At 67.8% G+C, this 57671-nt stretch carries 35 protein-coding genes (2 of these 35 only partly in view); 7 read left to right on the forward strand and 28 right to left on the reverse strand.

Annotation, left to right across the window (positions count from 1 at the left end):
* The 5 genes in view from AC1PK7_RS14285 to AC1PK7_RS14305 are tightly spaced (at most 3 nt apart) and all read left to right on the forward strand, a layout consistent with a single transcriptional unit that may run on beyond the window.
* On the forward strand, positions 1–1270 hold the 3' portion of the coding sequence (locus AC1PK7_RS14285; protein ID WP_481098564.1) for an efflux transporter outer membrane subunit. 230 nt of this gene lie to the left of the window's left edge; 1270 of the gene's 1500 nt are visible here — the last part of the coding sequence; the start codon falls outside the window, past its left edge; its stop codon occupies positions 1268–1270.
* Between the two features lie 3 nt (positions 1271–1273).
* Entirely contained in the window at positions 1274–2476 is a 1203-nt protein-coding gene (locus AC1PK7_RS14290) for an efflux RND transporter periplasmic adaptor subunit (RefSeq protein ID WP_481098565.1), read from the forward strand.
* Positions 2473–5625: an efflux RND transporter permease subunit gene (locus AC1PK7_RS14295; RefSeq protein WP_481098566.1), complete on the forward strand. Its 3153-nt coding sequence runs from the start codon at positions 2473–2475 to the stop codon at positions 5623–5625. Before AC1PK7_RS14290 ends, AC1PK7_RS14295 begins: the two co-directional genes overlap by 4 nt.
* Entirely contained in the window at positions 5622–6305 is a 684-nt protein-coding gene (locus tag AC1PK7_RS14300; protein WP_481098567.1) for a heavy metal response regulator transcription factor, read from the forward strand. Before AC1PK7_RS14295 ends, AC1PK7_RS14300 begins: the two co-directional genes overlap by 4 nt.
* Entirely contained in the window at positions 6302–7735 is a 1434-nt protein-coding gene (locus AC1PK7_RS14305) for a heavy metal sensor histidine kinase (RefSeq protein ID WP_481098568.1), read from the forward strand. Before AC1PK7_RS14300 ends, AC1PK7_RS14305 begins: the two co-directional genes overlap by 4 nt.
* Before the next feature lie 15 nt (positions 7736–7750).
* Here the strand turns inward: AC1PK7_RS14305 and AC1PK7_RS14310 are convergent, their stop codons facing one another.
* The 6 genes from AC1PK7_RS14310 to rsmD form a co-directional block, all read right to left on the reverse strand.
* The gene (locus AC1PK7_RS14310) at positions 7751–8644 is read right to left on the reverse strand and encodes an MBL fold metallo-hydrolase (protein WP_481098569.1); all 894 of its coding nucleotides are present in this window, start codon (positions 8642–8644) and stop codon (positions 7751–7753) included.
* Positions 8645–8690: 46 nt separating this feature from the next.
* On the reverse strand, positions 8691–10448 hold the full coding sequence (gene ggt / locus AC1PK7_RS14315; protein ID WP_017912318.1) for a gamma-glutamyltransferase: 1758 nt from the start codon (positions 10446–10448) through the stop codon (positions 8691–8693).
* Complete coding sequence (locus tag AC1PK7_RS14320) at positions 10445–10729, reverse strand: YfhL family 4Fe-4S dicluster ferredoxin (RefSeq protein ID WP_017908325.1); 285 nt, start codon at positions 10727–10729, stop codon at positions 10445–10447. The genes ggt and AC1PK7_RS14320 overlap by 4 nt, the downstream gene beginning before the upstream one ends.
* A 215-nt stretch (positions 10730–10944) precedes the next feature.
* The gene (locus tag AC1PK7_RS14325) at positions 10945–11439 is read right to left on the reverse strand and encodes a hypothetical protein (RefSeq protein ID WP_010342035.1); all 495 of its coding nucleotides are present in this window, start codon (positions 11437–11439) and stop codon (positions 10945–10947) included.
* A gap of 40 nt (positions 11440–11479) precedes the next feature.
* Positions 11480–11986, reverse strand: coding sequence for a pantetheine-phosphate adenylyltransferase (gene coaD, locus AC1PK7_RS14330; RefSeq protein WP_267081675.1), 507 nt, complete (start codon positions 11984–11986; stop codon positions 11480–11482).
* On the reverse strand, positions 11983–12588 hold the full coding sequence (gene rsmD, locus AC1PK7_RS14335) for a 16S rRNA (guanine(966)-N(2))-methyltransferase RsmD (RefSeq protein ID WP_481098570.1): 606 nt from the start codon (positions 12586–12588) through the stop codon (positions 11983–11985). The genes coaD and rsmD overlap by 4 nt, the downstream gene beginning before the upstream one ends.
* Before the next feature lie 222 nt (positions 12589–12810).
* On the opposite strand from rsmD, the gene htpG reads away from it, so the two are divergent.
* Positions 12811–14715: a molecular chaperone HtpG gene (gene htpG, locus AC1PK7_RS14340; protein ID WP_481098571.1), complete on the forward strand. Its 1905-nt coding sequence runs from the start codon at positions 12811–12813 to the stop codon at positions 14713–14715.
* A gap of 749 nt (positions 14716–15464) precedes the next feature.
* On the opposite strand, the gene AC1PK7_RS14345 is transcribed toward htpG, so the two are convergent.
* From AC1PK7_RS14345 to AC1PK7_RS14365, 5 genes are all read right to left on the reverse strand, one after another.
* Positions 15465–16013 (reverse strand): SEL1-like repeat protein, encoded by a 549-nt coding sequence (locus tag AC1PK7_RS14345; RefSeq protein WP_481098572.1) that lies wholly within the window; start codon positions 16011–16013, stop codon positions 15465–15467.
* A 32-nt stretch (positions 16014–16045) separates the two neighbouring features.
* Complete coding sequence (locus AC1PK7_RS14350; RefSeq protein ID WP_481098573.1) at positions 16046–16960, reverse strand: RHS repeat domain-containing protein; 915 nt, start codon at positions 16958–16960, stop codon at positions 16046–16048.
* 143 nt (positions 16961–17103) lie between these two features.
* Positions 17104–17343 carry a hypothetical protein gene (locus AC1PK7_RS14355; RefSeq protein ID WP_481098574.1) on the reverse strand — a complete coding sequence of 80 codons (240 nt, stop codon included), beginning with the start codon at positions 17341–17343 and terminating at the stop codon, positions 17104–17106.
* Positions 17344–17481: 138 nt separating this feature from the next.
* A complete protein-coding gene (locus tag AC1PK7_RS14360; RefSeq protein WP_481098575.1) occupies positions 17482–17826 on the reverse strand; it encodes a hypothetical protein in 345 nt (114 codons plus the stop codon).
* Between the two features lie 84 nt (positions 17827–17910).
* Entirely contained in the window at positions 17911–22218 is a 4308-nt protein-coding gene (locus tag AC1PK7_RS14365) for an RHS repeat domain-containing protein (protein WP_481098576.1), read from the reverse strand.
* A 265-nt stretch (positions 22219–22483) separates the two neighbouring features.
* Between AC1PK7_RS14365 and AC1PK7_RS14370 the strand changes: the two genes are divergently transcribed.
* Positions 22484–23506, forward strand: a complete 1023-nt coding sequence (locus AC1PK7_RS14370; protein WP_481098577.1) for an Ldh family oxidoreductase — start codon at positions 22484–22486, stop codon at positions 23504–23506.
* A 43-nt stretch (positions 23507–23549) separates the two neighbouring features.
* Here AC1PK7_RS14370 and AC1PK7_RS14375 read toward each other — a convergent pair whose 3' ends face one another.
* The 17 genes from AC1PK7_RS14375 to AC1PK7_RS14455 all read right to left on the reverse strand — a co-directional run.
* Complete coding sequence (locus tag AC1PK7_RS14375) at positions 23550–24599, reverse strand: glycoside hydrolase family 43 protein (protein ID WP_481098578.1); 1050 nt, start codon at positions 24597–24599, stop codon at positions 23550–23552.
* Between the two features lie 2 nt (positions 24600–24601).
* Positions 24602–27478 (reverse strand): TonB-dependent receptor, encoded by a 2877-nt coding sequence (locus AC1PK7_RS14380; protein WP_481098579.1) that lies wholly within the window; start codon positions 27476–27478, stop codon positions 24602–24604.
* Between the two features lie 495 nt (positions 27479–27973).
* Positions 27974–30388, reverse strand: coding sequence for a beta-L-arabinofuranosidase domain-containing protein (locus tag AC1PK7_RS14385; RefSeq protein WP_481098580.1), 2415 nt, complete (start codon positions 30386–30388; stop codon positions 27974–27976).
* Between the two features lie 328 nt (positions 30389–30716).
* Positions 30717–32567, reverse strand: coding sequence for an Svx/AvrXca family virulence/avirulence protein (locus tag AC1PK7_RS14390; protein WP_481098581.1), 1851 nt, complete (start codon positions 32565–32567; stop codon positions 30717–30719).
* 386 nt (positions 32568–32953) lie between these two features.
* Positions 32954–34549 carry a family 43 glycosylhydrolase gene (locus AC1PK7_RS14395; RefSeq protein WP_481098582.1) on the reverse strand — a complete coding sequence of 532 codons (1596 nt, stop codon included), beginning with the start codon at positions 34547–34549 and terminating at the stop codon, positions 32954–32956.
* Positions 34546–38889: an Ig-like domain-containing protein gene (locus AC1PK7_RS14400; RefSeq protein WP_481098583.1), complete on the reverse strand. Its 4344-nt coding sequence runs from the start codon at positions 38887–38889 to the stop codon at positions 34546–34548. Before AC1PK7_RS14400 ends, AC1PK7_RS14395 begins: the two co-directional genes overlap by 4 nt.
* A gap of 5 nt (positions 38890–38894) precedes the next feature.
* Entirely contained in the window at positions 38895–41723 is a 2829-nt protein-coding gene (locus tag AC1PK7_RS14405) for a TonB-dependent receptor domain-containing protein (protein ID WP_481098584.1), read from the reverse strand.
* Positions 41724–42056: 333 nt separating this feature from the next.
* Positions 42057–44423: a Tat pathway signal protein gene (locus tag AC1PK7_RS14410; RefSeq protein ID WP_481098585.1), complete on the reverse strand. Its 2367-nt coding sequence runs from the start codon at positions 44421–44423 to the stop codon at positions 42057–42059.
* A 150-nt stretch (positions 44424–44573) separates the two neighbouring features.
* A complete protein-coding gene (locus AC1PK7_RS14415; protein ID WP_010343400.1) occupies positions 44574–44882 on the reverse strand; it encodes a flagellar basal body protein in 309 nt (102 codons plus the stop codon).
* A 586-nt stretch (positions 44883–45468) separates the two neighbouring features.
* Positions 45469–47781, reverse strand: a complete 2313-nt coding sequence (locus AC1PK7_RS14420; protein ID WP_481098586.1) for a S9 family peptidase — start codon at positions 47779–47781, stop codon at positions 45469–45471.
* Between the two features lie 143 nt (positions 47782–47924).
* The gene (locus AC1PK7_RS14425; RefSeq protein WP_481098587.1) at positions 47925–49496 is read right to left on the reverse strand and encodes an APC family permease; all 1572 of its coding nucleotides are present in this window, start codon (positions 49494–49496) and stop codon (positions 47925–47927) included.
* 514 nt (positions 49497–50010) lie between these two features.
* Positions 50011–51840, reverse strand: coding sequence for a DUF885 domain-containing protein (locus AC1PK7_RS14430; protein ID WP_481098588.1), 1830 nt, complete (start codon positions 51838–51840; stop codon positions 50011–50013).
* Complete coding sequence (locus AC1PK7_RS14435) at positions 51837–53669, reverse strand: DUF885 domain-containing protein (RefSeq protein WP_481098589.1); 1833 nt, start codon at positions 53667–53669, stop codon at positions 51837–51839. Before AC1PK7_RS14435 ends, AC1PK7_RS14430 begins: the two co-directional genes overlap by 4 nt.
* 82 nt (positions 53670–53751) lie before the next feature.
* Positions 53752–54960, reverse strand: a complete 1209-nt coding sequence (locus AC1PK7_RS14440) for a M24 family metallopeptidase (RefSeq protein ID WP_481098590.1) — start codon at positions 54958–54960, stop codon at positions 53752–53754.
* On the reverse strand, positions 54957–56549 hold the full coding sequence (locus tag AC1PK7_RS14445; protein WP_481098591.1) for an aldehyde dehydrogenase family protein: 1593 nt from the start codon (positions 56547–56549) through the stop codon (positions 54957–54959). The genes AC1PK7_RS14440 and AC1PK7_RS14445 overlap by 4 nt, the downstream gene beginning before the upstream one ends.
* Position 56550: 1 nt before the next feature.
* Complete coding sequence (locus tag AC1PK7_RS14450; RefSeq protein ID WP_010343407.1) at positions 56551–57456, reverse strand: dihydrodipicolinate synthase family protein; 906 nt, start codon at positions 57454–57456, stop codon at positions 56551–56553.
* A protein-coding gene (locus AC1PK7_RS14455) for an FAD-dependent oxidoreductase (protein ID WP_481098592.1) crosses the window boundary here: on the reverse strand, positions 57453–57671 show its final stretch. It continues 1152 nt past the right edge of the window; 219 of the gene's 1371 nt are visible here — the last part of the coding sequence; the start codon falls outside the window, past its right edge; it ends in the stop codon at positions 57453–57455. Before AC1PK7_RS14455 ends, AC1PK7_RS14450 begins: the two co-directional genes overlap by 4 nt.

Below are 57671 nucleotides of genomic sequence, written 5' to 3' on the forward strand. Positions count from 1 at the left end.
CGATCCGCAATTGAATGCCCTCGTCGAACAGGCCGACCGCGCCAACCAGACCCTGCGCCAGGCCGAGGCGCGCTATCGGCAGGCGCAGGCGCTGGTCGGCAGCGCGCGTGCCGCCGAGGCGCCGACGCTGGGCGTGCAGGCCGCGGCCACGCGCGAGCGCACCGTCACCCCCAAGCAGGAGCTGCGCGACGCCGATACGCTGGGGCTGAGCGCCAGTTGGGAGCCGGACTTCTGGGGCAAGGTTCGGCGCAGCGTCGAACAGGCCGGCGACAACGCCCAGGCCAGCGCCGCCGACCTGGCGCAGGCGCGGCTGTCGCTGCAGGCCGCGGTGGTAGCCGATTACCTGCAGTTGCGCTTCGACGACCAGACCCTGGCGCTGTACCAACGCACCCTGGCCGGCTACCGCGACGCGCTGCGGCTGACCCAGGCGCGGGTGCGCGCCGGCGTCGCCAGCGCCGCCGATGTGGCCGCGGCCGAGGCCACCCTGCACAGCACCGAAGCCGCATCGACCGACCTGGCGTTGTCGCGCCGGCAACTGGACCACGCGCTGGCGGTGCTGCTCGGCCGAACCCCCGCCGAGTTCTCGCTGGCGGCCAGCGACGCACCGTTGCCGGCGCTGCCGCCGACCCCACAAGCGCTACCCTCGGTGCTGCTGCAGCGGCGCCCTGACATCGCCGGCGCCGAGCGGCGCATGGCCGCGGCCAATGCCGGCATCGGCATGGCCGTGGCGGCGTGGTTCCCGACCCTGTCGCTGAGCGCCAGTGGCGGCTACGACGGTGCCGGGCTGGCCTCGCTGCTGAGCGTGCCGAACCGGGTCTGGGCGGTGGGCGCAGCGCTGGCCGGCACGCTGTTCGACGGCGGCGCCCGCCACGCGCAACGCGCGCAGGCGCAAGCCGTGTTCGATGCCGCTGCCGCCAGCTACCGGCAGACGGTGATGAGCGCGTTCCAGGGCGTGGAGGACCAGCTCGCCGCCACGCGCGAACTGGCGCGCGAGGAGCAGCAACAGCGGCGCGCCGCCGACGCCGCGCAGCAGGCCGAGCGCGTGCTGATGGACCAGTACCGCGCCGGCACCGCGCTGTACAGCGCGGTGATCACCGCCCAGGCCAACGCGCTGGACGCGCAACGCACCCTGCTGCAGGTGCAATCGCGCCAGTTCGGCGCCCAGGTCGCGCTGTTGGTCGCTCTGGGCGGCGACTGGGACAGCGCTCGTCTCCCCGCCGTGCGCGGCGCCTCGCCGGGCGCCACGCCGGCTCCTGTCCTACCGGAGTAACCCATGTCCACCGCCGCGCCCACACGCCCCGCCGATCCGCCACCGCGCCATGCCATGCCGCGACGGCGCTGGCCGTTCGTCGCCGCCGCAGTGCTGGTCGCGCTACTGCTGGCGGTGTGGTTGCGCCCGCGCCACGCACCCACCAAGGCGACGCCGCCGGTGCCGGTGACCAGCGCGCCGGTACTGCGCAAGGACGTGCCGATCCGCCAGACCGGGATCGGCACGGTGCTGCCGATCGCCTCGGTGACCGTGCACTCGCGCATCGACGGGCAACTGATCGCCGTGGGCTTCAGCGAAGGCCAGGACATCAAGGCCGGGCAGGTGCTGGCGCGGCTGGATCCACGCACCTACCAGGCGCAACTGGCCGCGGCCACCGCGCAACTGGCCAAGGACAAGGCGCAGTTGGGCAATGCGCAGGCCGACCTGCAGCGCTACCAGCAACTGCTGCGGGACAACGCCACCACCCGCCAGACCCTGGACACGCAAAAGGCCCTGGTCACGCAACTGCGCGCCACCCTGCAGAGCGATGCGGCGGCGATCGACAACGCACGGGTGCAACTGGACTTCACCACCATCCGCGCGCCGATCGACGGCCGCGCAGGCGCGCGCCTGGTCGATCCGGGCAACATCGTCCACGCCAGCGATGCCGGCGGCCTGGTGGTGCTGAACCAGATCGACCCGATCGCGGTGCAGTTCACCCTGCCCGAAAGCGCGTTCCAGCAGATCAACCGCGCACTGCAGGCCGCACCGGCCAGCGTGGGCGTGGATGCGGTCGAGCACGGTAGCGGGCAGGTGCTGGCGCACGGCACGCTGGCCCTGCTCAACAACCAGATCGACACCAGCACCGGCACCATCGCGATGAAGGCGCACTTCGCCAATCCCACGCACACGCTGTGGCCCGGGCAGAGCGTGGATGCGCGCATCACCCTGGGCATGCGCAGCGCTGCGCTGGTGGTGCCGAGCGCGGCCGTGCAGCGCAGCCAGGACGGCGAGTTCGTGTACGTGATCGGCGCCGACGGCAGCGTGCGCGACCAGCCGGTGCAGGTGCTGGACGAGGCCGATGGCGAGACGGTGATCGGCCAGGGCCTGCAGGCCGGGCAGCGGGTGGTGGTGGATGGACAATACCGCCTGCATCCCGGGGCGAAGGTGGTGGACGCCAAGCCGGCCAGACACGCCACGCCGGCCACTACGGGAGCGCATGCGTGAGCGTCTCGGCCGCCTTCATCAAACGCCCGATCGGCACCTCGCTGCTGGCGATGGCGCTGCTGTTGCTGGGCCTGGTGGCCTGGCCGCTGCTGCCGGTGGCGCCGCTGCCGCAGGTCGACTTCCCCACCATCCAGGTCTCGGCCAGCCTGCCCGGCGCCAGCCCGCAGACCATGGCATCGAACGTGGCGCAACCGCTGGAGCGGCAGCTGTCGCTGATCCCGGGCCTGAGCCAGATGACCTCGACCAGCGCGCTGGGCTCGACCCAGGTGACGCTGCAGTTCGACCTGGACCGCAACATCGACGCCGCCGCGCTCGACGTGCAGACCGCGATCAACGCCGCGTCCGGGCAACTGCCGAGCGCGCTGCCGAGCGCACCGAGCTTCCGCAAGATCAACCCGGCCGAATCGCCGGCGTTGATCCTGGCGGTGCAGTCGCGGGTGCTGCCGCTGACCCAGGTCAACGACTACGCCGACAACGTGCTGGCGCAGCAGATCTCGCGCATCTCCGGGGTCGGCCTCGTGAACCTGTACGGCGCGCAGAAACCGGCGGTGCGCGTGCAGGTGGATCCGGCCAAGCTGGCGGCGCTGGGCCTGAGCCTGGAGGACATCCGCTCGGTGATCGCCACCACCACGGTGAACGCGGCCACCGGCTCGATCGACGGTGCGCGCCAGGCCTTCACCGTCTCCACCAACGACCAGGTGCTGCAGAGCCAGGCCTGGAACGACGCGGTGCTGGCCTGGCGCAACGGCGCGCCGATCCGCGTGCGCGACGTCGGCACCGCGGTGGACGGGCCGGAGAACGCCAAGATCGCCGCCTGGGGTTTCGCCGGCGTCGCCGCGCCCGCCGACAGCGGCATCATCAATGGCCGCGCGATCATGATCGCCATCACCAAGCAGCCCGGCGCCAACGTCATCGACACGGTGGAACAGGTCAAGGCCGCGCTGCCCAAGCTGATGGCGTCGATCCCGCCCAGCGTCAGCGTCAAGATCCTCGCCGACCGCACGCAGAACATCCGCGCCTCGGTCAAGGACGTGGAGTTCACCCTGCTGCTGTCCATCGTGCTGGTGGTGGCGGTGATCTTCGTGTTCCTGCGCAGCGCGGTGGTCACCCTGATCCCGAGCCTGACCGTGCCGCTGGCGATCCTCGGCACCGCCGCGCTGATGTACGTGCTCGGCTACAGCCTGGACAACCTGTCGCTGATGGGCCTGACCATCGCCGTCGGCTTCGTGGTGGACGACGCCATCGTGATGCTGGAGAACATCTACCGGCACATCGAGGACGGCATGGAGCCATTGCAGGCGGCGCTGCAGGGTGCGGCCGAGATCGGCTTCACCCTGGTCTCGATCTCGGTGTCGCTGGTGGCGGTGTTCATCCCGCTGCTGCTGATGGGCGGCATCGTCGGCCGGCTGTTCCGCGAGTTTGCGGTGACGGTGAGCCTGACCATCCTGGTGTCGTTGCTGGTGTCGCTGACCCTGACACCGATGCTGTGCGCGCGCCTGCTCAAGCCGCACGCCGAGCAGGCGCAGGGACGCCTGGCGCGCGCGTTCGAGCGCGGTTTCGAGGCGATGCTGGCGGCCTACCGGCGCGGCCTGGAGACGGTGCTGCGGCATCCGCGGCTGACCCTGGCCAGCTTCCTGCTGACCGTAGCCACCAGCGTGGCGCTGTTCGTGGTGATGCCCAAGGGCTTCTTCCCGCAGCAGGACACCGGCTTCATCTCCGGCACCGCCGATTCGGCGCAGGATTCGTCCTCGGCGGCGATGCGCACGCGCATGCTGCAACTGGCCGACATCATCCGCCGCGATCCGGACGTGCTGTCCTTCGGCATGCAGACCGGCGCCAGCACCTTCAACTCCGGCACCTTCTCGATCGCGCTCAAGCCCAAGGACGCAGGCCGCACCGCCAGCGCCGACCAGGTGATCGCGCGGCTGCGCAAGCGCCTGGCGCACGTGCAGGGCGTCACCCTGTTCATGCAGGCCGGACAGGACATCAACGTCGGCGGCCGCCTGGCCCGCACCCAGTACCAATACACCCTGACCGACGCCAACCTGGACGAGCTCAACACCTGGGCGCCGAAGCTGCTCAAAGCATTCCGGGCGCTGCCGCAACTGACCGACGTGGCCTCCGACCAGCAGAACGCCGCGCCGATCGCCAGCCTGACCATCGACCGCCAGCGCGCGGCCAGCTTCGGCATCACCCCGCAGCAGATCGACGCGACGATCAACGACGCCATCGGCCAGCGCCAGGTCGCGCAGTACTTCACCCAGCTCAACAGCTACCACGTCGTGCTGGAGGTGACGCCGGCGCTGCAGGGCGATCCGTCGCTGTTCCAGCGGCTGTACCTGACCTCGCCGCTGACCGGCAAGCAGGTGCCGCTGTCCACCTTCGCCACGCTCGACACCAGCAAGACCGGCTACCTGTCGGTGAGCCACCAGGGCCAGTTCCCGGCGGTGACCATCTCCTTCAACCTGGCGCCGGGCGCGGCGCTGGGCGATGCGGTGGACGTGATCCAGACGGCCCAGGCGCAACTGCGGGTGCCGGCCACGCTCAGCGGCAGCTTTCAGGGCACGGCGCAGGCGTTCAGCGCCTCGCTGCGCACCCAGCCTTACCTGATCCTGGCGGCGCTGGTCGCGGTCTACATCGTGCTCGGCCTGCTCTACGAGAGCTACATCCACCCGCTGACCATCCTCTCCACCCTGCCCTCGGCCGGCGTCGGCGCGCTGCTGATCCTGATGGCCGGCGGCTACGACTTGAGCGTGATTGCGATGATCGGCATCATCCTGCTGATCGGCATCGTCAAGAAGAACGGGATCATGATGGTGGACTTCGCCCTGCATGCCGAACGCGAACGTGGGCTGTCCTCGCGCGATGCGATCTTCGAGGCCTGCCTGATGCGCTTCCGGCCGATCATGATGACCACCCTGTGCGCCCTGCTCGGCGGCCTGCCGCTGATGCTCAGCCATGGCGCCGGTTCGGAACTGCGGCGGCCGCTGGGCTATGCGATGGTCGGCGGGCTGCTGCTGTCGCAACTGCTGACCCTGTTCAGCACGCCGATCGTGTACCTGTACCTGGACCGCCTGCACGGCTGGTACCTGCAGCGGCGCCAGGCGCGGCGCGCCCGCATCGCCGCGCCGGAGGCGCTGCAGCCGTGAAGGTGCTGATCGTCGAGGACGAGCGCAAGACCGCCGACTACCTGCAGCAGGGGCTGAGCGAACAGGGCTGCACGGTCGACGTGGCCTACGACGGCATCGACGGCCAGCACCTGGCCCTGCATTACGACTTCGACGTGATCGTGCTCGACGCGATGCTGCCGGGCCTGGACGGCTTCGCCATCCTGCGCTCGCTGCGTTCGGTCAAGACCACGCCGGTGATCATGCTGACCGCGCGCGACAGCGTGGAGGACCGGGTCAAGGGCCTGCGCGAGGGCGCCGACGACTACCTGATCAAGCCGTTCTCCTTCATCGAACTGCTGGCGCGGCTGCAGGTGCTGGCGCGGCGCGGACGCGCGCAGGAAAGCACGCTGCTGCGCGTGGGCGACCTGCAGATCGACATGATCAGCCGCAAGGCCATGCGCGGGCGGCAGCGACTGGACCTGACCGCCAAGGAGTTCGCGCTGCTGGCGGCATTGGCCCGGCACCAGGGCGAGATCCTGTCCAAGACCGCAATCGCCGAGATGGTCTGGGACATGAACTTCGACAGCAACACCAACGTGGTGGAAGTGGCGATCAAGCGCCTGCGCGCCAAGATCGACGTGCCGTTCGACGCCCCGCTGCTGCACACCGTGCGCGGCATGGGCTACGTGCTGGAAGAACGCGAGGACGCGGCCGGGTGAGCGCACCGGCGCGGCCCTCGATCGCGCTGCGCCTGGCCGGCCTGTTCGCGGCCACCGCGCTGCTTGGCTTCGCCCTGATCGGGCTGGTGCTGCACCAGGTGCTGGAGCACGAGCTGCGCCGCCACCAACGCGAGGAACTGCGCTCGCGCATGGACGCGGTGCAGTACATGTTGGTCAACAGCCGCTCGCCGGAGCTGGCCGCGCATGCGCGCACCCGCCTGGCCAGCGTTTCCAGCGCGCCGGACCTGCGCTTCTGGCTGTGGAGCGCCGATCCGGCGTTCCGCTACGGACGCGGCGCCGAGGCGATGGCGCAGGCCACGCGCGGCCATAGCGGGCTGGTGCGTATCGACGATCCGCAGGCGCTGGGCATCGCCGATGCGCATCCGCAGGCCTGGCAGGCCATCGGCCAGGCGCTGCCGGCCACGCCGGTGCGCCCGCCGGTGCAGCTGATCGCGGCGATGGACAGCGCGCCGTTCGCGCTGACCCGGCGCCGCTTCGACATCGCCCTGGCGCTGGTGACGCTGGCCGGCACCGCACTGGTCGGCGCGCTGGGCTACTGGACCGCCAAGCTCGGCCTGCGCCCGGTGCAGCGGCTGTCCGCCGACGCCCAGCGCATCGGTCCGCACGACCGGCGGCGCCTGGACCTGCCGCGGCTGCCGCGCGAACTGGAGGACCTGGGCGCCTCGTTGAACGCCGCGTTCGACCGGCTCGATGCGGCCTATGCGCAGCAGGAAAGCTTCAATGCCGACGTCGCCCACGAACTGCGCACGCCGCTGGCCAGCCTGATCGGCCAGACCCAGGTGGCGCTGACCCGCCATCGCGATGCAGAGCAGTTGCGCCAGGTGCTGCAGTCGAACCTGGAGGAACTGGAGCGGCTGCGCGCGATCGTCGCCGACATGCTGTTCCTGGCCCGCGCCGAACAGGGCCAGCGCGCGCGCCAGTGCGAGGACGCGTCGCTGGCCGAGGAAGTCGGCAAGACCGTGGAGTTCTTCGAGGTGCTGCTGGACGAGGGCGGCTTGCAGGTGGAGGTGCGCGGCGACGTGGTGGTGCCGGTCGAGAAATCGCTGCTGCGGCGCGCGCTGTCCAACCTGCTGCACAACGCCATCCAGCACTCGACCGGTCACGCGCCGATCGTGGTGGAGATCGCACAGCGCGGCGGCGAGGCGCTGATCGCCTTCTCCAACCCCAGCGTGGCGCTGGCGCCGGAGCATCTGCAGCGCCTGTTCGACCGCTTCTACCGCGGCGACGCCGCCCGCGCCAACAGCCGCGAGAGCCACGGTTTGGGATTAGCGATCGTCAAGGCGGTGGCGACCATGCACGGCGGGCGCGTGTTCGCGCAGCACCGCGACGGCATCACCACGATCGGGTTTTCGGTGGCGCTGGACGGCACGACTACCGGCGCGCCGACACACGCCGCCCTGCACTGGTAAACCGCAAGGCCGCGCTCAGGCGGCCAGTGCGCGCGCCTGCAGCGCCGGCAGTTCGTGCGCAGTGACGAAACGGCCCTTGGCATCGCGCTGCAACTGCGCCAGCGCGCAGTCCGGATCGTGGGTGAAGAACAGGCGCACGTCGCGCGCCAGCGCGTCTTCCAGGAATGCGCGCTTCTCGTCGATCAGCAGCTCGGCGTTGCGGTCGTAGCCCATGGTGATCGGCACGTGCACCCAGGAGCGGCCCGGGATCAGGTCGGCGCAGAACGCCACCCCGCCGTGCGCCTGGCCGTCGTCGCCGTGGCGGGGGCCGACGATCTCGGCCAGCATCAGCCCCGGCGTGTGGCCGTCGCTGAAACGGAACCGCACCGCCTCGCCGAGCGCGCGCGAGTACGCGCCGTCGACCAGTTCCAGGCGGCCGCTGGCCTCGAGCAGGCCTGGCAGTTCCGGGATGAAGCTGGCGCGGTCGCGCGGATGCGGGTGCAGCGCGCGCTGCCAGTGCGCCGCGCCGACCAGGAACTGCGCGTTGGGGAACAGCAGTTCCGGCGCGGCGCCCTCGCGGTAGGCGGCCAGCAGGCCACCGGCGTGATCGAAGTGCAGGTGGCTCAGCACCACCACGTCGATGTCGGTATGGGCGAAGCCGGCGTCCTGCAGCGAATCCAGCAGCACGTGCCGCGCCTCCTGCACGCCGTAGCGCTCGCGCAGCGCCGGCGGGAAGAACGTGCCAATCCCGGTCTCGAACAGCACCGTCTTGCCGGCCAGCGGGCTGGCCAGCAGCGCGCGGCAGGCCAGCGCGATGCGGTTGCCGTCGTCGGGCGCGGCCCACTGCTGCCACATCGCCTTGGGCGCATTGCCGAACATCGCGCCGCCGTCGAGTTTCTGCGAGTTGCCTTGGATGGACCAGAGTTTCATGGGCGGGGATTCGGGAGTCGGGATTGGGGATTCGCAAACGCGGGCGTCAGGGCGCCGGCGCGGTCTGCAGCACTTCGGCGCTGCCGACTTCGTTGCGCGGGTCGCTGCCGCCGCTGAGCACGTTGCGGCGCTTGTCCCATTCCACCGTCTGCAGGTTGCCCCAGACGTGGCTGGAGCCGTGACCGTCCTCGGCCGTGTCGCCGGGCAGCTTGAGCGTATGCCCCATGGCTTCCAGGCCCTTGGCCGTGGCCGCGTCGAAGGTGCCGGTTTCCGCCTCGATCACGTCAGGCAGCCACTGGTGGTGGTAGCGCGGCAGCGCGGCGACCTGCTGCGCCGTGAGGCCGTCGTCGTAGCCGAGGATGCCGAGCAGCACCATGGTGATGATGCGGCTGCCACCCGGGGTGCCGAGCACGATGGCCTTGTCCGCGTTCTCCATGAAGGTCGGCGACATCGAACTGAGCGGGCGCTTGCCCGGCTTGGGCGCGTTGGCCGCGTAGCCCATCACCCCGAACGCGTTGGGCGTGCCCGGACGCAGCGCGAAATCGTCCATCTCGTTGTTGAGCAGCACGCCGGTGCCCTTGGGGATCAGTCCGGAGCCGTACAGCAGGTTGACCGTCTGGGTGGCGCCGACGCGGTTGCCTTCGCCATCGATGATGGAGAAATGCGTGGTCTCGTCGTCTTCCAGCGGGGTCGGCTGGCCCGACAGCAGGTCGCTTGGCGTGGCCTTGTCCGGATTGATGGTCGAACGCAGGCCCACCGCATAGTCCTTGCTGAGCAGGATGCGCTGCGGCACGTGGGTGAAATCCGGGTCGCCCAGGAAGAAGGTGCGGTCGCGGTAGGCGCGGCGCATCGCCTCCACGGTCAGGTGCACGCGGTGCACCGGGTCCATGGTCTTGAGGTCGTAGCCCTCCAGGATCTGCAGCATGCTGGCAAGGGCGATGCCGCCGGAGGACGGCGGCGGCGCGGTGGTGATGGTCCAGCCCTTGTAGTCGAAGCGGATCGGCGTGCGCTCCTTGACCGTGTAGCCGGCCAGTTCCTCCGCAGTCCAGCGACCGCCGGCCTGCTTGACCCCGGCCAGCAGCTTCTTGGCGGTGGCGCCGCGGTAGAAGCCGTCGAAACCCTTGTCGGCCAGCAGCTGCAGCGTATTGGCCAGTTCCGGCTGCTTGAACACGTCGCCCACGGCGATCGGCCGGCCGTTGCGCAGGTAGACCTCGCGGGTGCCGGGATAGCGCTCCATCACCTTGCGCCGCGACTGGTAGCCCTCGGCCATGCGCGCGTAGACGGGGAAGCCGTCGCGGGCGATGCGGATCGCCGGCGCCAGCGACTGCCGCAGCGGCAGCCGGCCGTGCTTGGTCGCCAGTTCCACCAGCGCCGCCGGCAGTCCCGGAATGCCGGCCGACCACGGCCCGTTGATCGAGCGATCGCGGTCCAGCTCGCCCTTGGCGTCCAGGAACGCGGCCGGCGTCGCCGATTCCGGCGCGGTTTCGCGCGCGTCCAGCATCACGTCCTTGCCGGTCCTGGCGTCGTGCAGCAGGAAGAACCCGCCACCGCCGAGGCCGGAGCTGATCGGTTCGACTACCGACAACGTCGAGGACACCGCCACCGCGGCGTCGAAGGCATTGCCGCCCTCGCGCAAGATCTGCAGGCCGGCCTCGGTAGCCAGGCGGTGGCCGCTGGCGATCGCAGCGCCGGGCGGGTGCGCGGCCGGGGCGGTGGCGGTCGCCTCGGCGACCGGCGCCTCGGCCCACGCCGACGGCGTCAGGACCAGGGCGAGCAGCAGGACACGGCGGACGAGGCTTCTCATGCGGCGGGGGGCTCCTGTGGGTACAACTCGGGGTGGTCGCGCTGCAGGCGCTGCAGCTTGGCCAGCAACTGCGCGTGGGTCTCCGGGATCGCCGGGTCCGGGTCGATGCATTCCACCGGGCACACCACCACGCACTGCGGCTCGTCGAAATGGCCGACGCATTCGGTGCAGCGGGCCGGGTCGATCACGTAGATCGTCTCGCCCATGGCGATGGCCTGGTTCGGGCAGGCCGGCTCGCAGACGTCGCAGTTGACGCAGAGCTCGTTGATCTTGAGGGACATGTGGCGCAATTCGGCACTGACCCGGGCAGTTTACCGGATCGGGGCGGGACGGCCCTGCGAAGGCGGCGCCGGGGTGCGAAACGCTGTAATGCAGCACGAGACGGCTTGGGCAACTGCCGTGAGGCGCGGCGCGCGGCAGCGCTGCGCAACCGCCCGTTGCGGGCGGCGCGGGATGGCGGGACCGGCGCGCATCGGCGCGCCGGCCCGCACGGGGCTTACTTGGCTTCGACGAAGATGTAGTCGGCGCCGGTCGGCTTGACCACGGCTTCGACGCGGGCGTTGTCGGCCGGAGCGCCGATGTAGACCACACGCACGCCCTTCATGCTGTTCGCCTCGACCTTGGCGAACGCAGCGGCGATCAGGTCGGCCATCTTGGCCGAGGCCGAGGAACCGAACGCCAGCATGTTGCCCGGCTGGATGCCGCGGCCGATGGCGGTGGTGGCGCTTTCGACCTGGCGCTCGTACTTGGCCTGGAACTCCGGATCCGATTCCGGCGGCAGGTAATACAGGAACGGGCTGTTGGTGACGTTGCCCATGTTCTGGATCGCCACTTCCTGCAGGTACTTCTTCCAGCCGGCGTCGTCGTCCTTGGCTGGGGCGGTCAGCGCGGGCTGCGCGTCGGCGGCCGGCTTGGCGGCCTCTTCCTTCTTGCAGGCGGTGAAGCCCAGGGCCAGCGAAGCGATCAGCAACGCGCGTGCGGTGGTGTTCATGGAACGGCTCCCTCTGTGTCGTCAGTGAATGGTGGACGGCTCAGCGCTGCGCGGCGGCCTGGCGGGCCTGGACCAGCGCCTGCACCACCGACGGCGGCACGAAGCCGGAGACGTCCCCGCCCAGGCGCGCGATCTCGCGCACCAACGAGGACGAAATGAAGCTGTGTTGCTCGGCCGGGGTGAGGAACAGCGTCTCCACCTCCGGGATCAGATGCCGGTTCATGCTCGCCATCTGGAACTCGTATTCGAAATCCGACACCGCGCGCAGGCCGCGCAGCAGCACGCCGCCGCCGACCGAGCGCACGAAATGCGCCAGCAGGGTGTCGAAGCCCAGCACTTCCACGTTGCGGTGCCCGGCCAGCGCTTCGCGGGCCAGCGCCACGCGCAGGTCCAGCGGCAGGGTCGGCCCCTTGGAGGGGCTCTGGGCCACGCCCACGATCACCTGCTCGAACAGCGGTGCGGCACGGTTGACCAGATCGATATGGCCGTTGGTGATCGGATCGAAGGTGCCGGGATAGACGGCGATGCGGCTATGGGCCACGGTCATGCGTCGGGTACCGCGTGAAGGTCGCCGGGAAGTGTAGCAGCGGCGCGCCGGTACAGGGCAGCGCGGACCTCGCGGCTGCCACCCTCGCGGTACAGCGCCCAGGATGCCGGCACTGCGGGCGCCTGCCCGGCCGGCGACTCCAGGTACAGCCAGGCGTCGGCCGCCAGCCGCGCCGGCAGGCGCTGCAGCACCGCGTCCCACAGCCCGGCGGCGAACGGCGGGTCGACGAAGGCGATGTCCGCGGGGGCATCGGCCGGCGCCTCGGCCAGCCAGCGCAGCGCATCGCCCTGCACCACCTGTACCTGGTCCTGCGCCTGCAGCCGCGCGACCGTGGCGCGCAACTGCGCGACCTGGCCCGGATCGCGTTCGACCAGGACCGCCGCGGCCGCGCCGCGCGACACTGCCTCCAGTCCCAGTGCACCGCTGCCGGCGAACAAGTCCAGCACTCGCGCCCCGGGCAGCACCGGCTGCAGCCAGTTGAACAGGGTTTCGCGGACCCGGTCGGAGGTCGGGCGCAGCCCGGCCAGGTCCGGCACCGGCAGCCGCGTGTTGCGCCAGCGCCCGCCGATGATCCGCACCTGGCCGGCGCCGGGACGGCTCATCGGCGGCCTCGCAGGGGCCGGGACAGGCAGGACGGGGAACGCAGGAACGGCATGGGCAGCGGGCAGTGGGCGGCGCGGAAACGGGGTCCGGATCATAGACCAGCGCGGTGTCGCGCGTATGCGCCGCGCGGCGCTTGAAGCCGGCCGCGGCCGCCACCATGTCGGCCGGCAGAGCCGCGCCCTCCTCCGCGCGGCCGCCCATCCTTCATGGAGCACCTACCGATGAGCGTGGAAACCCAAAAAGAAACCCTGGGCTTTCAGACCGAGGTCAAGCAGCTGCTGCAGCTGATGATCCATTCGCTGTATTCCAACAAGGAGATCTTCCTGCGCGAGCTGATCTCCAATGCCTCCGACGCGGCCGACAAGCTGCGCTTCGAGGCACTGGTCAAGCCGGAGCTGCTGGACGGCGACGCGCAACTGCGCATCCGCATCGGCTTCGACAAGGACGCCGGCACCGTCACCATCGACGACAACGGCATCGGCATGAGCCGCGAGGAGATCGTGGCGCACCTGGGCACCATCGCCAAGTCCGGCACCTCCGAGTTCCTCAAGCACCTGTCCGGCGACCAGAAGAAGGATTCGCATCTGATCGGCCAGTTCGGCGTGGGCTTCTACAGCGCCTTCATCGTCGCCGACCAGGTCGACGTGTACAGCCGCCGCGCCGGCCTACCGGCCAGCGAAGGCGTGCACTGGTCCTCGCGCGGCGAAGGCGAGTTCGAGGTCGCCACCATCGAGAAGGCCGAGCGCGGCACCCGCATCGTGCTGCACCTGAAGGATGACGAGAAGGACTTCGCCGACGGCTGGAAGCTGCGCGGCATCGTGCGCAAGTACTCCGACCACATCGCGCTGCCCATCGAGTTTCATAAGGAACACTACGGCGAGGACAAGGACAAGCCCGAGACCCCGGAATGGGAAACCGTCAATCGCGCCAGCGCGCTGTGGACGCGCCCGCGCACCGAGATCAAGGACGAGGAATACCAGGAGCTGTACAAGCACATTGCCCACGATCACGAGAACCCGGTGGCGTGGAGCCACAACAAGGTCGAGGGCAAGCTGGAGTACACCTCGCTGCTATACGTGCCCGGCCGCGCGCCGTTCGACCTGTACCAGCGCGACGCCTCGCGCGGGCTCAAGCTGTACGTGCAGCGCGTCTTCATCATGGACCAGGCCGAGCAGTTCCTGCCGCTGTACCTGCGCTTCATCAAGGGCATCGTCGATTCCAGCGACCTGCCGCTGAACGTCTCGCGCGAGATCCTGCAGTCCGGCCCGGTGATCGACTCGATGAAGTCGGCGCTGACCAAGCGCGCCCTGGACATGCTGGAGAAGCTGGCTAAGGACGACGCCGAGCGCTACCAGGGCGTGTGGAAGAACTTCGGCCAGGTGCTGAAGGAAGGCCCGGCCGAGGACTTCGGCAACCGCGAGAAGATCGCCGGCCTGCTGCGCTTCGCCTCCACCCACGGCAACGACGGCGCGCAGACCGTGTCGCTGGCCGACTACGTGGCGCGGATGCAGGAAGGCCAGGACAAGCTGTACTACCTGACCGGCGAGAGCTACGCGCAGATCAAGGACAGCCCGCACCTGGAGGTGTTCCGCAAGAAGGGCATCGAAGTGCTGCTGCTCACCGACCGCATCGACGAGTGGCTGATGAGCTACCTCACCGAGTTCGACGGCAAGTCCTTCGTCGACGTGGCGCGCGGTGACCTGGACCTGGGCAAGCTCGACAGCGAGGAAGAGAAGCAGGCCAAGGAAGAGGCAGCCAAGGCCAAGCAGGGCCTGGTCGAGCGCATCCAGAACGTGCTGAAGGACGAGGTCTCCGAAGTGCGCGTCTCGCACCGCCTGACCGACTCCCCGGCGATCCTGGCCATCGGCCAGGGCGACCTGGGCCTGCAGATGCGGCAGATCCTCGAAGCCAGCGGCCAGAAGCTGCCGGAGAGCAAGCCGGTGTTCGAGTTCAACCCCGCACACCCGCTGATCGAGAAGCTGGACGCGGAAGCCGACGGCGAGCGCTTCGGCGATCTGGCGAAGGTGCTGTTCGATCAGGCTGCGTTGGCCGCTGGCGACAGTCTGAAGGATCCGGCGGCGTATGTGCGGCGGCTCAACAAGCTATTGTTGGAGTTGTCGGTGTAAGTCTTGATTGAGACGTGCATGTGTAAGAACGAAGCCGGCGACTTGCTGGCTTCGTTGTCTCTGGACCAGCCGACAGACTGTCGAATGCAGTAGAGCGTTCTAATTTATTACGTCCAAAGAATATCAAAACTGCGCTAGCCGCAGAAAATCGCCGCGCGTGTATGCGGGCAACAATCGGAGCCACGTATTTCGCTATTGCCGAAGCGCATCGGGAATCACCATGCCCAAGCCCTCATACCGTTGAGGTTAACCGATGATATGGATAGGACATTCAGAACCACAGAGCCCTGCTCTTGGCTGACATCTGAGCAGAAGGAGATTTCGCCTTATCCAATTTAACAGCAGAAATGGCAAGCCAGGCATCTTGACCAAAGTACCCGCAGCCATTAATAAGCGATTATTTTGCTTCCGAAAATCAATGGAATGAAAAGCTGCAGCGACATGCTTTTTTAGTTCGTCGCAACTATCACTCTCAAGAATAAAGCGCCTCCGGGATAAAGAAATTCTCGCCAGAATTTCTTCGCAAACTTCAGATGAATTTCTGCTATCGCAAAAAAACATAGAAATATCACCGCGCCACATTTTAAAAATAGTAAAAAATATCATTAGACGCAACGTATTGCAGCTTAAATATTTCATGCGACCCAGCATGCACGCCCACAGTCGCTAAAATTAGCACATCGAGCAATGCCAATATCATTATTATCTTTCCAAATTAAATTACATTTCCGCTGAGTGCTAAGCAACCATTAAAATACATTTCTCGCTTTTGAGCCAATTAAAAAAACTATAAAAGGGCCAAGCAAGATCCGAACACAATCAGCAATTACTGCGCGAAACGGCTGCCCATTTTCTCTTGCAATTTCAGAATACCCAAATAGCCCATAAAATCTACCCCGAACTGCAGCCTGCAAGTAATAGCGTTTAGCCATATCCGGATTCGATTCAGGCTTCTTCCGGTAGTACAACGCATAACCCAGCAAAACTTCTGGAGAAACTTCGATTCTGGCAGCCTCATCCAAATATTTTTTTGCACTCAAAAAACCATTATTCCCACCCTTTTTCATGTACATCCTTGCCAAACTATTAAAAGAAACCCAGTCCGGCGACAGAAGGGCGACTTGGCGGTAGTTATAGATCGCCTTATCAACATCCGGAGAAACATCTACTCCTCCATCCTCATAGATCACACCCCTACAAAAATATCCAGACAATTGATCTCGCTCGTCATCCGACGAGATCAATCTCTCCGCAATGTCAAGTGCCGCACAAGCATGCCCGCTATCCAACAAATTCATTGCCTCACCAACTAGCGCAGATCGGAGCATTTTCATGGCTTAGGAAACTTCAAACCCTGTCTACTTTCTCGCAGCATACCTTCTCTCACCTGCTGCAACCTTATCTCTTCTCTAACTCTCTGCATTGGCGCCTTCCCGGTTTGACAGAAAAGCAATACGACGCAAGTCCCATAAAGTAACTCACGCCCCTCTACCGATCCAACTGAAGCAACACCCACCCTCCCAACTCCTATCGCAGCAGGGACGGTGACAGGGGTTGAACCAGCAACAATCACTGCCGGCAGTGTAACAGTTCGCGTAAGTGCTCCTTCATCGACGGCCTGCTGGGTAGACATATCTCTTCGTAACGCAGCGAAAGTCGTCAACTGAAAAAAGCTTGGAACATGTTGCGGCCTAAATGGATCACTCCCCCCTCGATTTTGAGGAGCCGATTGATGCGAAGGAGTAACTTTAATTGGATCTAATGTAGTTACCTTGGGCGGCGGAGGCGGAGAAGACTTTTTGCACCCCCCGCCCTCACAGTTCTCCGGTGCGCGACCATCCAGATCAATGCTACCGAAAGGATTATTGAATGCGTAAGAATAACGAGAAAAGAATCGCCAGCCATCGCCCCCATAGATCATTACTGGATCAACCGACAAAAACCGACCAATCACCGGATCATAGTACCGCTGCTGCATGTAAGTCAGCTCGGTCGCCGCATCCATGACGTGACCAGTATAGCCAGGCCCATCCATCACAGGCTGATTCACCACACTCCCATAAGGTTCGTATTCCCTGCGCTCCAAAACATTACGATCCTTGTCCGTCACCAGTACGACAGAACCCAATCCATCCGTATGGATATAGCGGACCGTCTGCGCCGAGACGCCAAAGGCGACGAGCAATGAAAAAGCGGCTGCAGCCATCAGGTGCATTGCCGCGCGAATCCCCTGGAAATTTGACATCACTCGTCCTTGCGAGTTGGAGCCATAGATACGCGATGTAGAGTCGACTTCTCATAGAAGTAGGATCGACAACGCTTCCCCTAGCAACATTACGGTGCAACGCACCCAACGAAATCTACGATGCAGAATCCGCCAAAGCAGGCTTACTTCAAGTAGACCTCGACGATGTCGCAGCCACTGGTCTGAACATCGATCTTGCGCTTGTTCACCAAGGCCGTCATCAAGACCGCCAGTAGAGCCTTGCCACCCGGTTGGTCGTCTTGAAAATGCAGGACGTGGTTGCCAGATGTGGCCTTGCATTCCGCTGGCGTATCTGAGAGCCAGACAAAATGGTCGGCATGAGCCTGGTATGTGCCCAATTGCACGACGTAGAGGTTCTGCATCGATTCGTTTGCTGATGCTTGCCAACTCAGCAGAGCTAGCAACAATAACAAACCATTTTTACACATCATAGCTCTTCTCTTATTGAGATTAAGATCGATCCTTGCCATGCAACTGAAGCGCGGCATCCTTCCGATCCACTACTTCTTCAATCGTATGGAAATAACCTTGGTGCGATTACCGAAAAGGCATACACCCGAGTCAACCAGGAGTTCGACATCCGTATTGCTGGTGTAAGCAGCCAGCGCTAAAGCTGTCAGCTCTTTGTAGGCTGGATGATTCTTGTCAATCGCGAAGTCGTTCAGGGGAGCTGAACATCCAGATGGGCCATCAGTTGAGGTGTGGATCGACATCCCTTCGCCTTCCCAGCCATTCTCGACGTAAGTAATTTTCCCCGTCCAGACCACTTGCAGGGCAGCGTCCGCCTTGTAAGAAAAACATGATGCTGCAATCGCCAACAGCAACGCCGTCATCTTGAAGCTCATTTCACCCCCCTTTTTAAATTCGTTATTCGCTGCCTACAGCCCTTCGCCGCGACAGCAAAGAGCTCCAACCGCCACCGGCTGGACTCAGCCGTTAAGCAGCAGCTGATACAGCAACGGCACGATGTCCACCGCAGGCCGCTGGTCGTGCGTCACGTTCGAAACAGCGGTGCAGTTGCCGTCCGCCGTGCACGCAGTCACCCGGTACGAGTAGGTCCCTGCCGGCCTGGCCAACGAGGTCCAGTTGCCCTGGCCGCCGTCGTACACCGAGGTCCAGGTCACGCCATCCACGCTCTCCTCCACCACGTAGCGGGTTGCGCCGGAGACCGGGTTCCAGTTCACGTAGTCCTTGACTGAAGCGAGCTGCCCCAGCGGCCAGTCGGCTTCGGCGACGAGGCTGCCGCCCAGCAGGATGTAATCGGTGGACTTGGACTGGCGCTGATTCTTCTGGAAACGCAGTGCACCGGACTGATCGTACAGCGAGCCGATGTTGCCGGCGCTCTGCAGTGCCAGCGTCCGGCGGCCATTGCCGTCATAGCGATAAGTCTCCTTGCCTGTCGCCTGGCGCAAGCGGTTACCGTAATCGAACACGAAGGCCTGGCCGTTCTTGTTGCTGAGATTACCCTGCGGGTCGTAGCTCATGCCGATGACCGTGCTGCCGCCGCAACTGCTGGTCTTGACGTTGGTTAGCTGCCAGTTGGCGTCGTAGCAGTAGTACTGATCCCGACCGGGTGCCACGACATGGGTCAGGTTGTCGAGCACGTCGTAGCTGTAGCTTGCGGGCGTGGTACCGAACATCGCCGACTTGGTGGAAATCAGGCGATCCAACCCGTCGTACGTCATGTCGCGATTGCCGCGTCCACCGCGACCGGTGGCGCCGTCACTGATCGCGGCAACGTTGCCATTAGCATCGTAGTCGTAGCCATCGCTGAGGAACGCCGTGCCGCCGTAGGCATCCTGGCTGGTATCCGGCAACTGACGCGCGTTCTGCGTCATGGTGTGGACGATGCCGTTGCCGTAGGTGAACTGCTTGATCGCGCCATTCGGGTAGTAGCTCACGCCGGTGGCATAGCTGCCGGCCTGGCTCGGTTGGCCCAGGGCATTGGGCGCGTAGTCCACCGTCTGCCCCGACGGATAGCGGTGCGCGGCGAGGTGGCCATTGGCATCGTAGGCGTAGCCCAGCGCCCAGGTCTCGCCATCGGCCTGGCCCTGGCTCTCGGCGATCAGGAGGCGGCGCTTGTTGTAGGCGTAGCTGTTGTAGGTGGCGACACCGTTGTTGGTGGTGGTGATCTGCTTGACCACCCCGTCCGGCCAGTAGCTCCAGGCCTGGTTGCCGTTGCCATCCGGGAAGCTCAGCGCCTTGATCCGGTTGCGCACGTCGTAGCTGCGGTCGACTCGGCGGCCAGAGGCAAACGCGGTATCCGCATCGCACGATGACGTGCTGGGCAGGGACAGGCCCGCCGCGCTCCAGACCAGATTGCCTACGGCGTCGTAGCCATTGGCGGTAGCGCCGGTTTCGGGTTCTACTGTCTTGCACAGTTGCTGATAGCCGTCGTAGACGTAGCTGCGCGTCACCGACACCGTGCTATTAACATCACGGCGGCGGATGGACAGCGGCTTGCCGAAGATATCGCGGTTGATGTCCGTGTAGGCACTTTCTGGATGCTGGATCCAGACCGATGTCGTGTAATCGGGCTGGTCAAAAACTTGATAGCCCGTCACGGTCTTGTTGCCGCGTGGATCAGTCACACGGGTTTGGTTGCCTGCCAAATACTCTGTCGAGGTGGTCAACGCCCCACCCTGTTCGCTGTCCTGGGAAACCGAGGTCTTGCGCCCGAGCGCGTCGTATCTGGTCCAAGTCCCGGTACTCAATGCGTCGCTGGTCCCAGGGTACGAGGCAAACGTCGCGCGGCCGTCTTGATCGTAGGCGAACCTCTGGAAGCGCTGGGTAGCCGCTTCATTGCCGGCATCGAACTCGCGGGTCAGCATCGGCTGCCACAATGCGTCGAAGTACGTCACCTTGCGCGCATTACCGGTGGCGACGGTCTGCCGCCAATGCCCCGCGGCCAGTCCGTACTCGCTGGTGCCGACCTGCTCGAACGCTTGCGTGGTGGAGGCCCAGGCCACGGTGTCGTTGGCCGGATAGGCGATGTTCGCCAATCGACCCATCGCGTCATAGCCATAGTTGGTGGTGTAGCCGTTCTCGTCTGTGGTCGCGGTGATCCAGCCGCTGTCGTTGACCATTGCTGCGTCGGTGGTGCCATCCGGATAACGGATCGATTGCGGAACGCCGCGCTTCCAACTGGACACGGTGGTCGTGTTGTTGTTGCCGTCCTTGACGGTGGCCAACGTGCCATCGCCGTTGTAGCCCAGAGTCAGGCGCAGCTTACCGAACGACCAGCGCTGCGACGGCATTGCATTGGTGTCGTAGCTGGTCTGGGACTCCACCAGACCGGTGTCGGTGTTGGTACTCCTGGCGCGCTGCCCGATGATCCACTTATCCAGGTCGTCGTAATACTCGGTCGCATCCGTACGCGAATACCAGGGGCTGGCGCGGGTCACGCTAAGCGTCCGCGCAAAGGCATCGAAGCTGTTCGCCGTCCAGGTATAGGAGGTACCGTCCTGCACCACAGCCTTGCTGCGCAGCGGACGCAGGACGTTGGTCAAGGGATTGGGAATCCCCAGCAGCGACTGCCCCATCTCCGCCGGAAATGGCTGCGCGGCCACGTCACCATCAGCGAAGTAGGTGTTGCTGGTCTTGGAGACGGCATTGCTGTTGGCATCCAGCAACGTCGTGCTCAGCAGGCGACCATCGTTGAGGCCGTACATGAAACCGAATTCGTAGGCGGTCGCCGTGCCGTCGGGATTGGTGACCTTGACGGTCTTGCTCGGAATGCAGGTCGGGCACGGGTCGGTGGCATTACCTGATGTATAGAGCTTTGTTGCCGGGGCATCGGCCACATAGCTCCAGACGCGTTGCGGCAGGCCGGGACCGGTGATGGTCTTCGACCGCAGCACATAGTTGTCGAAATAGCTTGGCACGTAAGGAACCGGCGGCTTCTGACCAGCAGGCACATCGCACCGACTGGCTGGCGTATGAGTGCGGTACTGACGCTGATAATCGAACACGAACAGGCCGCTGGCACCGGACGGATGGGTGACCTGCAGGGATACAGCGCCATTCATCAGATCTGGCTCGGAAACGCAATTGCTGGCGCCACCACCGGCAGGTGGCTCGCGTGTCGGCATCATGTTGCCGCTGGCGATCGTGTAGGCCCACTGGGAACCGTCGGGCTCGGTGACGGTCTTCAGGCGATAAGCACCCTGTGGCCATGGGTAGGCGGTGCTGAACTCGTAGCCATAGCTCCAGGTCTGGCCGTTGGCCTGGACGCTGCTGATCAGATCGCCGTTGTAGGTCAGTGCAACCGCTCGCCCGTCGCTGGATTGGATCGAGGACAGCTTGTCGCCCGTGTAGCTGTAGGTCACCCAGTTGCCGAAGCGGTCTTCGACGCGACTGGCCACCAATGCGACGCGCGTGCGCGCAGCCACATTGATCTTTCCACTTATGGTCAACTTATACGGTTTGACGTTGATGACGACGGCATAGTCGAAGTAGTACTTCACACCCGATGGCGAGATGGCGAGAAAGCCTTCGCCTGCATAATTGCTGACGCTGCTGAGACAGCCCAGGCGCCAGCCTTCCTTCGTGATCCACGGACGAGAGACGCCATCGGTCGGACGCGGCGTCTTGGTCTGGTTGTCGACCAGCAGTTCCTGCTCGCCAGCACCTGGCACATGCAGGTAATAGCCGTGCCAAACGTCGTCTGCCGTGCCGGGATAGGTCGTGCCATCGACCGTCATGGCAGCATCGGGCCGCGCCGGTACCGAGCAGCGTGCCGAGGGCGAGCCGCTGGTCGTCACCCAGCCCTTCTCCGCAAGGAACTCGCCGTAGACACGCGGCACATCGATTTCCCAATCGCCGAACCCCTTCGCCACATATTCTTGGCGTCGGTTCATCACCTTGAACTCGCGCGCCACCGCCACCGGCAATGCGTTGTTGCCCGGGATGTCCACATCCGTAGCGCGGAAACCCACGCTGAGATCGTAGAGGCTGATGTTCTCGCCGAAGATGTCGCCTTTCAGCGGACCGACGACCTGCGCGGCTTTGATCTTCTTCTCGTATTCCTCGTAGGGCGCCACTTCGTCCGCCGCGTGCGCACGCGCACCCATACAAACCAGCAGCATGCCGATCGCCAGCCTTGCCTTGAACATCGCTTGCCTCTTCCCTTTCAGCCCGTTGCGGACCGAATTCTCTGGACGACCGCGATACTTCTCCTGGGAGGCATCGCGGTAACGAAATCGCAAAAAACACAACGCCCCATCGCGCCGGGGCACGAGGCAATCGATCGAACAAATCCCCTATAGGCCAGGTCCTGGCCTTGTCGAATTATCGGACTGGTTCAGGGATAGCTGTCAAGAAAATTTTCAAACATCCGATGGGCGGATCGTCTCAATAAGGTTCGGCACTACCAGTGTGGCCGCGCCCCACGCGTCCACTGCAAAGCCAGGTCAAGCCGTCCGATACGGGCTGACGCCCTCAGGCTTCTCACCTCGCTCCGCGCCAGCCAAAATCCGGCCTCCCCCCTCCCGGCTTTTTTCGATGAACCCCAGCGACACCATCCCCCTGTCCCTGGACCAGGCCACCACCCTGGTCGAACGCATCCTGACCCACGCCGGCTTCAGCCCGGCGCATGTGCAGGCGCTCACCCACACCATCGTCGCCGGCGAACGCGACGGCTGCGCCTCGCACGGGCTGTACCGGACGCTCGGCTGCGTGGCGACGCTGCGCAACGGCAAGGTGGTGGGCGATGCAGAGCCAGTCGTGCACGACCATGCGCCCGGCATCGTGCGGGTCGATGCACGCGGCGGGTTCTCGCTGCTGGCGTTCGAGCGCGGGCTGCCGCTGTTGATCGAGAAGACCCGTGCCAATGGCCTGGCGGCGCTGGCGATCAACCATTGCGTGCATTTCTCTGCGTTGTGGCCGGAAGTCGAACGCATCACCGATGCCGGGCTGGTCGCGCTGATCTGCAATCCCAGCCATGCCTGGGTCACGCCGGCCGGCGGGCGCACGCCGCTGCTGGGCACCAATCCGTTGGCGTTCGGCTGGCCACGGGTGGACGCGCCGCCGTTCGTGTTCGATTTCGCCACCAGTGCGGTGGCGCGTGGTGAGATCGAGCTGCGCCGCCGCGCCGGGCAGCCGATTCCCGAAGGCTGGGGCGTGGACGCGGCGGGCGCGCCGACCACCGATCCGGCCGCGATCGCCGACGGCGGCGCCATGCTGACCTTCGGCGGCCATAAGGGCTCGGCGCTATCCGCGATGATCGAGCTGATCGCCGGGCCCTTGATCGGCGACCTGACCAGCGCCGAATCGCTGGCCCACGACGCCGGTGCCGGCGCTTCGCCCTACCACGGCGAACTGATTCTGGCGCTGGATCCGGCGCGGTTCCTGGGCGCCGAGCGGGTCACGCACATGGCGCGCGCCGAGGCGTTCTTCGCCGCCTACCAGGACACCGGTGCACGGTTGCCCTCGCAACGCCGCTATCAGGCGCGAGCGCGCAGCCTCCACGAGGGCGTGCGGATTCCGCGCGATCTGCATCGGGACCTGCTGACGTTGCTGGAGTAAACCGGCGCGGCCATGGCGTGGGAGCGCCAGACATCGCCTGCGCTCAGTGCCGCGCAGGCGACCAGGCATCGCGCCAATCGATCCGGAAGCCCTGGCCATCCAGCGCCAACGGCAACCAGACATAGCGCCCATCGATGGGATTGCCGGGATTCCAGCGATCGCCAAGATAGATGAAATGCCCTGGCCTTCCCGGCCATGGCAGCACATAGGCGCTCTGGCTATGGAAGGTCAGCGCCGCGTCCTCGCCACGGGCCGGATTGCCGAACTCGGTGCACGGTCCGGTCGGCGACGGCGCGGTGGCGCCATGCGCCGTATTGGGCTTCCAGCCGGTGCATTCGGAACCGAGGAAGTAGTAGCGCCCTGCATGCTTGAACACCGCCGGCGCCTCCAGCCAGCGCTCGACGAAAATGCGCGCGAAAGTCGGCTCGGTGTCCAGGTAATCCGGACGCAAGCGGGTGACATGCATCGTCGCGTTGCCTTCGGAGCTGTAGAACAGGTAAGCGCTGCCGTCGTCGTCCTGGAACAGGGTCATGTCGCGCGACTCCTGGCCATTGGGCCGGAACGAACGCAGGTAGCGGTACGGCCCGTCCACCCGCTCGGCCATCGCGACCCCCACCCGTGCATCCTTGTAGCCCTGCCCTGGCCGCTCCAGGTGGAACCACATCACGTAGCGGCCGGTGGCTGCGTTGTACAGCACTTTCGGCCGCTCGATCACGGCCCCCTTGGCGATATCGGACTGCCAGTCATCGGCCACCTTCAGCGCGATGCCGCGGTTGTCCCAATGCAACAGGTCGCGCGACCGATACACCGACACCCCCACCTGCGCGGTATTGCCGCCCGCGCCGGCGGTCTTGTATTCGCCGAACCAGTAGTAGGTGCCGTCGCGGTCGCGCAGCACGCCGGCGCCATGGGCGTTGATGGCAACGCCCTGGCGATCGTTCCACACCGCGCCGGGGCGGATCTGCCCGGCACCGGCAGCCGCCACGCAAGGGGCCGCCAGCAGCAGCGCGCAGCCCCACATCACGCTGCGCTGGCGCAGACGCCCGCCTGCGACGGGCGCTGCAACGTCCTGGATCGGACTGCCGGAAGGCACGCTCAGAACTTCACCGTCGCCCGCGCCCAGTAGTAGCGGCCGAGCAGATCGTAGGTGGCCACGTCGGTATTGGCGTTGGTGACGTTGTTGGCGTAGTACAGCGGCGGCTGGCGGTCGGCCAGGTTGTCCACGCCCACTTCGAAGCGCGTGTTCCAGGGCTTGACCTGATAGCCCACCTGCACGCTGTGGTAGACGTAGGCACCGATGTCGCGGACCACGGCGGGCTGGTCGGCATCGGCCGACAGGCTCTGGCGGGTATCGGCGCTGCCGATCTCGGTGCGGCCGATGTAGCGGATGCGCCACGACGCGCTCCAGTCGCCCAGGTTCCAGTTCAAGGTCCCCAGTGCGCGCCAACGCGGGAAGTTGCCGTAGGAATAAGTGTACTTGCCGGCATTGTGGATGGTGACGGTGCTGGCGTCGGTGGTGTCCGGATTGATGTCGTAGCGGATCACGTAGGTGCCGTTGAGGCCGGCGCTGAAGTTGCCCCAGGCGGTGTTCGGCAGGCGATAGGTGAGGCTGAAATCCGCGCCGCTGGCCCACAGCTTGCCGAGGTTCACGGTGGGCTCGGCGATGTAGTTGATGGTGCCGTTGTCGTTGCGGTGGATCAGCGCGCAGAACGCGCTGGCGTCGTTGGCGTAGCACTGGTTGAGCACGGTCTGCGCCGAGACCTGGGTGATGGTGTCCTTGAGGTTGATCTTCCACAGGTCCGCGCTCATCGACAGGCCCTCGACCCAACCCGGGTCGTAGACCACGCCGAAGTCGTAGGACATGCCGGTCTCCGGCTTGAGCTGGTAGCCCGCCACTGCGGCGCCGGAGGCCTTGGCGCCGACCTGGTTGTCGGACTGCTGGTAGCTGCCGTCGGTGGGCACGTTGGCGCAGGCCGCGCTATGGCCGCCGGTGTAGCCGTTGCACGGATCGGTGACCGACGGCGCGTCGCCGGCCACGCCGGCATACAGCTCGCCGATGTTGGGCGCACGGAACACCTGCGAGGCGGTGCCGCGCAGCAGCAGGTTCTCGATCGGGCGGTACTCCAGCGAGACCTTGCTGTTGGTCTTGCTGCCGACGGTGTCGTAGTCGGAGAAGCGGCTGCCCACGGTCAGGTTGAGCGAATGCACGCCCGGCAGCCCGGCCAGCAGCGGGAACAGCGCTTCGGCATAGGCTTCCTTGACGCTGAAGCTGCCGCCGAGCACCGAGGCGCAGAACTCGATCACGCCGCACATGCCGTTCTCGTCGCCGGTCCACAGCGGATCGGCGGCGGTGCTGGTGCTTTCCTTGCGATAGGAGACACCCACGGCCAGGCTCGCGGTGCCGGCCGGCAGCGCGAACAGCTCGCCGTTGGCGTTGGCCTCGAACTGCTTGACGGTGTAGACGTTGGTGACGATCGGGTTGACCACCAGCGCTTCCAGCGCGGCCTTGTTGCTGGCGGCGTTGAGGTTGAACACGTCGATCGGGGTGCAGCCGGCGATCACCGCGCCGGCGCTGCCGCACTTGACCGTGCCGTCGGCGGCCAGGAACGACGGCCCCACCGCGGCATTGAAACCGGCGTAGTCGAGGAAGCCGTAGTTGATCGACTTCTGCTTGACCTTGCCATAGTTGACGCTGGCATCCCACTGCCAGGAACTGTCGCCGAAGCTGCCGCGCAGGCCCGGATTGATCTGGAAATTGTAGGTGTTGTACTCGTAGCGGCGGTTGCCCAGCACCGTGGCGCGGGTGTTGAAGTTGTTGTACGAGGTGCCGGTGCTGCGGTCGGTGCCGAAGTTGACCCCGAACGGGTTGTAGTAGCTGGCGGAGGAGACCAGGAAGTTGTCGCCGTTAGCGAAGATCGGGATCGGCGCGATGATCGAGGACGAGCTGGTCTTGCTGAAATAGGTGTTGACGTAGCCTTCCAGGTGGTCGCTGAAGCGGTAGCTGCCGAGCACGAAGGCGTTGGTGCGTTCCTGCGGGGTCTGCAGCAGGTTGTACGGCTGGTAGTTGTAGGAATCGGTCGAGGCGACGTAGCAGTGGTACTGGCTGGCGTTGGTCGGGCTGCTGCTGCCGCCGTTGAAGGTGACCCGCGAACAGCCGTTGCTGGCCGCCAGCGCCTTGGCCGCGGCCGAGCCGTCGTTGAAGCTGATGCTGCCGGTCGGCGTGGCCGAGGAGCCCTGCTTCACCCCGACCCCGTCGATCAGCGACAGCGCGTCCTTGGAATAGGCGCGCGCGCCGGCCGAGACCGGGTCGATGTCGTGGTAGGACAGACCGGCGACGATGCTGCCGCGCTCGCCGGTCTTGCCGGCGGTCAGCGAGAAGTTGCGGCGGTTGCCGTCGCTGCGCGAACTGGTGCCGAAGTCGGCGCTGGCCTCGACGCCGTCGAAGCCCTTGCGCAGGATGAAGTTGACCACGCCGCCGATCGCGTCCGAGCCGTACACCGCCGAGGCGCCGTCGCTGAGCACTTCCACCCGCTCGATCATGGTCGCCGGGATCGCATTGACGTCGTTGCTGGCCAGGCGCGTGCCGTTGACCAGGACCAGGGTGCGCTTCTCGCCGAGGCCGCGCAGCGAGATCACCGAGGCGCCGGTACCGCCGCCGTTGTTGGTGTTGGGATTGGTGGCGTTGCCGGCGATCGACGGCAGTTCCTGCACCAGGTCGCCGAGCGTGGCCTTGCCGGTGGCTTCGATCTGCGCGCGACTGATGGTCACCACCGGATTGGCGGTCTCGGTATCGACGCGGCGCAGGCGCGAGCCGGTGACCACGATGCTGTCCAGGGTCTGGGTGGCGCTGTCGGCGCTCGCCTCCTGCGCCTGCGCCGCCCCTGCGCTCCCCAGCGACAGGGCGGTGGCGACGGCCAGCGCCAGCGGCGTCGCGGCATGACGGAAGGAAGGGCGTGGCTGCGGAAACGACATGGGGCGGGCTCCTGGAAGGTGGCGAGACGAGACAGCGGAGAAACGCAGGCCGAACGACGCCATGCCGGCGCCATGCCGACGGACGGACCTGCTGGACGGTGGCGCCTGCGCGGCGCCTGCGGTGGCGTGCCTGCACCGGACCACGACGGCCTGGCGCACAACGAGGAGGCCGATCTCCTGCGCGCACGGCCGGTGCGCGGCTCCCCGCTCCTGCGATGACGTCCGACGACGATGGCGGCGCTCCGGTGGCGCGCGCCGGCGCCACGGCCGGTACGACGATGCGATCAGATTTTCATCACGCGGTCACACTGTGCCGTGTGCGCACGCCCGCGTCTTGTCGCGATTCGCGGTTTCGCATGCGGAATCATGCATGGTCGTGCGGGGCTGCGCGCCTGCTTGGGGCGATCGTGGCGAGGCGTGGCATTGTGTCGCGCAGACACCGACACCGCAGGCACACACTGCCATCGCTACGCACGGCGATGCCGATGGTTGCGGTCACGCCGGGATCAGCCAGCCGCCGAACAGCGGGCCGGCGGTGTCGCCGTGCTGCGGCTCGATGCGCACGGTCAGCGGCTGCGCATCGCGCGTCAGTTCCGGCGGCAACGGGTAGTCGCGGTCGACGAAATCGATCACCTGGCCGCGCTCCACCGCCACTTCCGCCGCCAGCTTGCCGTTGACCAGGATGTTGAAGCGGCCCTTGTCGCTGCCCCAGAAGCGCAGGCGCAGCGCCAGCGGTTGCGCGCTGCCGCGCATGCGGAACTCGACGAAGCCCTTGCCGCGCACGTCGCGGCACTGCTGGCGGCGGTAGGCGCCGCCGAAGGAGGTGTCGCTGCGCAACTGGTGCGCCTGCTCGGAGGCCTCGTCGCCGAACTGGATCATGTCCACCGCGATCGCACGCAGCTTGTCCTGCTCGGCCTGGCGGCGCGCCCGCCGCTGTGATTCCTGCGCCCATTCGGTCGGGCCCATGCGCTTGAAATACAGCGCACTGCGCCGCTCGTACTGCGCGTAGAACGGCACGAAGGTCAGGCCCGGCGGCTGCGTGCTGCTGACCAGGAAATGACCGGGCTGCGGCAGTTCGGCGAAGCCGCGCAACGGATCGGCCGCAGCCACCAGCGCCGGATCCGGCGCGTCGTAGGGCGTGCTCACCGGCCCGAGGTCGGCGGCCAGCGCCAGCGGCCCGCGCATCACCACCACGGTGTCCGCATCGCCGGCGGCGTGTTCCAGCCGCAGCGGCGTGGCCAGGTCCAGGTCGATCACGTCGCCGGCGCGCCAGTCGCGCTCCAGCGTCAGGTAGCCATCGGCCAGCGCTGCCCGTGCGGGAGTGCCGTTCACGCGCAGCGAGTAGCGGCCCTGGCACCAGGCCGGCACCCGCAACAGCAGGCGCCGCGGCGCGCGTTCCCCCGCGCGCAGCACCTGCAGGCGCACCTTGCCGTTGTCGGGCACGCCGCTGTCCAGTTCCAGCGCCAGATCGCGCTCGGTCCAATCCAGCCGCGAGGGGATGTAGAGATTGACGTACAGCGAGGTGGCGTCCTGCCAGTAGATCGCATCGCCGAACTGCGCGTGCGCTTCCATGCCGCTGCCGACGCAGCACCAGAACGAATCGAACTTGTCGGAGAAGCCGCGCTCGCCGCCGCTGATCATCGGCGTCATGTAGGTGAACATGCCGGTGGCCGGGTGCTGCGCGGCCATGGTGTGATTGTGCAGCGTGCGCTCGTAGTAGTCGAAGTAGCGCGCCTGCGGCGTCCACTGGTACAGGTGCCGGGTCAGCTTGAGCATGTTGTAGCTGTTGCAATGCTCGCAGGTCTGCTCGGTCAGGAACGCGGCGATGGTGTCCGGCTCCTGGAAATACTCGCGGTCGGCATTGCCGCCGATCACATAGCTGTAGTGCGCGGTCACCGTCTCCCAGAAGAACCGTGCCGCCGCGGCCGCATCGGCATCGCCGGCGACCTCGAACTGGCGCGCCTCGCCGATGAACTTGGGCACCTGGGTGTTGGCGTGGATGTGCGGCAGTTCGTCGCGCCCGGCCGCGGCTGGATCGATCACCTTTTCGTGGCGCAAGCGCTTGCCGATGGCGATCCAGCGTGCATCGCCGGTGCGCGCGCCCAGTTCGATGTAGGACTCGTTGAGCCCGCCGAACTCGGTGTCCAGCAGGGTCTGCATCTGCGCGTGGTCGAGCGCATCGAACACGCCGGCGGTGTAGGCGGCCAGCGGCAGGAGCACCTCCAGCGCCTGCGTGCTGCCGGCCAACGCATGCGCGTCGAGCAGACCGGCGAACAGCTTGTGCTGGGTGTACAGCGGCGACCAACTGCCGTTGAGGTTGAACTTGCTGCCCTTGATGATGCCGCGGCGCACGTCCTCCAGCACCGCCTTGCCGCCCTCGATCTCGCCCTTGTCGTTCTTGCGGGTGAAGCCGCCGACGTAGCCGTCGGGATCCTGCGCCTGCGCACGCGCCAGCTCGGCGACGATGTAGTCGATGCGTTCGCGCAGCACCGGGTCGCGGGTCTGCGCGTGCATCTTCGCCAGTGCGCTGAGGTAGTGGCCCAGCGTGTGGCCGGCGATGGTGTCGCCCTCCCAGCCGCCGTACACCGCGCCCTTCGGCGGCAGGCCGGCGTACTGCAGGAAGTTGTGCAGCAGGCGGTCCGGCTCCAGTTCCAGCAGATAGCGGCGGTTGGTCTGCAGCGAGTCCAGGAACAGCGACGGTTTCAGCGTGACCTGCTGCAAGGGCAGCGCCTGCACGCGCCCGGGCGTGGACGCGGCGGCGTCCAGCGGGAAGCGCAGCAGCCCGGCGGCTACCGCCAGGGCGCTCCATTGCAGGAAGCGGCGCCGCGAAGGATCCAGCGCGGCGCCAGCCGCGTCGGACGATGCGTGCGCGCAGGCGGCGCCATGCCGATGCATGCCCGGCCCGCTCATCGCCGGCCTCCCGCGTGCGAGGCGGCATGCGGGAAAGAAACGCATCGAGGCATGGACTGCTCCTGTGTGAGATGTCGGGACGCCGACGCCGCAGGGCGATGACCATGCGGATCCATGGTCACTGTGTCATCCGGGTGACAGCGCGTCTTGTCCCCACTGTTGCGTGCAGATGCGGATTTCTGCCGAATCACCGTGCCGACCTGCCGCTGGCGACCAGGCCCTGCGGGCAGCGCGGGCGAACGCGAACGGCACCGGGAAACTGCGGCGGTGTCGCAGCGAATGCACCGTGCATCCGCCACGACACCGCCTGGCAGTCATTGCCGGTCGATCATTGCGGCTTCGTCGTGACCTCTGGCACCGCGTCGGTCAGGTCGGCGCCATAATCGGGGTTGGTCACCGTATCCGCATCGACGTATCCATAGAACACGCCCTTGCTGGCCGACGCGCCGCGTTGCTCGACGTCGCCACGCAACTGCGCGGAGCCGGACAGCGTGAACCCGCCGAACGCCCCCGCCGGCTTGAACACCGTATGCAATTGGGCGCGATCCTTCACCGTCACCCCGTCCTGCAGCAGGCTCAACCCGCCGACCACGGCGCCGTCCTGCACCTGCCCGCCCAGGATCGTCGCGTGGTCCTCGATGCGCGCATCGCCCAGCACCTTGCCCCCCAGCACCCGCGCCTGCGGGCCGACATAGGCGGTCGACGCGACATACGCGTTCTGGGCGACCCAGCCACCGCCGTTGGGGTGACGGCCGCCGACGCGCGTCGGCGTCGGCGCACCGGGCTGCTGGCCCGATGGATAGGCGTTCTCCAGCGTGACGCTCCACGGGTAGCGGTAGACCGAATAGTAGGACTGATCCCACTTGATCTTCTGCATCTTGCTCGGCGTCCCCATCACCACCAGATACAGGTCGCTGTCACCGCTGCGGCGCTGGAACGACAGCGAGGCCTCGGCGCCTTTCTGCAGCGCGCTGTAGCGCGGCTTGCCGTTGGCATCGATCGCGACCAGGCCCCAGCGCCAATCCGAGTCCGGCGTGCCGATGCGATCGGGATCGTTCGCCAGCCCGGGCAAGGTGTCGACCGCCGATGCCTGCTGCACGTCGCCGTGGAAGCGCACCACGACCGCCCCGGCGCCCTGGGCGGGAACCAGCCGTACCAGGTTGTAGCCCCAACGCTGCGGCGCCCAGTCGAACGGCACTTGGTAAACACCTGTCTGGCCCTGCACCGGATCCAGCTGGGTCAGGCGCAGTGCGCGATCGCGATTGGTCTCATCGGCCAGGTTTTCCGGATCGAACGCGGTATTGCTGCCGTATTGCTGGCGCATCACGGCGCCGTGGTCGCGACCGTCCGGGTCGGTGTAGTCCCACTGCACGTTGTGCATGGCCCAGTCGCCGAGCACGTCGTTGAGCTGCGACTGGCTCCACCCCATGTTGTCGCGGATGATCGAGAACGGATCGGCATCGGCCTGGCGCGAATCGCCGGGTTTGGGCGCCTTGGCCCACAGATCGTTGATGATCGCGTAACCGAAACGATCCTTGAGGTACTCCATGAACTGCCAGTTGCAGTAGCGGTCGCGGGTCGAGCCAAGATAGAGATGCGGGTAGTTCACCAACATCTCCGAGCACTGCACGTCGTCGTGGAAATACTGATGCGCCATCCAGTTGGCATGCGATTCCCAGATCCAGCCGACGTACGGCGAGTCGCGCAAGCCGCCGGTGCTGCCCTGCAAGCCATGGGTCAATTCATGCGCCAGGCCCCAGTGATACCCCAACTGGTCCGGATTGATCCACATGCCCATGCCACCGCTGGCGGAGGTACCGCCGTTCAGGCCGAAGCTGTGGTCGAGGTAGACGCTGACCTTGTACTTCGTTGCCGTATTGCAGTACGGCTCGGGAAACCCGACGCGCCCCATGTAGTCGTCCCAGATCAGCTCCAGTTCCTTGGCTGCCGAAGTCACGTCGTCCTGCGACACGGCTTGTCCGTCCTTCCAGCGGAACGCGAAGTGCTGGGTTTCGTAGCGGACGGACGGCATGTCGGTGTCGTCGGGATTGGCGATCCATTGACCGGCGGTGCAGGCGGCCGCGGCCGCCGCGTGCGCATGCTGCGCAGCCAGGGCCAGAACGGCCGACAGGCACACCGTGGACACCAGACGCACGAATCGAGAAGCAGCAATTTTCACGGCTCCACACTCCTCTTGTTCGATGACAGTGGATGGATTGGGCGAGCGACGCGCGATGCGCTGCAACAGCGTGCCGTGATGGATGATCCGCCATCACCCCGATGACATGCCGGTAGAGGAACGCGGCCGGCAGAACGCCGACAACAGGCGGCGTCAGCCACGCGCATATCGCTTTCCCGTGGGCAGACTAATGCAGCGAAACGCAATCCACCTTACGGTTATCCCCACGGAATCGGGCTAATTCCGCACACATTCCGAAAATCAAACTGACGTCACGACAGGAACATGATGCGGCCGGCAACTGCGGCCGATGTCTGCAGTGGGCTCGCCACTGGAACGCACGCGAAGGTCGGCGACGTTGGCGCAATCGGCATCCCCGCTTCGCCTCAAGGCGTGTCGCAGCGCTGCGCATCCGCCGCGGTGGCCTGCGGCAGGCGCTGCGCCTGCGGCGCCAGCATCTCCCACTCCTGCACCGCCAGCGCCGCGTAGCGCTCGTCGCCGCCGGCGGCGTCCAGCACGGCGCGCACGCAGCGCGTGGTCACCGGCGCGAAGCGCAGCGTCTGCCAGCGGCCGGCGACGGGTGCGCGCGTACTCTCTGCCAGCGGCCACCAGCGGCCGTCGCGCCGATACTCCAGCCGCCAGCGCGCTGGCGGCGCCACGCCGCTGTCCGCGCCCGGCGGATGATCGGCCCAGAACAGGATGCGGCTGCCCCGCAGCGTCACCGGTTGCGCCCAGCTGTATTGCAGCCATTGCTGCGGTGGGTTGTGCGGCGTCCAACTGCCCCATAGCTGCGGCGGCAACGGATTGCGCTTGACCCGGCCGTCGTTGAGCGCGGCGATCCAGTACTGGTGCGGGATGTCCGGGCCGTTGGACGCGCTGGCCCGCGCATAGCGGGCGAGGTTGCGCTGCGGCGGCAGCGGCGGTTGCGGCCGCCGCGTGGCCACCACCGGCAGGATCCGCGCCGGCTGCCGGGTGTCGTCCCACTGCAATCGGTCGATCGCCACGCTGCGGCGGAAATGCCCGCCGCCCTTGGCGTCGGCGGTGTGGTAGACCAGATACCACTGTCCCTTGAATTGCACGATGCCCGAGTGCGAGGTGGTCGAGGACACCGGCGGCAGGATCACGCCGCGGTAGGTCCATGGCCCCAACGGCGACGGCGCGCTGCCGTAGGCGAGGCACGCGTGGTACAGCGTGGGCGTGCAGTCCGAATCCGGCCCGGCATGGTTGCCGGCGTAGGCCATGTAGTAGGTGCCGTTGCGCTTGAACAGCCACGGCGCCTCGAAGTAGCCGTCCAGCGTGGTCACCGCCACCGGCTGCCCCTTCGGTGTGACCATGTCGCGTTCCAGTTCGATGCCGAACAGCTTGCCGAAGGTGCCCCAGTACAGGTACACGCGCCCGTCGTCGTCGACCAGCACGGTCGGGTCGATGTTCTGGATGGCGTTGGGCGTCGGCAGCGATTGCGACAGGATCGGTCCCTGCGGATGCGCGTCGCGCCACGGCCCCACTGGGCTGTCGGCCACGGCCACGCCGATCGCGAACGGGTCGGCATTGCGCGAGTGCGCTTCCTGCACCGGCGCATACAGGTAGTAACGCCGGTCCGGGCCCTGCACGATCTGCGCGCCGTAGGCGTGCCCGGGCGCGGCCCAGGCGAACACCTGCTGCGGACGCAGCAGTGCCGGATAGTAGGTCCAGCGACCGCTGCCAACGTCGTCGGTGACCAGCAGTTGCCAGCGGTCCATGACGAAGTCGTTGACCTCCGGCGGCGCTTCGTCGCGGCCGGCGATGATGTAGAGCTTGCCGTCGGCGACCAGCGGCGCCGGATCGGCCGCATAGTCGCGGCCGTCGGCCAGGATCGGATTGCCCGGTGCCAGCACCTGCCGCGACCGCGGCACTGCCGGTGCGGCAGCCGCGACCAGGCCGATGCAGGCGGCGCACGCCAGCAAGAGGCACGCAGCGGCTCTGCGCAACGGCTGGCGACTCATGGCGCCGCCTCCGCCTCGATCACCAGCTCCAGCCGCACCGGCAGTTCGCCACTGCCCTCGCGCCCCTGCGCCTGCCCGACCACGCTCAGGCGACCGGGCTTGGCATAGACGGTCGGCGCCAGCGGCGCCCAACGTACCGGCACGCGCTCGCGCGAGCCGTCGTTGTACTGCACGGAGACCAGTTCCGGCAGCGCTGGCGCCTGGCCGGCAGGCACGTGCAGCGGCGGCGGCGCCTGCACGGTGGTGAGCTGGCCTGGCGCGGTCGCGCGGACCCAAACGCTGGCTGTCACCGGCACGCCGCCATCGGCCAGGCCCTGCACCTGCACGCGGCCCTCGCCGGCCAGCGCCGCCGCATCGACTTGCGACCAGCGCACGCCCAGCCAAGCCCAGCTGCCGTCGGCGAAGTAGCCGGCGATGCGTGCCGGCAGCGTTGGCGCCTGCCCGGGCGCGATACGCACGTCCACCGCTTCGGTCGCCACCGCACGCTCGGCGAACACCTGCCATTCGTCCAGGCCGACCGCGTAGTGGCCCTCGCCCTGCGCCGCGGTCTGCAGCACCGCGCGCAAGGCCGTGGTGATCACCGGCGCGAACGTCACCCGGCTCGGTGCGCCATCGCCCTGCACCGGATAGCCGCCGCGCACCGCGATGTCGCGCCACTGTGTGCCGTCGCGATATTGCAACGTCCACGCGCGCGGCAACGCCACCCCGCCCTGCGGCTGGTCGTCCCAGAAATACAGCGCCGCTGCGTTCAGCCGCTGCGCTTGTGGCCACTGGTACTGCACCCACACCGAGGCCGGCTGCGCACGTCCCCAACTGCCCCAGCGGCGCTCGGCGGCGGGCTCCTGGTCCGGCGCCGGCAGCAGTCCATCGTTGAGCGCCTGCAGGCGATGATGGCCGGCGGTGAATTGCGCGCTGGGCGTAGCCTCGCCCTGCACCTGCAGCGTCTGCCCGGCCGGAGCCGCCGCCGCCATCACCGCGACCTCGGCGTGCCCCTGCAGCGCGCCATCGTCGGCCTGCAACTGCAGGGTGTAGGCGCCGGGCGCAGTGAAGCGCACCTCGGTCGTGGCCGCCTGCGGCTGCTCGAACAACGCCGCACCGCCCGGCGGTGCCTGCAGCATGCGCCAGTGCAGGGAAAGCGTGCCGTTCGGCAGCGCGTCGTCGCCGACCCGCCCGGCCAGGCGCACCACGCCGCCGGCACTACTGCCGTCTTCCTGCCAGGCCTCGACCTGCGGCGCCCGGTTGCCGTGCGCCGCCGGCGCCGGGACGCCGCTGGCATAGGCCTGGATCTCCTTGATGCCGGTGCGCAGCGCGCCCGCATGGGTCACTTGCACGCGCCAGCGCTGCGCGCGCAGCGGTGGGAAACGGATGCGGTTGCGGTTGCCCTGCGCGATCGGCGCATCGCGCACCTGGCCCGGCACGGTCTTCCACACGCTGCCATCGAGATACTGCAGCAGGTACAGCCACGGCGGTGCGTAGCCGGCACGCGTGCCCGACGAGAAGCCGTGCTGTTCGCCTGGAGGCGACGAACTGCGATAGAAGTACACACGCACGTCGTCCAGGGTCTGCGGGTGCTGCAGATCCAACTCCAGCCAGTCGCTGCTGCTGCTCGAACCGGCGGTGCCCCAGAACGGTTCGTTGGCGGTGCTGCCGTCGACCGCGGCCGTGGCCGGAAACCCGTCGGCCGCATAGCTGGCGCTGACCGTCGCGCCCTGCGCCAGGTTGCGCGCGGCCGGCGGCAGCGTGGTGTCCAGCCCGGCCTCGGCCAGCACCGCGCCGATCCGCGCCGCGGCAGGAAACCGCACCTGCTGCGGCGCCTGCAATGCCAGCCGATGCGCGACCAGCACCTGCATCTGCGCGGCACCGGCATTGATCGCGTCCGGCAAGGCCTGCACGCGGCCGCTGGCCGGGTCGTACAGCACGTGCGCCAGGCGGTCGACGGTGAAGGCCAGGTGGCCATCCAGGTACAGCGAATAGCCCTTCGGCGCCGCTCCGCCGTAGTGGCGGCCATCGCGATCCCAGACGATGCTCAGGTCGCGATCGCGATAGCGCAGGCGGTCGGCGGCGAAATGGCCCCAGCCGATGTCGATGGGATACAGCTCGATCAGGGCGTCGCTGCGCGGGCGCAGGCCCATCGCATCCTCGATCACGGTGAAGTTGGTGGCGCCGAGCTGGGTGTGGTGGATCCACGAGCGATAGCCGATGCGGCCGCCATCGGCGGCGCTGCCCTGCGCCCAGAACTCGTTCTGGTCCGGGTAGCGGTTGTCGCCGTCGATGTAGTGCGCCCACGCGTTCCAGTACAACAGCCTGCGGTAGCTGGAGGCGTCCAGGTACGGGCTTTGGTAATCGCGCAACACGCTGCCGAGCAGGCGGAACGCCACGGTGGAATTGATCACCGAAAAATTGTTGCTGCCGCCGGCGCCGCGCGCCTGCGCATCGGCCTGGTTGGCGGTGTAGAACGGAAACAGCGGGAACTGCCGCGCATCGGCGAACAGGCGCAGCGCGCGCACGTACTTGGGGTCGTCGTCGGCATCGCCGTGTTTGGGCATCAGGCCGACGCTGAAGGGGTAGTAGTTGTTGGTTTCCTTCCAGTCCACCGGCAGCCGCGGCCCATCGGCCTGGCGCTGCTTGAGCAGGTCGCCGTGCAGGCCCATGCCGTCGGCCTGCGCGCTGTGGTCCTGCCACAGCACGTCGAGCACGGCGCGGCGGATCTTCGCCGCCAGCGCCTGCATGCGCACCGCGGTGGCGGCGTCGCCGGCCACCTGCGCGGCCTGCGCGGCGGCCAGCGCATTGGCGTACACGTACGCGCTCTCGCTGCGGTCCATGCGCGGCGCGCCATGCCGCTTGGCCCAGTCGAAGGACACCGCATCGGCGTCGTTGCCGGTCATCGCCGCCCAGTCGTATTCGATCAGGCCGTTGCCGTTGTGGTCGTAGGCGCGCAGCAGCGCGTCCACGTCGGCGCTGGCGTAGCGCGCCAGTTGCCCGGCGATCGCCGGCGGCCCGCCGTGCACTTGGTAGGCGCGCCAGGCGGCAGCGCTGAGGTACTGCGCATAGGAATTGGACCAGTTCTCCGGCGCGCCGGGATTGTCCACGTACTTGCCACCGCCGGCGGTCTCGCCGGCGCCGAGCCAGGAGCCGTAGGCGTAGAGCGGATCACGCAGGTACTTGAGGTCGTCGATGAACATGCCGGTGGTGAGCACGATGGCGTTGTCGTAGCCGAGCACGCCTTCGATCGCCACCGGGAACTGATAGTCGTTGCCGGGCACCGCCGCGTCAAGGAAATTGAAGCGCAACAACCACCAGCGGTAGAACAGGGTCTTGTCGAGATTGTCCTCGGGCGTGTCCAGGTACGGCAGGTTGTCGGCCCACCAGCGGTTGTAGGCGACGACGTGGTCGCGGTAGGCCTGCTGCGGCAACTGCGCGGCGATGCGCCGGTATTCCTGCTGTGCGGCCGGCAGTTCGCGCGCGATCAGCCCCAACTGCACCTTCAGCGTCGGCGCGGCGCCGTGCGCCGGCACCGCCAGCGGCCGCGCGATGCTTGCGCCATCGACCGCGAAGCCATCGCCGGAGAGCCGCGGGAACAGCGTGGTGATGGCGTTGTGGGTGACGAAGGCGCCGGTCAACTCGGCACCGTCCGGATGCGTGGCCATCGGCGAGACCGCGCGCACGGTCAGCGCATGCGCCGCGCCGTCGGTGCTGGACACGGTGAGCTCGGCCACCGCCACGTTCTGCTCGCTGATGAACTTGACCAGTTGCAGGCGCACGCCGCCGCCTGCGTACACGCTGCTGAAATAGCTCGGCGTCTGCCGCCGCTGTGCGCTGTCCTCGACCAGCGCGATCGGCACGCCGTCGCGCTCCAGTTGCAGGCGGAACAGCGCGTCGTGGCCGGTCTTGTGCACGTAGGCCACGTCGCCGACGAAGCCAGGCTCCTCCGGCTTGTGCGTGTACAGGTAGGCGGCACGGCCGCGGGTGAACAGCCAGTTGTTGCTGTCGCCGAAGCCGCCGCCCGTGCCCTGCCGCGCCAGCAGGCGGTCGATCCAGAAATCGCGGCCGGGCGCGCGGCCGGCGCCCGCCGCCAGGTCGGCGGCGAACACCCGCTGCAACTGGCCCTGCCCCTGCCCCGGCGCGAACGCCACGCCGCTATCAGGCAACGGGTGCGCATCGCCCTTGAAGTGCGGCATCCCGATCGCGGCATTGCTGGACTGCAGGCCTTCGCCGTCGCGGTCCAACCGATCGCCAGCGTTGGCCGCTGCCGCCACCGCGGCAGCGACGCACAGCAGGCACCCCAGGAGAACGGCGGCGCCGCGCCGCACGCGCGATGCGGCGCCACCGGGGACAGGCATGCGACTCAAAACTCGGTCCTGATCCGCGCCCAGAAGTAACGCCCCAGCGTGTCGTAGGTGAACGCATCGGTGTTGGCCGCACTGGCATAGCCGTAGTAGCGCGGCGGCGTGCGATTGCCGAGATTGTTCACGCCCAGCGCCAGGGTGGTATGCAGGCTCTCGAACTTCCGGCTCACGCTGGCGTCGTGGTAGGTCACCGTGCCGACCGGGAAGTAGACGCAACTGCCGTCGGCGGCGGTGTTGACGCAGAAGTCCTCGTAGGCGCTGCCGACGGTGGTGCGCCCGATCAGGCGCGTGTTCCAGCTCGCGTGCCAGGGGCCGTTGTCCCAGTCGAGCGTGAAGTTGGCGCGCCAGCGCGGCATGTTGCCGTAGCTGGATTGTTCGCCCACGTAGTTGTGCGGATCGCCGCTGAACTTGTAGCTGGACAGGTAGGTGGCATCGACGCCGGCACGGAAGCGGCCCCAGGCCGTCTCCGGCAAGGCGTACTTGATGCCGACGTCGTCGCCGCGGATGTCGACCTTGCCGCTGTTGATCGCGAACGGCACGGTGACGCTGACCAGTTGCCCGGTGGGGCCGCGCTTGATCAGCGGGCAATAGGCGCTCTGGCCGTCGTAGCAGTTCTGCAGCACCTGATCCAGGCCGGTGCCGTTGATCATGTCGTCCAGGGTGACGCGCCAGCTGTCCAGGTTCAACGACAGGCCCTCGGCCCAGCCCGGGTCGTACACCGCGCCGATGTTGTAGGAGCGGCCCTGCTCGGGCTTGATCGCGAAGCCGGCGTTGGCCGAGCCGGTGGTGAGCACGGTGAAGGACGAGCTGTTGACGAAGCTGCCGTTGGTCGGCACGTTGGTGCAGGCCGCGGGATTGCCGCCGCCGGTGTAGCCGTTGCACGGATCGGTGTAGGTCCCGGCGTCGTCGACCACGCCGTTGAACGGCGAGCCGTACAGATCGCCCAGCGCCGGCGCGCGGAACACCTGCGAGCCGGTGGCGCGGATCAGCAGGTTGTCGATCGGCCGCCATTCCAGCGCCACCTTGCTGTTGGTGGTGCTACCCCAGTAGTCGTAGCGCGAGTAGCGCGTGCCCAGGTTGAGGTTCAGCGCCTGCGCGCCGGTCACGCCCTTGAGCAGCGGCACCAGCACTTCGGCGTAGGCCTCCTTGATGGTCTCGTCGTGGCCCTGGTTCATGATGCAACCGTCGTTGTAGTCGCAGTTGCCTTCCGCATCTGCCGCCGCCACCGGGTTGCTGGTGCCCTGCGAGAAGCCGTTCTTGCGGAACGACAGGCCGAACGCGGCCTGCACCGCACCGGCCGGCATCGCGAACAGATCGCCGTTGACGCTGGCCTCGGCGAATTTCATCGTGCTCTCGTCGATCAGGTCGACCGCGCTCTGGGTGGCCTTGATCGCGGCGATGGTGGCCGGATCGTCCGGGTTGAACACGTTGATCGGGGTACAGCCGGCGATGACGTTGCCGGGCGTGCCGCACTTGATGGTGCCGTCGGTGTCGCGGAACGAGGCGCCGACCGCGTTGTTCAGTGCCGAGGTGATGGAGAAGCCGTTGCGCACCAGGGTGTCCTTGTAGTGCGCGTAGCCGGCCGCCGCGTCCCACTGCCAGCTGCTGTCGCCGAACTTGCCGCGCAACCCGGCGACGATGTTGGTCTGGTACATCGTCGAGGTGTAGACGCGGGTGTTGGCCGGCACCGAGCGCAGCAGGTAGCGGGTGAGCTGGCTGCCGAAGGGGTTGTAGTAGTTCTGCGCGGCGTTGGGCAGTTCCAGGCCGTAGGCGGTGAGCTGCGAGGTGGTCTCGCTGCGGGTCCAGAACATGTCCAGGTAGCCCTGCACGTTCGGGGTGAAGTCGAAACTGGCGTGCGCCGAGGCGTTGGTGCGCTGCACCGGGGTGATCAGGTACTGCCCGGTGTAGGCGTTGTAGCCTTCCACCGCCTGGCTGTAGGTGTGGAAGTCGCTGGCGGTGACCTGGCCCGGCGGCAGGTCGGCATTGGGGGTCAGCACGCTGCCGTTGCTGAGGAAGGCGCGGGTGCCGTTGCCGCGGCGTTCGACCACCTGGCCGTTGAGGTAGTTCTGCGCGGTGCGCGCGTAGTCGCGATCGCTGTCGTAGAGCGCGTTCATCGAGCTGCGACTCACGCCCAGGATCAGCCCGCCGCGCTCCCAGGTCTTGCCCCACTCCAGCCCCAGCGAGCGGCGGTTGCCGTCGCCGTGCGTGCTCAGGCCGTAGTCGGCGGTGGCGGCGAAGCCGTCGTACTTGTCCTTGAGGATGATATTGACCACGCCGGCGATGGCGTCGGAGCCGTACACCGACGAGGCGCCGTCGGTGAGCACCTCGATGCGCTCGACCATCGCCGCCGGAATCGCGTTGACGTCCACGCCGGGCGCGGCCGAGACACTGCTGGCCGGCCCGGCCATGCGGTGGCCGTTGACCAGCACCAGGGTGCGCTCGGGGCCGAGGTTGCGCAGCGACACCAGCGCGCGGCCATGGCTGAAGCCGGAATTGAGCGAGACGTTGGGCATGTTGCCGGCCATCGCCGGCAGTTGCTGCAGCAACTGGCCGAGGGTGTCCTGGCCGCTGTCCTCGATGCGCTGGCGGTCGATGGTGATGACCGGGCTGGCGGTCTCCGCATCGACGCGGCGCAGGTGGCTGCCGGTGACGCTGACACGTTCCAGCGTCGTCGCCTGCGTGTCCTGCGCCGTCGCATCCTGCGCCTGCGCCGCCGGCGCGAGCAGGGCCAGGGCGGTGCAGATGGCCGCGGCCAGCGGACCGGGCTGCGGCGCGGCGCGCCAGGAACACGGGAGCAGCGGCGCAACGCGTTCGAGCAAAGACGGCATCGGAAATCTCCTGAGCGGCAGCCTGGCGTTCGTCGGAGCGCCGCCCTTCCCCAGGCGGGCGCCCCGTCGCCAGCGCGTGTGGCGGATACGAAAACGGACGTGTCCACGCATGCGCCGCCGGATGGGACGATCCCGACGCCGCCTGCACGGCGACGCGCACGCCCCATGCGCTGCGTCCCCGGTGACGTGCAACGAATCTCCCCCTGGACATTCACTGCACGGTCACAATGTGCGCGTATGACGCGCGCGGCGTCTTGTCGTATTTATCGGGAAAACGTGCGGAATACCGCACTGCCCCGCAGGCCGGCGGGACGTTTCCGACTTTTTCGCTACTCAGCCGTAGACGGCCGAAATCGCCACCGTCGCCGCGCTGCCGGCCGGCACCAGCACGCGCTCGTTGCGCGGCCCGGACAGCGCCGCCGGCTGCCCGTCCAGCCGCACCTCCTGCAGACGGGTGCCGGCCGGTGCGCGCAGGGTCAGCCAGGTGCGTGCCGGCCGCTGCGCCGGCAGCGTCACGCGGCCGTCGATGCGCTTGCGCGCCGGATCCGCGTGCAGCGCCAGCGACACCCTGCCCCAGCGCGTCGGCGCCGCGTCGATCGCGATCGCCTCGCCGCTGCCCAGCCAGTCGCGCGGCACCGCCCGCGCCAGGAACAGTTCCTCGCCGGCGCTGTCCTCGAACACCAGCATCCAGCGCAGCAGCAGCGGAATGGTCATCTGCGCGGGAATGCAGAACAGCGGCATGCCGCCGGTGATGCCGCTGACCTCGCCCGCGGTCCAACTGCCGCGGGTATGCACGTGGTAGCGGTGCGCGTACAGGAACAGCAGGTATTCCTCGATCCGGTCCAGGCGCAGCAACTGCTGCGCGTAGCCGTAGGAGATGAAGCCGAGCAGGTCGCGCGCCTCCGGGGTCGGCGCGGTGATGTTGCCGACCACGCCGAGGCTGGTGCCGCCGTGGCCGCGCACGCAGTCGATGACCAGGTGCGCCAGGTCGTCGGGCAGCACGTCGGCCTGCAGCAGTTCGGCATAGGCGCGGTGCGGCCAGCCCTGCTCGCTGGGATGCTCCTGCTGCAGCGACTGGCGGAACGTCAGCTTCACCCCCGGCAGCGGGCCGATGTACGGCGGCTGCAGATCGCGGCGGATGTTGCCACGCAGCGTGCGCAGCAGCTGTGCCGAGAGTTGCTGCGCACGGCGCTGCCACTGCGCCGCGGCGGCCTGCCCGCCCGGCCCGGCGATGCCGCTCCACACCGCCGCCAGGTCCTGCCAGCCGCGCACGGTCAGCGCGCTGTTGGCGTAGTACGGCTTCCACCACACCTGCGGATCGGGGAACAGGCAGGCATCGGATTCGTTCCAGCCGTGGAGCAGGCCATGCCCCGGCGCCGATGCCGGCAGGCGCAGGCTGGCGTCGTGCAGCTCGACCAGCACCTGCGCGGTGGCGGCGATCTTGTCGCGGTGCTTGCGCAGCAGCGCGGCATCGCCGGTGTAGCGCAGGTAGCGCGCCAGCAGCGACAGGGTCAGCCCGAACTGTCCGGTCTCCGGGCCGCGCATGTTGACCATGCCGTCGGCCTGCACGAAGTCGCTGAAATAGCCGTCCAGCACCGCTGCGGCCTGGGCGAAGCGGCCCCACTCCAGGTTGGCGTACAGCGAACTGGTGAAGGTGTCCTGGAAGCCGTCGTACTCGTTGCCGTAATAGTCGCGATCCACCGCACCGTATTTGGGATAGGTGCCGCCCGGGCGCACCACCAGTTCGCGGGCGAAGGCGAAGCGCGCCATGTCGCGCCAGCTCGGGTCCGGGGTCTGCGCCTGCACGGTATCGGCGAGCTGCGCCTGCCAATAGCCGGCGAAGGCGAGCAGGCCGCGGTAGAAATCCTCGGCGCTGCGCGGGCCGCGCCGCGGCGGGTAGTCGGGATAGCTGTAGCCGTGCACCACCTTGCTGACCTTGCCGTGCTCGACTAACGCGCTGCGGTGCCAGGTCTGCACCACGAAGCGGTCCTCGGCCAGCACGTCGGCGAACAGCAGGATGTCGTAGTAGCGGCCCTCGCCGGCCGGCACCACCTTGCGCACCGCCGGCATCCAGCCGCCGAGCAGGCCTTCGCTGCGGCGCCGTACCAGTTCGTCCTTGCCAAGCTCGGGAAATGACTGGATGGCGCGGTAGCAGCGGGTGCGCCCGTCCGGGTACACCGGCATGGTGTCGGCGCATTCGCGGGTGCCGACGAAGGTGGTCCACGGCAGGCGCCCGTTGTAGTCCTTGGGATCCAGTTGCGAGGCCGGCGGCGGCGCCACGTCGCGCACCTCGTCGGCGCGCGGGTCGCCGTCGCGCAGCAGGCGGTCGGCGAGCAGGTCGGCATCGGCCATGGCCACCTCGGCCAGGGCCATGCCGAAATACGGGGCCTGCGCCGCCGGGAACACCGCTTCGGTGCGCTTGCCCAGCACCAGCGCCCCGCCCGGACCGCGCAGGGTCAGATCGCCGTCGGGCTGGCGCAGGTCTTCGTACACCTCCCAGGTCGCGCCGGCCTCGACGAAACGGCATTGCAGGGTATGCCCGGCCAGCGCGTCGGCCGCCAGCGGCTGCAGTTGCGGCGGTGCGGGCGCACGCGCGGCGCTGGCCGCTGCGGGTGCCGCGGCGGCACGCCCGGCCAGCGCTTCCACGCCGGCAACCGCGCCGACGGCCAGGCCCTGCCGCAGGAAATCTCTCCGATCCATCTACCATCCCCGATGCAATGCGATCGTCGCATCGTGCGCTGCGCGCGCCGCAGCGTCTTGTGCGCTGTGCCGAGGATGGATGCGGAAAATCGCACAGCCGCGGAGTCGCGGCGATGCTGCGTTGCGGGAGCGCGACGCGTCGGCGACGGCCTAGGCGAGTACGTCGAGCAGGCTGCCGATGCTGTCGTCGGCCGCACGCAGCACGCGCGCGTTGGCCTGGAACGCGGTGCGTTCGGTCAGCGTGCCGACCATGTCGTCGACCAGATCGCTGCCCTGCCCGTCGGCCTGCTGCACCTGACCGACCACGCCACCGCCGGCGCTCGCCTGGTTCACCGGCACCGAACGCTGGAACCCGTCGGTGGCGAGATTGGCGATGTTGTTGGCACGCACCTGCAAGCCGGACGTCGCGGCACGCATGCCGGACAGCGCGATCGAGGAACTGGGAGCGATGGCGGTCATGGCGGGCCCGGGTGCAGAGAGACTTGCCGGGTTATCGGCGGAGTTGGCGGGGGCTTGATAGTGGGATTGGGGAGTCGGGATTGGGGATTGGCAAGAGCGAGCGCGTCGGCGCGATGATCTGAAGCCCCTCTCCCCTCGGGAGAGGGGTTGGGGTGAGGGTACGGAAGCCCCGCGATGCCCAGAACCTGGTGCATCCCCCGTACCCTCATCCGCCCCTGCGGGGCACCTTCTCCCGAGGGGAGAAGGAAAAACCAAAGCCCCTCTCCCCTCGGGAGAGGGGTTGGGGTGAGGGTACGGTAGCCGTGCGACGCCCCAGAACCTGGTGCATCTCCCGCACCCTCATCCGCCCCTGCGGGGCACCTTCTCCCGAGGGGAGAAGGAAAAAACCAAAGCCCCTCTCCCCTCGGGAGAGGGGTTGGGGTGAGGGTTCGGAGCACCGCGATGCCCCAGAACCTGGTGCATCCCCCGTACCCTCATCCGCCCCTGCGGGGCACCTTCTCCCGACGGGAGAAGGGAAAAGCCGAGTACCGCGGGAACAGGAACCACCGCGCCTTTACCAATCCCCAATCTCAAATCCCGGCCCCACCTACAGCCGATTCCACGCCGGCGTCGGCTCCCTCAACAGATGCCGCACGAAGAAGTCGTACTGGCGGCGCTGCACGTAGTCGATGGGGCCGGTGGAGCGGCCGACGGTGTGTTCGCCGCCGGGCACGACCAGCAGGTCGAAGTCCTTGTTGGCCTTGATCAGCGCGTCCACCACCTGCCCGGTCGAGGCCGGGTCGACGTTGCTGTCCTGCTCGCCGACGATCAACAGCAGGTCGCCGCGCAGCTTGGCCGCATTGTCCACGCCGGAGGCGCGTGCATAGCTGGCGTCCACCGGCCAGCCCATCCACTGCTCGTTCCAGCTGATCTTGTCCATGCGGTTGTCGTAGCAGCCCGCATAGGCCACGCCCACCTTGTAGAAGTCCGGATGCCGCTCCAGCGCACCCAACGTGCTCTGCCCGCCGGCCGACGCCCCGTAGATGCCGACGCGGCCGATGTCGTAGGACGGATCCTGCGCGGCCAGCGCCTTGTGCCAGGCGATGCGGTCGGGGAAGCCGGAATCGCCGAGGTTCTTCCAGGCCACGTCGTGGAAGGCCTTCGAGCGATTGGCCGTGCCCATGCCGTCGATCATCACCACGATGAAGCCCAGGTCGGCCTGCGCCTGCATGCCGATCTGCTTGTCGCCGCCGGAGTGGTAGCCGAACGGCCAGAAGGTCTTGGGCACGAACGAATCGTGCGGGCCGGCGTAGATGTTCTCGATCACCGGGTACTTCTTGTGCGGGTCGTAGTCGCGCGGGCGCACCACCATGCCCCAGATGTCGGTCTTGCCGTCGCGGCCCTTGGCCACGAAGGTCTGCGGCGCGCGCCAGCCGGCGGCCTGCAGCTTGCGGATGTCGCCGCGCTCCACCACCTGCAGCAGCCGCCCGTCGATGGCATGCAGTTCCATCACCGGCGCCATGTCCGGACGCGAGTACACGTCCACGTAGTGACGGCCGTCGTCTGCGATGGCCACATCGTGGTCGGCATCGGCCTGGGTCAGCCGGGTCAGGCGGCCGCCGTCGAAATCCACCGCGAACAGTTGCCGGTAGTACGGATCCTTGCCCGCATCCATGCCGCTGGCGGTGAACCAGATGCGCCGCTGTGCATCGTCCACGCGCAGCACGTCGCGCACGATCCACTCGCCCTTGGTGATCTGCGTCTTGATCCGGCCGCTGACGCCATCGAACAGGTACAGGTGGCGCCAACCGTCGCGCTCGGAGATCCACAGGATTTCCTGGCCCAGGCCATCGACATCGTGGTGGTAGCTGCGGTCGGCGTACACGAAGGTCTTGGCGTCCTCGCCCACCGCTACGTGCGCCGTGCCCGTGGCCGCGTCCACCGCGATCGCGCGCATGCGCTGGAAGCCGCGCTGCACGTAGTCGAACACGAAACTGGCGCTGTCGCGGCGCCACTGGATCGGCGAGAGCTGGTACGGGTTGGCGAACAGGGCATCGTCGATGGGCAGGTACTTGGGCGTGCCGCCGCGCGCCAGCGCGCCGAGGTCGAACAGCACCGGTCGCTCGATGTCCACCGCATCGCCGGGCTTGGGATACAGCTGCGTGCGCACGATCGGCTGGCCGCCGCCGGGCGGCGCCGCCTCCACCCGGGTGACGCGGCGGGGAAAGCCGGGCTTCACCCGGTACAACGCCAGCCGCTGCGAATCCGGCGACCACGCGATGGTTTCCGGATCGTAGAAATCGTCGCTGCGGCCATCATCGGCCAGGCGCAGCGTGCGCCCGTCGGCCACCGCGCGCAGCATCACCGCGTTGCCGTCGACATAGGCGTCCCAGCGTCCGTCCGGCGAGCGCCGGGGGGTGGCGTCGGCCGGCACGCTGAGATCGCGCACCACGCCGAAACCGCGCGGCCGCGGCTGCGGACCGCTGTCGGCGCGCGCGCAGACGTAGGTGGTGAGGGTGCAGCGCCACGGCAGTTCGTCGAGCTCGAAGGCGATCGCCGCCTGCGCATTGCCACCCTCGGCGACGTAGGCGAAGCGCGCGAACGGCAGGCGCAACGCCGGATAGGCGGTGCCAGTCGCCGCGCTAAGCGCCAGCGCCAGCCGTGCCTGGTCGAACGCCGGCTGCTTGCGCTGGCTGGCCACGTCCTCGACCACGAAGGCGAAGCCGCCCGGCACGGTCTTGCGGTAGTAGAACGCGCCGTCGTCGCGCCACTGCGCCGGCCAGGTCACGTTCTCGGTCAGGCCGATCCAGGCCTCGCGCAGGCCCAGCGAGCGTTGGTAGTCGGCGACGCTGGGCGCAGCGTGGGCGGCGCCGGCATAGCAGGCCAGTGCCATGACGAGGGAGACAACGAACTTGTTCATGCGGTTTCCAAAAATTTCATGACGTGCTTGGTTTCCGTAGGAGCGGCTTTAGCCGCGACGGGCGTTCCCGATAACGTCTGTCGCAACCAATCACAACAAAGGGGAAAAGCGCCGCTTCTCCGTACACCCACACACGCGACGGACTATTCCCCGTCGTCTTCTTCCAGCGCCAGTTCCTCCGGACGCAGGCCGCTGCGCGCGCCCCAGTGGTAGCAGCCCAGCGCGATCGCGGCCACGCACAGCGTGTCCCAGGGATGCGCGATCCAGCCGCTGCCGCCGAAGGTGCCCAGACGCGACACCACCAGCACGAACGCAAAGAACACGATCAGCCACAACACGCCGCGCACCTGCCGCCACAGCCGTGCGCGGCCGGCCGCGTTGGGCAGGCGATACAACACATACAGCGCGAACATCGCGATCTGCAGGCCGAGCAGCCACGACAGCGTGCTCCAGGTCGACCAATACACGATCAGGCCTGCGACGATGAACGACAGCGGCCCGAGCAGCGCCATGCCGCGCAACCGGAACGGCCGCGGAAGTTCCGGCGCGCTGCGCCGCAACGCAGCCACGGTCACCGGCGCCACCGCATAGCTCAGCACCAGCGCCGCCGACACCACGTTGATCAGCGCCTCCCACGAGGGGAACGGCAGGGTCCAGAACACCGACAGCCCCAGGCTCAGCCACAGCGCCGGGCGCGGGATGCCGGAGGCGGCGTCCACCTTGGTCAACACCGGCAGGAAGCCGCCGCTGCGCGCCCAGCCGTAGACCACCCGCGGCGTGGCGTTCATGTAGATGTTGCCGGTACCGCTCGGCGAGATCATCGCGTCGCAGATCACCAATGCCGCCAGCCAGCCCATGCCCAGCGCCAGCGCGATGTCGTGGTAGGGCAGCGAAAACGCCTTGTCGATACCGCCCCAGCCGTTGGCCAGATGTTGCGCCGGCACCCCGCCGAGAAAGGCGAGCTGCAACAGCACGTAGATCACCGTGGACAGCGCCACCGACAGGATCAGCGCGATCGGGATGTTGCGCTGCGGATCGCGCACCTCGCTGGCCACCGACACGATCGGCGTGAGCCCGAGGTAAGCGAAGATGATGCCGCCGGCGGAGATCGCCGCCTCCACCCCGGCCGCGCCGAACGGCGCAAAGCCCTGCACGTGCAGGTTGCGCGCATCGAAATGCGCCATCAGCAGCACGATCACCAGCACCGGCACCAGGAACTTGAACACGCTGACGATGTTGTTGGCGGTGGCGAAGGTCTTGACGCTGTAGTAGTTGAGCAGGAAGAACGCGACCAGCAGCGCCAGTTGCAGCAGCCAGCCGGCGACGCTGGGATGGGTGCTGCCGGCCTGGTTGAGCCAGGGGAACCACGCCGCGGCGTATTGCCGCGCCGCTTCCACTTCGATCGCGATCAGGCTGGAAAAGGCGATCAGGGTGATGAAGCCCATCAGCCAGCCGAGCAGCACACCGTGCGAATACTCGGGGTAGCGCACCACGCCGCCGGCGCGCGGCAAGGCGGCGCCCAGTTCGCAGTACACCAGCCCCAGCAGCAGCACCGCCACGCCGCCGGCGATCCACGAGACGATGCCGGCCGGCCCGGCGATCGCCGAGACGTGGCTGGCCGAGAACAGCCAACCGGAACCAAAGATCGAGCCCAAGCCGATGAAGGTCAGATCGGTGAGGCTCAAACGCTTGTGGAACTTGCCTTGTGCGGCCATGGCGTCTCCCGCTGGATTGGTGTCACTGGCGATTCGATGATCTGCGGCGTTCCCTACCCTCACCCCCCCCCTCTCCCGGAGGGAGAGGGGCTCGGCTTTTCCCTTCTCCCTCCGGGAGAAGGTGCCCCGCAGGGGCGGATGAGGGTCCGGGCGAAGCCTCGTGCAGCTGAAACACCGCATGCGCTTCGCGTCCCGACCCTCACCCCAACCCCTCTCCCGGTGGGAGAGGGGCTTTTACTTCCCTTCTCCCCTCGGGAGAAGGTGCCCCGCAGGGGCGGATGAGGGTACGGGCGAAGCCTCGTGCAGCCCAAACACCGCATGCGCTTCGCGCCCGAACCCTCACCCCAACCCCTCTCCCGGAGGGAGAGGGGCTTTTACTTCCCTTCTCCCCTCGGGAGAAGGTGCCCCGAAGGGGCGGATGAGGGTACGGGCGAAGCCTCGTGCAGTTGAAACACCGCACGCGCTTCGCGTCCGAACCCTCACCCCAACCCCTCTCCCAAGGGGAGAGGGGCTATTACTTCGCCCCCTCCTTCGACCAAGGCGATTTCCCACCCTCGGCAATGAACCGGTCGATGCGCTGCTCCAGCACCGGCAGCGGCACCGAACCGGTTTCCAGCACCGCGTCATGGAACGCGCGGATGTCGAACTTCTCGCCCAGCGCCTGTTCCGCCTTGCGCCGCAGCTCCAGGATCTTCAGCTCGCCCAGGTAGTACGACAGCGCCTGACCGGGCCAGGCGATGTAGCGGTCGACCTCGGTGGTCACCTCGTGCTCGCTGAGCGCGGTGTTGTCGCGCAGGAAGGCCTGCGCCTGCTCGCGCGTCCAGCCGTCGTGATGGATGCCTGTATCGATCACCAGCCGGCAGGCACGCCACATCTGGTAGGTCAGGTAACCGAAGCGGTCGTACGGGGTGTCGTACATCCCCATCTCCTGCCCCAGGTATTCCGAGTACACCGCCCAACCCTCGCCGTACGCAGAGATGAAGGTGTAGCGGCGGAAATCCGGCAGGTTGTCCTGCTCGGCCGCCAACGGCATCTGCAGCGCATGGCCAGGCGAGGACTCGTGCAGGGTCAGCGCAGCGAGGTTGTACAGCGGCCGCGACGGCAGGTCGTAGGTGTTGACCAGGTAGATGCCCGGGCCACCGCGGCCGCCGGTGTAGAACGGCGCCAGGTCCGCCGGCACCGGCTCGATCGCGAAGCGCTGTCGCGGCAACCGGCCGATGTAGTCGCCGATCTTGCCGTCCACGCGCTTGGCGATCCACGCCGCGTCCTTGAGCAGTTCCTCCGGGGTCTTGGCGTAGAACTTGGGATCGGTGCGCAGGTAGTGCAGGAACGCCGGGAAGGTCTGCTGCCCGGGCGGGGTCTTGAAGCCGCTGTCGACGATCGCCTGGTCCATCTCCTTGCGCAGCCGCGCCACTTCCTTCAACCCCACCGCGTGGATCTGCTCGGGGCTGAGGTCGAGCGTGGTGTATTCGCGGATCTGCGCGCGGTAGTACGCCGCGCCGTCGGGCATCGATTCGGCGGCCAGCGCCGGACGTGCCTTGGGCAGGTATTCCTCGCGCATGAAACGCAGCAGCTTGGCGTAGGCCGGCACCACCTGCTGGGCGATCGCCGTGCGCGCCTGCGCGCGCAACTGCGCCTGCACCGGCGCCGGGATCGTCGCCGGCATCTGCTTGAATGGGGTGTAGAACAGATTGGTCTCGCCCGGCGCCTGCGCGACCTCGGCGATCGACTGGTCGCGGCCCTGCAGGGTCACCTTGGGCTGGGCGAAACCGCGCGCCAGGCCGGCGCGCATGTTGGCGATCTGCTCGTCGAAGTAGCGCGGGATGTCGGCGAGCTGCCCGAGGTAGCGCTGGTAGTCCTCGCGGTTGCGCAGGGTGGCGCGCGCGGTGAAGCCCAGGTCGCTCCAGAACGCGGAGTCGCTGTTGAACGGCATTTCCCAGACGCGGAAACGCTGCTGGTCGAGCAGCACCTGCAACTGCTGGCGATAGACCTGGTAGTTCACCTGGTCCTGCGCCGACAGCTGCGTCGGGTCGATCGCGTCCAGCTCGCGCAGCACCTGCTGCCAGTACGCGGTGCGCTGCGCCTGGGTGGCCGGGTCGACCTTGGGCAGATGATCGGCCGCCTGCCCCTTCGCGTCCTCGTCGTCGGCGCCGGCGAACTGCGCCTGGCGCCATGTCCACTCGCGCTGGTACAGCGCCTTGAAACGCGCCCCCGCATCGTCGGCGGGAGCAGCGGAGGCGGGTGCGGCGGTCTTTGCCGGCGCGGCATGGGCGGCGCCCTGCCAGGCCAGGGTACAGGCGATGGCCAGGGCCAGCGCGGTGCGCAGTCGGGAATGAGCGATCATCGCGAAGTCTCCGGAGTGGCGGGAGCGCCGGCCTGGACCTGGGCGATCCAGGCGTCGATGCGCGCGTCCAGCAGGTCCAGCGGCATCGCGCCGCCGCCGAGGATGGCATCGTGAAAGGCGCGGATGTCGAAACGATCGCCCAGCGCGCGCCTGGCCTTCTCGCGCAGCGCCAGGATGTCCAGTTCGCCGAGCTTGTAGCCCAGCGCCTGGCCCGGCCAGACGATGTAGCGATCGGTCTCGGCCTGGATGCTGGGTTCGTCGTCGGACGGATGCGCGTGGAAGAAGTCGATCATCTGTTGCCGCGTCCAGCGCTTGTAGTGGACGCCGGTGTCCAGCACCAGCCGGTTGGCGCGCAGCAGTTCGCCGGCCAGGCGGCCATAGTCGCTGTACGGATCGCGGTAGAAGCCCACCTCCTTGCCCAGCCGCTCGGCGTACAGCGCCCAGCCTTCCACATAGGCGTTGTAGCTGGATTGCTGGCGGAACGGCGGCAGCGGCAGGGTCTGCGCCAGCGAGATCTGCAGATGATGGCCGGGTACGCCCTCGTGGTAGGCGGTGGCCTCGATGTTGACCAGGGTACGGTGCGCGTAATCGCTGGTGTTGACCATCACCAGCCCCGGCTTGCTGCCCTGCGCATCGCTCTGCCAGTACTCGGCACCGGGCGCGGTGGCGCGGAACGCGGGCATCGCGCGCACCTCAAGCGGCGTCTTCGGCAAGGTGCCGAACAGCTTGGGCAACTGCGGCTGCATCTGCGCGATGTCGTCGCGGTAGCGCTGCAGGATCTGCTCGGACGAACTGGCGAAGAACTTGCGTTCATGGGCCACCGCCTGGCGCAACGCCGGCAGGTCGGCGTAGCCGAGCTGCTTGGCGATCACGCCCATCTCGCCCTCGATGCGCGCGACCTCGGCCAGGCCGGTCTGGTGGATCTGCTCGGGCGACTGCTCGGTGGTGGTCTGGGTGTGGATCGCAAAGCGGTAGCGGCGCTCGCCATCGGGCAGCGACCACAGGCCTTCGTGGGTGCGGCCCTGCGGCGCATATTCGTTGGCGACGAAATCGGCCAGCTTGCGATAGGCCGGCCGCACCTGCTGGTCGATCGCCGCGATCATCGCCGCGCGCAGCCGCGGCCGCTCGGCCTCCGGCACCGCCGCGGGGAACTGCTGCAGCGGGAGCGCGAACGGACTGTCGGCACCGGCCGGCGCGGCGATCTCGCGCACCTGCGCGGGAATGCGCTCGAGCAGGTACTTCGGCTGCACCAACCCGTCCCTGACACCGGAGCGCGACAGCGCCACCACCTGGTCGAGCAGCGCCGGGATCGCCTGCAGGCGCGTGATGTAGTCCTCGTAGTCCTTGACGCTGGCGAACGGAAACGCCTGCGCATAGCCCGGCAGCGCCACCTGGATGCCGCCGACGGGCTCCAGCGGCATCTCGTCGTTCTTCAGCGCGATCGCCTCCAGCCGGTCGCGCAACTGCCGCTGCATCATCTGCAGGCTCAGTTGCTCCTGCGCCGACAGCGCCTTGGCATCGACCGCATCGAAGCGCGCCAGGAACCCGACGGTCGCCTGGCGTTCGGCTTCCAACGCGGCCGGCGAATAGTCGGTCCAACGGTCGTTGTAGCGGCTGTCGCCGATGATGCTGGCGAACTCGGGATGGTGTTCGAGCTGGTACTGCCATTGCGCATCGAGCAGCGCGGCGAAGGCCTGCGATGGCGAGGTGCTTGCCTTGTCCGGCGCCGTTGCCGCCGGCGTGGAAGGCGCCGACGGTGCCGACGGCTGACAGGCGCTCAGCAGGGCCAGCGCCAGGATGCTGGCGACGGGCAGACGGATGTGCTTCATCGTGGAACTCCGCAGGGCGGCACGCGCCCGTGACACACCGCGGCGGCCGCCGCGCAAACGTGGCAGGCGGCCGCCCTGCGCATCAGGCGAACGGCCGGTCGATCGCCGGCGACGGCGGCGTGAACCACTGCGCGCCGTCCTCGGTGACGTAGAAATGATCCTCCAGGCGCACGCCGAACTCGCCCGGCACCACGATCATCGGCTCGTTGCTGCAGCACATGCCCGGGGCCAGCGCCAGCGCATTGCCGCGCACCAGGTACGGCGCCTCGTGGATGCTCATGCCGCAGCCGTGGCCGGTGCGATGCGGCAGCCCCGGCAACTGGTAGTCCGGGCCGAGCCCGGCGCGCTGCAGCACCTTGCGCGCGGCCTCGTCCACCACGGCGCAGGCCACGCCCGGCCGCGCCGCGGCGAAGGCCGCCGCCTGCGCGTCGTGCTCCAGTTGCCAGATGCGTCGCTGCTTCTCGCTGGGTTCGCCGAAGATGTAGGTGCGGGTGATGTCGGAGTGGTAGCCCTGCACCGTGCAACCAGTGTCGATCAGCACCAGCTCGCCCGGGCGCAGCGCCTGCACGCCGGGAATGCCGTGCGGATACGCGGTGGCATGGCCGAACTGCACGATGCAGAAGGTCGAGCCGTTGTCGGCGCCGAGCGCGCGGTGCGCCTGGTCGATGAAGCGGGTCAGTTCCGCGGTGGTGATGCCTTCGCGGACCAGCCCGGCAGCCAGACGCTGCACCTGCAGGGTCATGTCGCAGGCCTGCTGCATCAGCGCCAGTTCCGCCGGCGACTTGCGCATGCGGCAGCCGTCGACGATCGCCGCCGCATCGCGGATCGCGATCCGGCCCAGCACCGCCGTCAGCCCGGTGTGCACCGCAAAGGCCACGCCCGGATCCAGCGCCAGGCTCTGCGCGTCCAGTTCCAGCAAGGCCTCGGCGACCAGCGCGTGCGGATCCTCGTGTTCCTGCCACAGGCGCTTGCGCACCGGCACCGACAGCACCGCGTCCAGCGAGCCTTCCTCGAACGCCGGGCAGATCAGCAGCGGATCGCCTTCGGCGGTGAGCAGCATCGCCACCAAGCGCTCGCTGGCGCCCCACGGCACCCCGGTGAAGTAGCGCAACGAAGCGCCGGCACCGATCAGCAGCGCGTCGGCGCCGTGCGCGCGCATCAGCGCACGCGCGTTGGCCAGGCGCTGCCGGTACTCCTGCTGCTGGATCGCCGGCGCGCGGTGCGGCCACGGCGCCAGTTGTGCGTGCGCCTGCTCCAGGGTCAACCCGCCGATCTGGCCCTGCTCGCTCATGCGCGCAGCTCCACGTCGGCGGTGCTCCAGTTGCCGTCGATCAAGCGCTGCACGCCGCCGGGATTGCGATCGCGCAGCAACGGCGGCAGCAGCGCGTCGGGCACGCCGTCGTAGCTGTGCAGCGCGGCGAAGCGACGGATCGCCGCGGGCATGCCGACCGCCGTGAAGCCCGGATGGCCGGTGCTCGGATACGGGCCGCCATGGTTCATCGCCGGGCTCACCGCCACGCCGGTCGGCATCTTGTTGCAGATCAAGCGACCGACCCGCGGCCGCAGCGCCGCGGCTAGCGCAGCGAAGGCCATGTCGTCGCTGCCATCGGCGGCGCGATAGAGCGTGCCGGTGAGATTGCCCTCGAAGCTGCGTGCCAGGGCGGTCAACTGCCCCAACCCGCCGCCGCGCACGATCAGGCTGACCGGGCCGAACGCCTCGGTCTGCAGTGCCTCCGGCTGCTGCAGGAACGCCTCGGCCGACACTTGCAGCAGGGTCGGCGCATGCCGATAGCCTGGACCTGCATCGGCCTCGCCACCGGCCAGCACCGTGGCGCCGGCATCGCGCAGCGTGCCCACGCTGCGCTGCAGATGGTCCAGCACGCCGCGCGAGAACAGCAGCGCCGGCGCGGCCGCGGCGAAATGCGCGGTGGCCGCGGCGACGAAGGCATCGCCGGCCTCGCCCTCGGGCACCACCACGATGCCCGGGTTGGTGCAGAACTGGCCGCTGCCCATGGTGCAGGAGGCGAAGAACTCCTGCGCCAGCGCGGCGCCGCGTTCGGCCAGCGCGCCCGGCAGCAGGAACACCGGGTTGACGCTGGACAACTCGACATAGGCCGGCACGCCGGCGCGGTCGGCGGCGGCCTTCAGCGCCAGCCCGCCGGCGCGGCTGCCGGTGAAGCCGATCGCGCCCAGCCGCGGATCGCCGGCCAGCTCCAGGCCCAGCGTGCTGTCGAAGTGGTAGAGCAACTGCACCGTCGCCGCCGGCAGGTCATGCGCCAGCAGCGCCTGGTGCGCGAGCTGGGCCAGGCGCTGGCTGGTGGCCGGATGCGAGGGATGCGCCTTGGCGATGACCGGGTTGCGCGCGGCGATGGCCGAGGCGAAATCGCTGCCGGCCACCGCGTTGAACGCGAACGGGAAATTGTTCGGCCCGAACACCAGCACCGGCTTGTGCAACGGCCCCAGCTGCGCGCGCAGGCCCGCCGCGGTGTCGATCACCGGCTGTGCCCAGCTATGGCTGCGCACCGCCTGCGCGGCCTGGCGCAGTTGCCCGCTGGCGCGCGGCAGCTCCACCTTGGCCAGGCGTGGCTCCACCGGCAGGCCGGTTTCGGCGTGCGCCAGCGCCACCAGCCGCTCGAAGTCGGCGTCGATCGCGTCCGCATACGCATCCAGGAACCCGGCGATGCGTTCCGGCACGGCCGCGGCCAGCGCATCGGCGCTCAGCGCCGCCGCGCTCAGCGCCGCTTCAAGATCGGCGGCGCCGCTGATCGGGAACGACGGGCCGAACTCGCTCCCGTCGCGCGGATCCTCGGCGCGGAAACTGCCGCGCTCTTCCAGCGAGGCCTGCCAATGGCCGGCCAGCAACAGCGGTTGCGTGCTCATCTCAGTGCCCGGGATGGGTGGCGATGGCGTGGTCGATGACCTTCAGCGCGGCCTCGCGCTCGGCGCCTTCCAGCACCAGTCGCGGCGCGCGCACGCGCTCGCTGCCCAGGCCGACCTTCTGCTGCACCAGCTTGATCAGCTGCACGAACTTGGGCACGGTGTCCAGGCGCAGCAGCGGCAGGAACCAGTCGTACAGCGCCTTGGCTGCCGGGTAGCCGCCGTCGCGGGCCAGCTCGAACAGCTTCACCGACTCCTTCGGATACGCGTTGACCAGGCCGGCGATCCAGCCCTTGGCGCCCATGCTCAGGCCTTCGACGATCGCATCGTCCATGCCCACCAGCAGCACCAGGCGATCGCCGAGCAGCTCGCCCAGCGCGGCGAAGCGGCGCACGTCGCCGGAGGATTCCTTCACCGCCTGCAGGTTCGGGAACTCGGCCGCCAGTTCGGCGATCTGCGCCGGGCTGAAATCGGTCTTGTAGGCGATCGGGTTGTTGTACAGGATCGCCGGCAGGTCGGTGGCGGCGATCACCGCGCGCATGTGCGCGCCCATTTCGCGCCAGTCGGTGGAATACACGTACGGCGGCAGCACCATGATGCCGCCGCAGCCGACCTGCTTGGCCGCCTGCGCCAGGCGCACGGCCTCGTCGGTGGACAGCGCGGCGATGCCCGGCACCACCGGGATGCGGCCGTCGACCGCCTGCACCAGGGTCTTCAGGATCGCCAGCTTGTCGTCGAAGCTCAGCGTCGCGGCCTCGCCCAGCGAGCCCAGCGGCACGATCGCGGTGCAGCCGGCGTCGACCATGAGCTGCGCATGCTTGGCCAGGAACGCGTGGTCGATGCTGCCGTCGGCGTTGAACGGGGTGGTGATGGCCGGCAGCACGCCGTACCAGAAGGAAGCCTTGCTCATGGAAGTACACCTTGTGGAGAGTTGCGAAGGGAGGCCGCGCGCGAGGGCGCGACGGAAGCGGCGTCCGGACCGGGATCCGGACAAGGATGGGCCAGCGCGTCCAGACGCGCCGGGAACAGCGGCGGCCGGCGGCCGTCGTCGGAGAAATCGGCGGCGCGCGCGGCCAGCCCCAGCTCGGTCAGCGCACTGCCGCAGATGCGGCCCTGGCAGGCGCC

This window comes from Xanthomonas sp. NCPPB 3174, from assembly GCF_056725205.1.

Coding starts and splice junctions, on each gene's coding strand:
- AC1PK7_RS14350 (WP_481098573.1), bottom strand. CDS start 16,960: ATGTCAAATTTCCAGGGGATTCGCGCGGCAATGCACCTGATGGCTGCA.
- AC1PK7_RS14400 (WP_481098583.1), bottom strand. CDS start 38,889: ATGCCTGTCCCCGGTGGCGCCGCATCGCGCGTGCGGCGCGGCGCCGCC.
- AC1PK7_RS14420 (WP_481098586.1), bottom strand. CDS start 47,781: ATGAACAAGTTCGTTGTCTCCCTCGTCATGGCACTGGCCTGCTATGCC.
- htpG (WP_481098571.1), top strand. CDS start 12,811: ATGAGCGTGGAAACCCAAAAAGAAACCCTGGGCTTTCAGACCGAGGTC.
- AC1PK7_RS14355 (WP_481098574.1), bottom strand. CDS start 17,343: ATGCAGAACCTCTACGTCGTGCAATTGGGCACATACCAGGCTCATGCC.
- AC1PK7_RS14360 (WP_481098575.1), bottom strand. CDS start 17,826: ATGAGCTTCAAGATGACGGCGTTGCTGTTGGCGATTGCAGCATCATGT.
- AC1PK7_RS14325 (WP_010342035.1), bottom strand. CDS start 11,439: ATGAACACCACCGCACGCGCGTTGCTGATCGCTTCGCTGGCCCTGGGC.
- AC1PK7_RS14450 (WP_010343407.1), bottom strand. CDS start 57,456: ATGAGCAAGGCTTCCTTCTGGTACGGCGTGCTGCCGGCCATCACCACC.
- AC1PK7_RS14430 (WP_481098588.1), bottom strand. CDS start 51,840: ATGATCGCTCATTCCCGACTGCGCACCGCGCTGGCCCTGGCCATCGCC.
- AC1PK7_RS14415 (WP_010343400.1), bottom strand. CDS start 44,882: ATGACCGCCATCGCTCCCAGTTCCTCGATCGCGCTGTCCGGCATGCGT.
- AC1PK7_RS14445 (WP_481098591.1), bottom strand. CDS start 56,549: ATGAGCACGCAACCGCTGTTGCTGGCCGGCCATTGGCAGGCCTCGCTG.
- AC1PK7_RS14405 (WP_481098584.1), bottom strand. CDS start 41,723: ATGCCGTCTTTGCTCGAACGCGTTGCGCCGCTGCTCCCGTGTTCCTGG.
- AC1PK7_RS14290 (WP_481098565.1), top strand. CDS start 1,274: ATGTCCACCGCCGCGCCCACACGCCCCGCCGATCCGCCACCGCGCCAT.
- AC1PK7_RS14425 (WP_481098587.1), bottom strand. CDS start 49,496: ATGGCCGCACAAGGCAAGTTCCACAAGCGTTTGAGCCTCACCGATCTG.
- AC1PK7_RS14395 (WP_481098582.1), bottom strand. CDS start 34,549: ATGAGTCGCCAGCCGTTGCGCAGAGCCGCTGCGTGCCTCTTGCTGGCG.
- AC1PK7_RS14410 (WP_481098585.1), bottom strand. CDS start 44,423: ATGGATCGGAGAGATTTCCTGCGGCAGGGCCTGGCCGTCGGCGCGGTT.
- ggt (WP_017912318.1), bottom strand. CDS start 10,448: ATGAGAAGCCTCGTCCGCCGTGTCCTGCTGCTCGCCCTGGTCCTGACG.
- AC1PK7_RS14435 (WP_481098589.1), bottom strand. CDS start 53,669: ATGAAGCACATCCGTCTGCCCGTCGCCAGCATCCTGGCGCTGGCCCTG.
- AC1PK7_RS14380 (WP_481098579.1), bottom strand. CDS start 27,478: ATGTCGTTTCCGCAGCCACGCCCTTCCTTCCGTCATGCCGCGACGCCG.
- AC1PK7_RS14385 (WP_481098580.1), bottom strand. CDS start 30,388: ATGAGCGGGCCGGGCATGCATCGGCATGGCGCCGCCTGCGCGCACGCA.
- AC1PK7_RS14320 (WP_017908325.1), bottom strand. CDS start 10,729: ATGTCCCTCAAGATCAACGAGCTCTGCGTCAACTGCGACGTCTGCGAG.
- AC1PK7_RS14345 (WP_481098572.1), bottom strand. CDS start 16,013: ATGAATTTGTTGGATAGCGGGCATGCTTGTGCGGCACTTGACATTGCG.
- AC1PK7_RS14370 (WP_481098577.1), top strand. CDS start 22,484: ATGAACCCCAGCGACACCATCCCCCTGTCCCTGGACCAGGCCACCACC.
- AC1PK7_RS14440 (WP_481098590.1), bottom strand. CDS start 54,960: ATGAGCGAGCAGGGCCAGATCGGCGGGTTGACCCTGGAGCAGGCGCAC.
- rsmD (WP_481098570.1), bottom strand. CDS start 12,588: ATGAGCCGTCCCGGCGCCGGCCAGGTGCGGATCATCGGCGGGCGCTGG.
- coaD (WP_267081675.1), bottom strand. CDS start 11,986: ATGACCGTGGCCCATAGCCGCATCGCCGTCTATCCCGGCACCTTCGAT.
- AC1PK7_RS14310 (WP_481098569.1), bottom strand. CDS start 8,644: ATGAAACTCTGGTCCATCCAAGGCAACTCGCAGAAACTCGACGGCGGC.